This window comes from Streptococcus sp. ST16, assembly GCF_046098135.1.
In the GTDB taxonomy this organism is placed as follows: domain Bacteria; phylum Bacillota; class Bacilli; order Lactobacillales; family Streptococcaceae; genus Streptococcus.
On sequence record NZ_JBJUSE010000001.1, the window covers coordinates 115,344 to 173,014 of the forward strand.

Sequence of the window (57,671 nt, forward strand, 5' to 3'; positions counted from 1 at the left end):
TCAATATCATCTTGATTTGGCTGATGATGAATTGGAACAATGGTACGATGACATCTATACTTCGACTTTATTTGTTATTTTAAGCATGGATGAATCTAGAATTTTGTCGAAATTAAAAACTTTGAGAGAAGGATAGCTAAATCTGTTATAATTGATTAACTAATTTAACTTGAGAAATAGCATGCTGATAGACAGTAATATCAAATAAAGAACAGGTGTTAATATGAGAACTGAACCCGAAATACTTGATTTAATTTTTCAAACCGCAAAAGTGCTCCAAGTCGAGGCTGTCGCCATGTCTGGTTCACGGACAAACCCAAAAGCACCAAAAGATGAGTTTCAGGATTACGACGTGATCTATGTCGTGGACGACTTAGATAATCTGACGAGTGACCTTTCTTGGTTAGACCAGTTTGGCACTCGTATCATTGAGCAGCATAATGTCCTAGGCAACCGTCGACTTTATCTGATGCTATTTGAAGATGGAAATCGGATTGATTTGACCCTCTGTCCTACGGAGTATATTCAAGAGTGGGTGGATAGTGAAGCTGATTATACAGTTTTGCAAGATAAGAAAGGCTTGTTTGTTCCCTATTTCCCAAGTCCTCAACGTTACTGGACAAGTCTAGCTAGTGAGACGGATTTTGAAAAAGCCTGCAATGAATTTTGGTGGGTATCAGCCTACGTGGTCAAAGGGATTTGTCGTAAGCAAGTCATCTATGCCACCGACCATCTCTACGGTATTTGCCAACAAGAACTCCTGAAGATCTTGGCTTGGCAGGTCGCAGCAGATAAGGGGACGATTGATGTAGGCAAGAACTACAAGTATCTTTTCCAGTATTTACCTGCAGAGAAAGAGAAAGAATTCTCAAATCTACTTGATTTCTCAAGTTTAGATAAAATCACCCAGTCTTTGTTTGCTACGATGCAACTTTTCCACCACGAAGCTCAATCCCTTGCTCACAAGATGGGCTTTGACTACAAGAAGGACTTGGCTGAGAAGATGATTGGGTATGCTGAGGAAAGAAGATGCTTAAAGTAGTAGATTAGAATTCCATTGATAAGGATGAAGTCTTTTAGTAACATTTCGGAGGATTGTAATGCTTTTAGATTTAGGAATTACTTCATATTTGTTTGGTAAAATAGCGGATTTTTCTTGGAATCAATTTTATGATTCACTAGGTTTGCAAGAGAAGGCTGATAAAAAGAGTTTAAAAAAATTTATCGAAGATTATCGAGATTATATGATAGACCGTCATAAAGATAATCCGTATTTTGAAGAGGTTTTAAGATTTTGGGAGACAAATCATATTGTTGAAGAAATTTTGATGATTGAATATCACTTGAAAAGCAAGTTTGCGACTTATGATGATTTTAAAAACGCTTTGGAGGATCAGTATCCTCAGACTTTCAATAAAAGTCTTTCAATTAGTTTGATGGATGAGCTAGATAAAAAATTGTTTGATTTAGTTAGAGAAATGTCTCAGTTTTCTCAGTCAGATACCGCTGTTTTTGCAAATATTGTTAACACATCAAATAAAGAGTCGAATTCTGAAATAGAATCATCATTGGAAGAAATCGCAAAATTATTACATGAATTTAGTGCAAAAAATAATGTTATGTCCAACTCTCAGTTAGCATATATTCAAAAGTCAAAAATCGAAAATTTCAAATTCGTTCCTCCAGAGATATCTAAATGGACATTCACTGCAAAAAATGATTATAAATATAATTATTTTTTGTTTCAATCATTTGAATTTGAGGGGGACTTTGGTGATGATCCAACAGTGTTTTTGATTTATTCAGAGGATGATAATAAAATTGAGTTAGACACCGCTATTCATGGTTTGCAACCTGATAATTTACGAGTTCTAAAATTTAAATCAACAGAAATTGACGGTGATAAATATAAATATAATATTTCTGGAGAGTACTATTATTATTCTAATAGAGGGAATGAATATGATATTAGGCCATTCATTGTTGTTGTGTTAGGTGATGATGTCATGGGATTCGCTACTTTAACAGTGATTAATAAATCATTTAAAAAAGGCCAAAGTTTTATTTTGCCGTTTACTGGACAAAAGCAATTCGTTCCAAAAGGAAGAGTTTTAATTTGGCCAAATAAAAAGGATTTATTAAAAAAACTTCATGAACAACAGACTGGTAGAGTTTTCTATTTAGACAATTCTGTTGTAGATGAAGTAATTAAAATTAAAAAGTATTTTTTGGATTCGTTAAAAGAAGAAGTTAAGGATGCATTAAAACAAGAATATGAATAATCTATTTTTTATTATCCAAACACATCTACTTCTGTGAGATCATTCTTTTCAACTTGCATGTAAAAACCGAACACAGACTAAACGGTGTGCAAAAAAGATAAATCGTTTTTTCATTACAACCTAGTCCACTTATATAAAATTTGAAAGGAGTTGAACACGCCCTAAATGCTGTGTGAAAAAGATAAATTCTCTTGCGAGCATCGCTCACTTTAAGAATTTCCTATTTTCACTTTGCATTTTATGGGCTTAGTATCCTATGTCCAACATTCAAAACATGTCCCTTGAGGACATCATGGGAGAGCGCTTTGGTCGCTACTCCAAGTACATCATTCAAGACCGGGCTTTGCCAGATATTCGTGATGGATTGAAGCCGGTTCAGCGTCGTATTCTTTATTCGATGAATAAGGATGGCAATACCTTTGACAAGAGCTACCGTAAATCGGCCAAGTCTGTCGGTAACATCATGGGGAATTTTCACCCACACGGGGATTCTTCTATCTATGATGCTATGGTTCGTATGTCTCAGGACTGGAAAAACCGTGAGATTCTGGTTGAAATGCACGGTAATAACGGTTCTATGGACGGAGATCCACCTGCGGCGATGCGTTATACCGAGGCTCGTTTGTCTGAGATTGCAGGCTACCTTCTTCAGGATATCGAGAAAAAGACAGTTCCCTTTGCTTGGAACTTTGACGATACTGAGAAAGAGCCGACGGTTTTGCCAGCAGCCTTTCCAAACCTCTTGGTCAATGGTTCAACTGGGATTTCGGCTGGATATGCCACAGATATTCCTCCGCATAATTTGGCTGAAGTCATTGATGCGACTGTTTACATGATTGACCACCCAACAGCCAAGGTGGACAAACTCATGGAATTCTTGCCTGGACCAGACTTCCCTACAGGAGCTATCATCCAGGGGCGTGACGAGATCCAAAAGGCTTATGAAACTGGGAAAGGGCGCGTGGTCGTTCGTTCTAAAACTGAGATTGAAAAGCTAAAAGGTGGTAAGGAACAAATCGTTATCACTGAGATTCCTTATGAAATCAATAAGGCCAATCTGGTCAAGAAAATCGATGATGTTCGTGTCAATAACAAGGTGGCAGGTATTGCTGAGATTCGTGATGAGTCTGACCGTGACGGTCTTCGTATCGCTATTGAGCTCAGGAAAGACGCTAATACCGAGCTCGTTCTTAACTATCTCTTCAAATACACTGACCTACAAATCAACTACAACTTCAACATGGTGGCGATTGACAATTTCACGCCTCGTCAGGTCGGAATTGTCCCAATTTTATCTAGCTATATCGCCCACCGTCGTGAAGTGATTTTGGCTCGTTCACGCTTTGATAAGGAAAAGGCTGAGAAACGTCTCCATATCGTTGAAGGCTTGATTCGCGTGATTTCGATTTTGGACGAAGTCATTGCCCTTATCCGGGCTTCTGAGAACAAGGCTGACGCCAAGGAAAACCTTAAGGTCAGCTATGATTTTACAGAAGAGCAAGCCGAAGCTATCGTTACCTTGCAACTTTACCGTTTGACCAATACAGATGTGGTTGTCTTGCAGGAAGAAGAAGCAGAACTTCGTGAAAAAATTGCCATGCTTGCGGCGATCATCGGTGATGAACGAACTATGTACAATCTCATGAAGAAAGAGCTTCGTGAGGTCAAGAAGAAATTTGCGACACCACGTTTGAGTACTTTGGAAGATACAGCAAAAGTAATCGAGATTGATACAGCCAGCCTCATCGCAGAGGAAGATACCTATGTCAGCGTGACCAAGGCAGGTTATATCAAACGCACTAGCCCACGTTCCTTTGCAGCATCCACTCTGGAAGAAATTGGCAAACGTGATGATGATCGTTTAATCTTTGTTCAATCTGCCAAGACAACGCAACACCTCTTGATGTTCACAACTCTTGGAAATGTCATTTATCGACCAATCCATGAGTTAGCAGATATTCGCTGGAAGGACATCGGAGAGCACTTGAGTCAGACCATTACAAACTTTGAAACTAACGAAGAAATCCTTTATGTAGAAGTCGTGGATCAGTTTGATGATGCGACAACCTACTTTGCAGCTACTCGTCTCGGTCAAATCAAGCGTGTGGAACGCAAAGAATTCTCTCCATGGCGGACCTACAAGTCTAAGTCTGTCAAGTATGCTAAGCTCAAAGACGAGACAGACCAGATTATAGCGGTGGCTCCAATTAAACTGGATGATGTACTCTTGATTAGCCAAAACGGTTATGCCCTTCGTTTCAATATCGAAGAGGTTCCTGTTGTCGGTGCCAAGGCTGCGGGTGTCAAGGCTATGAACCTGAAAGCAGATGATTTGCTTCAGGCCGCCTTTATCTGTAACACCTCATCCTTCTACCTCTTGACCCAACGCGGTAGCTTAAAACGTGTTTCCATTGAGGAAATTCCAGCGACCAGCCGTGCCAAACGAGGTCTGCAAGTCTTGCGTGAGTTGAAAAACAAACCGCACCGTGTCTTTTTAGCAGGAGCAGTTGCAGAGCAAGGACTTGTAGGTGATCTCTTTAGTACAGTAGTAGAAGAAAACGACCAAACGTTACTTGTCCAATCTAACAAAGGCACAATCTATGAAAGTCGATTGCAAGATCTCAGCTTGTCAGAACGTACTAGCAATGGAAGCTTTATCTCAGATACCATTTCAGATGAAGAAGTTTTCGATGCTTACCTCAAAGAAGTCTTTAAAGAGGACAAAACAAATTCGTAAAAAGAATCAGTCCAGAGGGCTGATTCTTTTTATGTTGAAAAAATTTTCAGAAAATTACAAATAATACTTGAAATTTTACTAGAAAAGTGTAGAATAGAACACATAGCTTGAATAGTATAAAGGAGAAACACATGACAGTTGCAATTGATTGGGAAAACCTTGGATTTTCTTATATGAAATTACCTTATCGCTATATCGCTCATTACAAGAATGGTCAATGGGATCAAGGAGAATTGACAGAGGATGCAACCTTGCATATTTCAGAGTCTTCTCCAAGTCTCCACTATGGACAGCAAGCATTTGAAGGATTGAAAGCCTATCGTACGAAGGATGGTAGTGTTCAACTGTTCCGTCCTGACGAAAATGCCAAACGTCTGCAACGTACCTGCGATCGTCTCTTGATGCCTCAAGTCCCAACTGAGATGTTTGTGGAAGCCTGTAAAGCAGTTGTGCGTGCAAATGAAGCATACGTACCACCATATGGAACAGGTGGAACCCTTTATCTTCGTCCACTTTTGATTGGTGTTGGGGATGTTATCGGGGTTAAACCAGCAGAAGAGTATATTTTCACCATCTTTGCTATGCCGGTTGGTAACTATTTTAAAGGCGGCTTAGTCCCAACTAACTTCTTGATTCAGGATGAATACGACCGTGCAGCTCCAAATGGTACGGGTGCGGCCAAGGTAGGTGGTAACTATGCTGCTAGTCTCTTGCCAGGAAAAATAGCCAAGTCACGCCAATTTTCAGATGTTATCTACCTAGACCCATCTACACATACAAAGATTGAAGAAGTCGGATCAGCCAACTTCTTTGGAATCACGGCTGACAATGAATTTGTTACACCACTTAGTCCATCAATCTTGCCATCTATTACCAAGTACTCCTTGCTTTACTTGGCTGAACACCGCTTGGGCTTGACACCGATTGAAGGTGATGTCCCAATCGATAATTTGGATCGTTTTGTAGAGGCAGGAGCTTGTGGTACAGCAGCGGTTATTTCACCAATTGGGGGGATCCAACATGGCGATGATTTCCATGTTTTCTATAGTGAAACAGAAGTAGGTCCTGTTACACGTAAACTCTACGATGAATTGACTGGTATCCAATTTGGTGATGTGGAAGCACCAGAGGGATGGATTGTCAAAGTGGACTAAAAGACACGAAGTAAAGAAGAACTCCATAGCAGTTGTAATGGCTGAAATGGAGTTTTTTCTTGCTAGTTTGAGTATTTTCTTGTACAATAGAAAAAGTGAAAAGAGGTACAGTATGAGTAAAAAAGATAAGAAAATTGAAATTCAATTAACAGATGCTAAAGTGACTGTTGGAAAAGACAATTATGAAGGCTACGTTTTGACAATCGGGAAAAAGGTCATTGGCGAAATTGCCGAATTAGATAACCAATTTGCCATCATAAAGAATGGAAATGTCGATAGTTTTTATAAAAAACTTGAAAAAGCTGTGGAAATTTTGATTGAAAACTATAATTTGACAAAATAATACTTGTTTTATTGAAATTTTCATGATATAATAGTTCTCGTTAAACATTGGAGAGATAGCGAAGAGGCTAAACGCGGCGGACTGTAAATCCGCTCCTTCGGGTTCGGGGGTTCGAATCCCTCTCTCTCCATTTATCAATGGGGTATAGCCAAGCGGTAAGGCAAGGGACTTTGACTCCCTCATGCGTTGGTTCGAATCCAGCTACCCCAGTTCTTAGGTAATAAGTTCAAGATAAAAAGAAAAATATCTTAGGGTATTTTATTTTTATAATTGATAGACGTGAACGATATGAACATGTCCTTGCGGGTGCTTAGGAAAAAAATTATAAGTATGTCAAGTTTGGAAAGACTTGATTGTTGGAGGATTTTTTAGATGAACGAATTTGAAGATTTGCTAAATAGCGTTAGCCAAGTTGAGCCTGGTGATGTTGTTAGTGCTGAAGTATTGACAGTTGATGCGACTCAAGCTAACGTTGCAATCTCTGGGACTGGTGTTGAAGGTGTCTTGACTCTTCGCGAATTGACAAACGATCGCGATGCAGATATCAATGACTTTGTGAAAGTAGGAGAAGTATTGGATGTTCTTGTACTTCGTCAAGTAGTTGGTAAAGATACTGATACAGTTACATACCTTGTATCTAAAAAACGTCTTGAAGCTCGCAAAGCATGGGACAAACTTGTAGGACGCGAAGAAGAAGTTGTTACTGTTAAAGGAACTCGTGCCGTTAAAGGTGGACTTTCAGTAGAATTTGAAGGTGTTCGTGGATTTATCCCAGCTTCAATGTTGGATACTCGTTTCGTACGTAATACTGAGCGTTTCGTAGGTCAAGAATTTGATGCTAAAATCAAAGAAGTTGATCCTAAAGAAAACCGCTTCATCCTTTCACGTCGTGAAGTTGTTGAAGCAGCTACTGCAGCAGCTCGTGCTGAAGTATTCAGTAAATTGGCTGTTGGTGATGTCGTAACTGGTAAAGTTGCTCGTATCACTAGCTTCGGTGCTTTCATCGATCTCGGTGGTGTTGACGGATTGGTTCACTTGACTGAATTGTCACACGAACGTAACGTGTCACCTAAATCAGTTGTAACTGTTGGTGAAGAAATCGAAGTTAAAGTCCTTGATCTTAATGAAGAAGAAGGACGCGTATCCCTTTCACTTAAAGCAACAACACCTGGACCATGGGATGGCGTTGAGCAAAAATTGGCTAAAGGTGATGTAGTAGAAGGAACAGTTAAACGTTTGACTGACTTCGGTGCATTTGTTGAAGTATTGCCAGGTATCGATGGACTTGTTCACGTATCACAAATTTCACACAAACGTATCGAAAATCCAAAAGAAGCTCTTACTGTTGGTCAAGAAGTTACTGTTAAAGTCCTTGATGTTAACGCTGACGCAGAACGTGTATCACTTTCTATCAAAGCTCTTGAAGAACGTCCAGCTCAAGAAGAAGGACAAAAAGAAGAAAAACGTGCTGCTCGTCCACGTCGTCCAAAACGTCAAGAAAAACGTGATTTCGAACTTCCAGAAACACAAACAGGATTCTCAATGGCTGACTTGTTCGGTGATATCGAACTTTAATCAAATTGATAATCGCAAAATCCTTTGTTTAAAACAAGGGATTTTTCTTTTGTCTCTTTCCCATTTTTGATATAATAGTTCTATGTTAGATTCAGAAAAACAATCACAATATCAATTGTTAAATGAGGAACTCTCTTATTTACTTGAAGGTGAGAGCAATGTTCTTGCCAATCTTTCGAATGCTAGTGCCCTCCTAAAATCTCGCTTTCCAAATACTGTATTTGCAGGGTTTTATCTGTTTGATGGTAGCGAGTTGGTTTTAGGGCCTTTTCAGGGGGGTGTTTCTTGTATTCGCATTCCGCTTGGAAAAGGCGTATGTGGAGAAGCTGCTGAGTTTCAAGAGACTGTTTTAGTTGGCGATGTGAGCACCTATCCAAACTACATTTCTTGTGATAGTATGGCCAAGAGTGAAATTGTAGTCCCTATGCTCAAGAATGGTCGATTGTTAGGTGTCTTAGACTTGGATTCTTCACTTATTGATGATTACAATGCTATTGATCGTGATTACTTGGAACAATTTGTCGCTATTTTGCTTGAGAAGACAGAATGGGACTTTACAATGTTTGAGGAGAAAGCCTAATGTATCAAGCACTTTATCGAAAATATAGAAGCCAAACTTTTTCACAACTGGTAGGTCAAGGGGTTGTGGCTAAAACCCTAAAACAAGCGGTCGAGCAGGAAAAGATTAGTCATGCCTATCTCTTCTCAGGCCCTCGTGGAACTGGGAAAACTAGCGTAGCCAAGATTTTTGCCAAGGCCATGAACTGCCCAAATCAAGTGGATGGAGAACCATGTAATCACTGCTATATCTGTCAGGCAGTGACAGAAGGTAGCCTAGAAGATGTTATCGAAATGGATGCAGCTTCGAATAACGGAGTCGATGAAATCCGTGAAATTCGTGACAAATCTACCTATGCACCTAGCTTAGCACGTTACAAGGTCTATATTATTGACGAGGTCCATATGCTGTCTACGGGAGCCTTCAATGCGCTTTTGAAGACTCTTGAGGAGCCAACTCAGAATGTTGTCTTTATCTTGGCGACCACTGAATTGCATAAGATTCCTGCAACCATTTTATCGCGTGTTCAACGTTTTGAGTTCAAATCGATTAAAACTCAAGATATCAAGGAGCATATTTATCATATTCTAGAAAAAGAAAATATCAGTTCTGAACCGGAGGCTGTGGAAATCATTGCCAGACGAGCTGAAGGTGGAATGAGGGATGCCTTGTCCATTCTGGATCAAGCTTTGAGTTTAACACAGGGAAACGAGCTCACGACTGCTATCTCTGAGGAGATTACAGGCACCATTAGTTTATCAGCACTAGATGACTATGTAGCTGCCTTGTCTCAGCAGGATGTTCCAAAAGCGCTTGATTCTCTGAATCTTTTATTTGAGAATGGCAAGAGCATGACTCGTTTTGTGACGGATCTCTTGCAGTATTTGCGTGATTTACTGGTCGTCCAGACGGGTGGCGAAAATACTCATCATAGTCCAGTTTTCATGGACAATCTAGCTTTATCTCAGGAAAGCCTCTTTGAAATGATTCAAATAGCGACTGTGAGCTTGGCGGATATGAAAGCTAGCCTGCAACCTAAGATTTATGCTGAGATGATGACCATTCGTTTAGCTGAAATTAAGCCTGAACCAGTGCTTTCAGAAGCTGTCGAAGGTGAAATAGCTGCACTGAGACAGGAAGTCGCTCGTCTCAAACAAGAACTTGCCAATGTTGAAACGGCTCCTAAACAAGTGGTGCCAGTTCCTAGCCGTCCAGCCACTTCCAAGACAGTCTATCGAGTGGATCGCAACAAAGTTCAGACTATCCTGCAAGAAGCTGTCGAAAATCCTGATTTGGCACGGCAAAACTTGATTCGCCTCCAAAATGCATGGGGAGAAGTGATTGAAAGCTTAGCTGGTCCGGATAAGGCTCTGCTCGTTGGTTCTCAACCAGTTGCGGCAAACGAACATCATGCTATTTTAGCCTTTGAGTCTAATTTCAATGCAGGGCAAACCATGAAACGGGACAATCTCAATACCATGTTTGGCAACATCCTCAGTCAGGCAGCAGGTTTTTCACCTGAAATCTTGGCGATTTCCTTAGAGGAATGGAAAGAGGTTCGAGCGGCCTTTTCAGCTAAAGCTAAATCTTCTCAAGTTGAAAAAGAAGCAGAAGAAAGTCTGATTCCAGAAGGATTTGAATTTTTGGCTGATAAAGTGAAGGTAGAGGAAGACTAAAGAAAGATTTCATGATACAATAAGTTTATGAATAGACAACAATTTATTATGATAGCGTTATTTACGGCTGCTGAGACTTATTTTTTCAATGAGGCCTGGATGACTGGTCGCTATATTATGGCAGCCTTTTGGGCCATTCTACTCTTTCGAAATTTTAGGTTAAGTTACGTGATGGGAAAAATTGTAAACACCATTGATCAGCACCTAAACCGCAAGGACTAGCTCCCAGCTTCTAGACAAAATCAAAGCCTTTTAGGCTTTTTTTTGTTATACTAGTAGAGTATATTTATGGACCTTTTCTTGTGTTTTTTAGAGAAATGTAAGTGATTTCTCTAATGATAAAGGAAGTAGGCCAGAAAAAGAAAGGAATTATCATGTCAGTATTAGAGATCAAAGATCTTCACGTTGAGATTGAAGGAAAAGAAATTTTGAAAGGAGTCAATCTGACTCTGAAAACAGGAGAAATCGCAGCTATCATGGGACCAAATGGTACTGGTAAATCGACTCTTTCAGCCGCTATTATGGGAAATCCAAACTATGAAGTTACCAAAGGTGAAGTCTTGTTTGATGGCGTAAATATCCTTGAGTTGGAAGTGGACGAACGCGCGCGTATGGGACTTTTCCTTGCTATGCAATACCCATCTGAAATTCCAGGAATTACCAACGCTGAGTTTCTTCGTGCAGCCATGAATGCTGGTAAAGAAGACGATGAAAAGATTTCAGTTCGTGAGTTCATCACTAAATTAGACGAGAAGATGGAATTGCTCAACATGAAAGAAGAAATGGCAGAGCGTTACCTCAACGAAGGTTTCTCTGGTGGTGAGAAAAAACGTAATGAAATTCTTCAACTCTTGATGTTGGAACCAACTTTTGCCCTTTTGGATGAGATTGATTCAGGTCTTGATATTGACGCCCTTAAAGTTGTATCTAAAGGTGTTAATGCTATGCGTGGTGAAGGCTTTGGTGCCATGATCATCACTCACTACCAACGTCTCTTGAACTACATCACACCTGACGTGGTACATGTGATGATGGAAGGTCGTGTTGTCCTTTCTGGCGGTCCAGAATTGGCTGCCCGTTTGGAACGTGAAGGATACGCTAAACTAGCTGAAGAACTTGGCTATGACTACAAGGAAGAATTGTAATTCCCTCGTATCTTTTAGGAGAAGTAAATGACTAAAGAAACTATTAAACTTTTTTCAGAAATGCACGCTGAACCAAGCTGGTTGTCCGACCTCCGTCAAAAAGCTTTTGATAAGATTGAGAGTTTGGAATTACCAGTTATTGAGCGTGTCAAATTTCACCGTTGGAATCTGGGGGATGGAATCATCATAGAAAGTGAGCCTTCAGCAAATGTTCCAGATTTCACTGCACTAGATAATCACTTGAAATTGGTACAAGTTGGAACGCAAACTGTTTTTGAACAAACACCAGTTGAATTGGCTGAACAGGGTGTTATCTTCACAGACTTCCATTCAGCTTTAGAAGAAATTCCAGAGCTTATTGAGGAATTCTTCATGTCATCTGTTAAGTATGATGACGACAAGTTGGCAGCCTACCATACAGCTTACTTTAACAGTGGTGCTGTTCTCTACATCCCTGATAATGTTGAGATTAAAGAGCCAATCGAAGGGATTTTCTACCAAGATAGCGACAGCGATGTGCCATTTAACAAGCATATCCTTATCATTGCTGGTAAAAACTCTAAAATAAGCTATCTTGAACGTCTAGAGTCACGAGGTGGAGGCAGTGCAAAAGCAACTGCCAATATCACAGTTGAAGTGATTGCTCGTTCTGGTGCGCAAGTGAAATTTGCAGCGATTGACCGTCTAGGTGAAAATGTCACTGCCTACATTAGCCGTCGTGGTAAACTAGGCAACGATTCAAGCATTGACTGGGCAATCGGTGTCATGAACGAAGGAAATGTTGTTGCTGACTTTGATAGCGACTTGATTGGGAATGGTAGCCATGCTGACCTTAAAGCCGTAGCTCTTTCAAGTGGTCGTCAGGTACAAGGGATTGATACGCGAGTGACTAACTACGGATGCAATTCTATCGGAAATATCCTCCAACATGGGGTTATCCTTGAAAAAGCAACCTTGACCTTCAATGGTATCGGTCACATCATCAAGGGCGCTAAGGGAGCGGATGCGCAACAAGAAAGCCGTGTTCTTATGCTTTCAGACCAGGCTCGTTCAGATGCCAATCCAATTCTTTTGATTGATGAAAATGACGTTACTGCTGGACACGCAGCTTCTATCGGTCAGGTAGATCCAGAAGACATGTACTACCTCATGAGCCGTGGCTTGGACAAAGCAACAGCAGAACGCTTGGTTGTTCGAGGTTTCCTTGGATCTGTTATCGTTGAGATTCCAGTCAAGGAAGTTCGTGATGAAATGATTGCAACTATCGAAGAAAAATTGTCAAAACGCTAAGGGGAAGCCTATGTTAGATGTAGAAGCGATTCGCAAGGATTTTCCAATTTTGGACCAGATTGTCAACGATGAACCTCTAGTCTATCTGGACAATGCTGCGACGACACAAAAACCACTAGCAGTTCTTGAAACGATTAACCGCTACTATGAGAAAGACAATGCCAACGTTCACCGTGGTGTTCATACCTTGGCTGAGCGAGCAACAGCTTCTTATGAAGCTGCTCGTGAAACTATTCGTAAGTTTATCAATGCAGGCTCTACAAAGGAAGTTCTCTTTACCAGAGGAACGACAACCAGTCTTAACTGGGTGGCACGCTTTGCTGAGGAAATTTTGACTGAGGGAGAACAGGTCTTAATTTCCGTCATGGAACACCATTCTAATATTATTCCTTGGCAGGAAGCCTGCCGTAAGACTGGGGCAGAGCTTGTCTATGTTTATCTCAAGGACGGAGCTCTGGATATGGATGACTTGCGCGCTAAATTGACGGACAAGGTCAAGTTTGTTTCGCTAGCTCATGCCTCAAATGTTCTTAGTGTGGTCAATCCTATCAAAGAAATCACCCAATTAGCCCACCAAGTTGGAGCTATCATGGTGGTGGATGGTGCTCAATCTACGCCTCATATGAAGATTGATGTCCAGGACTTGGATGTGGACTTCTTTGCCTTTTCAGGGCACAAGATGGCTGGTCCGACTGGTATCGGTGTTCTGTACGGAAAAGAGAAGTATTTAGAACAAATGTCACCCCTTGAATTTGGTGGAGAGATGATTGATTTCGTCTACGAGCAATCTGCTAGTTGGAAGGAATTGCCTTGGAAATTTGAGGCTGGAACTCCTAACATGGCGGGTGCAATCGGACTTGCTGCTGCAGTTGATTATCTAGAAAAGATTGGCATGGATGCCATTGAAGCTCATGAACAGGAATTAATCTCATACGTCTTTCCAAAACTGCAGGCAATTGAGGGATTGACCATTTACGGTTCTCAGGACTTGTCTCAACGTTCAGGTGTTATTGCCTTTAACCTAGGGGATCTTCATCCTCACGACCTTGCGACGGCTCTGGATTATGAAGGAGTGGCTGTTCGTGCAGGTCACCACTGTGCGCAACCCTTGCTTCAGTATTTGGAAGTTCCAGCAACAGCTCGTGCAAGTTTTTATATCTACAACACCAAGGCAGATTGCGATAAGCTAGTCGAAGCCTTACAAAAGACAAAGGAGTTTTTCAATGGCACTTTCTAAACTAGATAGCCTTTATATGGCAGTGGTAGCAGACCATTCGAAAAATCCCCATCACCAAGGGAAGTTGGATGATGCTGAGCAAATCAGTCTCAATAATCCAACCTGTGGGGATGTCATCAACCTCTCTGTCAAGTTTGACGCAGAGGACCGTTTGGAAGATATTGCTTTTCTAAACTCGGGTTGTACTATCTCAACTGCCTCTGCTAGCATGATGACAGATGCAGTTTTAGGGAAGACCAAGCAAGAAATTCTAGACCTTGCAACCATCTTTTCTGAAATGGTTCAAGGTCAAAAGGATGACCGTCAAGACCAACTTGGAGACGCGGCTTTCTTATCAGGTGTTGCCAAATTCCCTCAAAGAATAAAGTGTGCAACCTTAGCTTGGAATGCTCTCAAAAAAACAATTGAAAATCAAGAAGATAAATAAGAAACTTAGAAATATATAATGAAAGAAAGGATATTATGGCTGAAGAAAGAGTAGAACCAAAACCAATTGACCTTGGTGAATATAAATTTGGTTTCCATGATGATGTAGAGCCTGTCCTATCGACAGGAAAAGGACTCAACGAAGGTGTTATTCGTGAATTATCTGCTGCCAAGGGTGAGCCAGAGTGGATGTTGGAATTCCGTTTGAAGTCTTATGAAACCTTCAAGAAAATGCCCATGCAAACTTGGGGAGCGGACTTGTCAGAGATTGACTTTGATGACTTAATCTACTACCAAAAACCATCTGATAAACCTGCCCGTTCTTGGGATGATGTACCTGAAAAGATCAAAGAAACCTTTGAACGTATCGGTATTCCAGAAGCTGAACGTGCCTATCTAGCAGGAGCCTCTGCTCAGTACGAGTCTGAAGTGGTTTACCATAACATGAAAGAAGAATTCGAGAAGTTGGGCATTATCTTTACAGATACAGATTCTGCCCTCAAAGAATACCCAGACTTGTTTAAACAGTACTTTGCGAAGTTGGTTCCGCCGACAGACAACAAGTTGGCAGCCCTCAACTCGGCAGTGTGGTCTGGTGGAACCTTTATCTACGTACCAAAAGGGGTCAAGGTAGATATTCCGCTTCAAACTTACTTCCGTATCAACAACGAAAATACAGGTCAGTTTGAACGTACCTTGATTATCGTTGATGAGGGAGCAAGTGTCCACTACGTAGAAGGATGTACAGCACCAACATATTCAAGTAACAGCTTGCATGCTGCCATTGTAGAAATTTTTGCTTTGGACGGAGCTTATATGCGTTATACAACTATCCAAAACTGGTCTGATAACGTCTATAACTTGGTTACAAAACGTGCCAAAGCTTTGAAAGATGCGACTGTTGAGTGGATCGATGGAAACTTGGGTGCCAAAACAACCATGAAATATCCATCTGTTTACCTAGATGGAGAAGGAGCGCGTGGTACCATGCTTTCGATCGCCTTTGCCAATGCTGGGCAACACCAAGACACAGGGGCTAAGATGATCCACAACGCTCCACACACAAGCTCGTCTATCGTTTCTAAATCCATCGCTAAAGGTGGAGGAAAGGTAGACTACCGTGGACAAGTAACCTTTAACAAGAACTCTAAGAAATCTGTTTCTCACATCGAGTGTGATACCATTATCATGGATGACTTATCAGCGTCAGATACCATTCCATTTAATGAAATCCACAACTCGCAAGTTGCATTGGAACACGAAGCCAAAGTATCTAAGATTTCAGAAGAACAACTCTATTACCTCATGAGCCGTGGTTTGTCAGAATCTGAGGCGACCGAGATGATTGTCATGGGATTTGTAGAGCCCTTCACAAAAGAACTTCCAATGGAATACGCAGTTGAGCTTAACCGCTTGATTAGCTATGAAATGGAAGGTTCAGTCGGATAAGAATATGCAAAATCTGAACAGGAATCCTTTCTGTTCAGAATTTTTTTCAAAAAAGAACCTAATAAATATTCACAAAAATGCTTTTATATGGTAAAATAAAACAATTACATTTAGTGGAGATGGAGTATGAATATTTTTAGAACCAAGGATGTTAGTCTGAGACAGACAGAGATGCGTCGCCATTTGAAATTGTGGGATTTAATTCTATTGGGAATCGGTGCCATGGTAGGGACGGGGATTTTCACCATTACAGGAACAGCAGCGGCTACTCTAGCTGGTCCCTCACTAGTGATTTCCATTGTGATTTCTGCCTTATGTGTTTCTTTATCAGCTCTCTTTTTTGCAGAATTTGCCTCTCGTGTACCCGCAACTGGGGGTGCTTATAGTTATCTCTATGCGATTTTGGGAGAATTGCCAGCCTGGATTGCTGGCTGGTTGACCATCATGGAATTCATGACAGCTGTTTCAGGTGTGGCGTCTGGCTGGGCAGCTTACTTTAAGGGCTTACTCAGTGATTATGGTATCTCCATGCCCCAAGCCCTAAATGGCACCTTCAACCCTGAACAAGGGACCTATATCGACCTTTTACCTATTTTAGTGCTGACCTTGGTAACAGGATTGGTTTTATTAAATTCCAAGGCAGCCTTACGCTTTAATTCGCTTCTAGTAATCTTGAAATTCTCTGCTCTAGCCTTATTTATCCTAGTTGGTATTTGGTACATCAAACCTGAAAATTGGTCGAATTTTGCTCCTTTTGGCTTTGGCCAGATTTATGGAGGAAGCACTGGGATTATGGCAGGTGCATCTTTGATGTTTTTTGGGTTTCTCGGATTTGAGTCTATTTCCATGGCAGTTGATGAAATCCAAAGCCCGCAAAAAAATATTCCTCGTGGAATTGTACTTTCTCTGACAATCGTCACCATTCTCTATGCCTTGGTAACCTTAGTATTGACAGGGATTGTTCACTACAGTAAGCTCAATGTGGACGATGCAGTAGCATTTTCATTACGGAGTATTGGTATCGGTTGGACAGCCAACTATGTTTCGCTTGTAGCCATTCTAACCCTGATAACGGTATGTATTTCCATGACTTATGCTTTGTCTCGAATGATATATAGCTTAGCACGTGATGGACTTTTACCTCAAAGTTTCAAACAACTAAGCAAGATCAGTCGCGTTCCTAAAAATGCGACCCTCTTAACAGGAGTTGTTTCAGCCCTTGCTGCCGGAGTGTTTCCTCTAGCCAGTATTGCAGCCTTCCTAAATATCTGTACGCTAGCTTACCTCATTTTACTAGCCTACGGAATAATAAAACTCAGAAAAGATAAGGGTATGCCCCAAAAAGGAGAGTTTAAAACTCCTTTGGTGCCACTTTTGCCAATCCTTTCCATCCTTATCTGTGTTTCCTTTATGCTTCAATATAGTCTAGATACCTGGATTGCCTTTGGTATTGCTCTTGTAGTTGGTCTAGTCATCTACTTTACTTATGGTTATCATCATTCAACCCTCACAGAAGAAAAATAAAAGCTGGGAATTCCCAGCTTTTTTAATCTTTCACATAAGTAAATCCTTCACCAAGAATTTCATGAGCCTCAGTGATGGTGATAAAGGCTTGAGGGTCGATTTTGTGAATCATATCTTTCATTTTTACGATTTCGTTTCGACCGACGATACAGTAGATAATTTTTAAATCCTTTTTGCTGTAGTATCCTTGACCAGATATAAAGGTAACGCCACGGCCAAGCTCTTCATTAATCTTATCAGCCAGTTGGTCAGGATATTGAGTAATGATGATAAATCCTTTGCCAGCGTAACCCCCTTCGCCAATAAGGTCGATAACACGAGCGATGATAAAGTCAAACAAGAGGGTATAGGTAACTAGACGAAGATCCTGGAAGATAATCAAAATCAACATTAGGATAAAAAAGTCAATCCCAAAGAGCAATTTCCCAATCGAAATATTGGTGTATTTGTTGAGGATACGGGCAACGATATCAGAACCACCAGTGGTCCCACCAGCATTAAAGATAATTCCTAAACCAACCCCCAGTAAGACTCCTGAGACCAAAGCGACAATGATGAGATCCCCTTGCAAGTCGATGTGCAAAGGAATACGCTCAAAAATTGCTAGCCAAACGGAAAGTGAAATAGATCCTAAAAGACTGGAGTAGAGGGTCTTAGGTCCAAATATTTTCCAAGCTAGGATAAATAAAGGGATATTAATCAAGAGATTCATCAATGAGACAGGGATTTTAAAAAGATAGTAGGTAATCAAGGTGATACCTGTCGCCCCTCCCTCAAATAGATGATAAGGAACAACAAAGTAGGTGAGACCAAAGGCATAGATAGCTGCTCCAAATATAATCGTAATAATCGGTTGAACTTTTCGAATCATAGCTGTTCCTCGCTTTTCTATAGATAGATTATACCAAAAATTCAGTTTTTTTAATTGGATTACTTATGATTTTTTATCATTTTTTTGATATAATAAGAGTGAAAAATCCCAATCCTATTGAGAAGAATAGAAAGATTGAACTTATGACACAAGTAAAAATTGTAACGGACTCTTCTGTTACTATCGAACCAGAAGTAGTTAAAGAATTAAATATCACTATTGTCCCCTTATCAGTTATGATTGATGGCGTACTCTACTCAGATGCTGATTTAAAAGAGGGGGAATTCCTTCATCTCATGCAACAAAGCAAGAATCTCCCTAAAACGAGTCAACCTCCAGTAGGAGTGTTTGCTGAAGTCTTTGAAGAGCTTGGAAAAGATGGCAGTCAGGTTGTTGCTATTCATATGTCTCATGCCTTATCTGGAACGGTTGAGGCTGCTCGCCAAGGCGCAAGTCTCTCAAGCTCTGATGTGACTGTTATTGATAGTTCCTTTACAGATCAGGCTATGAAGTTTCAAGTTGTTGAAGCTGCAAAACTTGCTAAAGAGGGTAAAGATTTAGAAACTATTCTGGCACATATAGAAGAGGTGAAGAATCACACAGAGCTTTATATCGGTGTTTCGACTCTAGAAAACCTAGTGAAAGGTGGGCGTATTGGACGTGTGACGGGACTATTAAGCTCACTATTAAATATTCGTGTAGTGATGCAGATGAAAAACCACGAACTCCAACCAATCGTCAAAGGACGTGGTGCGAAAACTTTCAAAAAATGGCTTGAAGAGTTAATGGTGGCCCTTACTCATAAATCTGTTGCAGAAATTGGAATTTCCTATGCTGGAACGAATGAATGGGCAAATGAGATGAAGAGTTTATTGCAAGCCTATGTTGAGAAACCAATCTCTGTACTGGAAACTGGCTCTATTATTCAAACTCATACTGGAGAGAATGCTTGGGCAATTCTAATCCGCTATAATTCCTAAAAAATAGAGAAAAATGTTTGAAATGGCGCTTTTGACTTGACCTATGGGCAATTTTAGGATATGATTATATTTGTTAATCAGAAATTATTTGGAGGATTTGTTAACATGGCAAACAAACAAGATTTGATCGCTAAAGTGGCAGAAGCTACAGACTTGACTAAGAAAGATTCAGCAGCAGCAGTTGACGCTGTATTTGCAGCAGTAACTGAATACCTTGCAGCTGGTGAAAAAGTTCAATTAATTGGTTTTGGTAACTTTGAAGTTCGTGAACGCGCTGCACGTAAAGGTCGCAACCCACAAACTGGTAAAGAAATCGAAATCGCAGCTTCTAAAGTTCCAGCATTCAAAGCTGGTAAAGCTCTTAAAGACGCTGTTAAATAATGAATTTAGAAAAAGCCTATTGTATCAAGCTTTCTAGCTTGTTCAATAGGCTTTTTTTGTTGCTTTGGGGCATTTTGGGGCAAAGACGAATACTTTTTCAAGATATCTACCACTGTTGATTTCATTTCTTTAGTTATATATGTATAAATTTAGGTGTTGTTCAACTGAGTCTTTGATATGATATATAACTTCTGAGATAAGTAGTCTTTTGAAAAATAGGGTCTAAGCCTTTACAGTAAAAGAAAAAAGGTTCCCATGTTTGGGAACCTTCTTTTAATTAGTTTTTAGAAGCTGCTTGGAATTCAGGGTTTTTCCATGCTTCATCAATGATAGCTTGCAATTCTTTAGCAGATGCTTGCATTTTTTGAGTTTCAGCGTCGTTCAATGGGATGTTTACTGGACGAACGATACCGTGTGCACCAACAACAGCTGGTTGACCGATAAAGACGTTTTTAACACCGTATTGACCTTCTTGGAAGACTGAAAGTGGAAGTACTGCATTTTCGTCATCAAGGATTGCTTTTGTGATACGAGCAAGTGCTACTGCGATACCGTAGTAGGTAGCTCCTTTTTTGTTGATGATTGTGTAGGCAGCGTCACGAACACCTTCGAACAATTCAATCAATTCAGCTTCTTGAACGTTTTGAGTATCTTTAAGGAATTCTTCAAGGTTTACACCAGCGATGTTGGCATGTGACCAAACCGCAAATTCAGAATCTCCGTGTTCACCCATGATGTAGGCGTGAACTGAGCGGGCATCTACATCCAATTTTTCAGCAAGTGCTTGACGGAAACGAGCTGAGTCAAGTGAAGTACCTGAACCGATAACACGTTCTTTAGGGAATCCAGAGAATTTCCAAGTTGAGTAAGTCAAAACGTCAACGGGGTTAGCTGCAACAAGGAAGATACCATCAAAACCTGATTCAACAACTTGTGTTACAATTGATTTGTTGATAGCCAAGTTTTTACCTACAAGGTCAAGACGAGTTTCACCTGGTTTTTGAGGAGCACCTGCAGTGATAACAACAAGATCAGCGTCTGCACAGTCAGAGTATTGAGCAGCGTAGATTTTTTTAGGTGAAGTGAAGGCAAGGGCGTGGCTAAGGTCAAGCGCATCACCAACAGCTTTTTCGTGTAATTGTGGAATTTCGATAATTCCAAGCTCTTGTGCAATTCCTTGGTTAACAAGTGCAAAAGCGTAAGATGAACCTACGGCACCGTCACCAACAAGGATCACTTTTTTGTGTTGTTTAGTTGAAGTCATTATCTAAACATCTCCTTCATTTTTTTTTTAGGGGAATCCCCAGACACTTTCATTCTATCACTTTTAAAAAGCTTTGTCACGAATATTCTATTCGGTTATCGATGTAAACGTTTTAGTGGTTTTCAAAGACTGAAATGAAGGACATTTTATGGTATAATATATCTAATTACTAATAGTGAAATGAGGCATTTATTAATGCAGGATAGAAATTTAGTGAATGTCAATCTGACAAAGGAGATGAAGACCAGCTTTATCGATTACGCTATGAGTGTTATCGTTGCGCGGGCTCTTCCTGATGTTCGAGATGGTTTAAAACCTGTTCACCGTCGGATTCTTTACGGAATGAATGAATTGGGGGTCACTCCAGATAAACCCCATAAAAAGTCAGCCCGTATCACAGGGGATGTTATGGGTAAATACCATCCACACGGAGATTCATCTATTTATGAAGCCATGGTTCGTATGGCTCAGTGGTGGAGCTACCGTTATATGCTTGTCGATGGACATGGAAACTTTGGTTCCATGGACGGGGATGGTGCCGCCGCACAGCGTTACACTGAGGCTCGTATGAGCAAGATTGCTCTTGAAATGCTTCGTGATATCAATAAAAACACAGTTGATTTCGTAGATAACTACGATGCCAATGAACGTGAACCCTTGGTCTTGCCAGCTCGTTTTCCCAACCTCTTGGTCAATGGGGCAACTGGAATTGCCGTAGGGATGGCTACCAATATTCCTCCTCACAACCTCGGTGAAACCATTGATGCTGTGAAGCTAGTCATGGACAATCCAGATGTGACGACTAAGGACTTGATGGAAGTCTTACCTGGTCCAGATTTTCCAACTGGTGCCCTTGTCATGGGGAAATCAGGTATCCATAAGGCTTATGAGACTGGTAAAGGTTCCATTGTCCTCCGTTCTCGAACAGAGATTGAGACGACTAAGACAGGGCGTGAGCGCATCGTGGTAACAGAATTTCCTTATATGGTCAATAAAACCAAGGTACATGAGCATATTGTTCGCTTGGTCCAGGAAAAACGAATTGAGGGAATTACAGCTGTACGTGATGAATCCAACCGTGAAGGGGTTCGTTTCATTATCGAAGTGAAGCGTGATGCTTCTGCAAATGTCATCCTCAATAACCTCTTCAAGATGACGCAGATGCAAACTAACTTTGGTTTCAATATGCTTGCTATTCAAAATGGTGTACCAAAGATTTTGTCTCTTCGTCAAATTTTAGATGCTTATATCGAGCACCAAAAAGAAGTAGTTGTTCGTCGTACCCGTTTTGACAAGGAAAAGGCAGAAGCACGTGCGCACATCTTAGAAGGCCTTTTAATCGCGCTAGACCATATCGACGAAGTGATTCGTATCATCCGTGCTAGTGAAACGGATGCGGAAGCGCAAGCTGAGTTGATGAGCAAGTTCAAGCTTTCTGAACGCCAAAGTCAGGCTATCCTTGATATGCGTCTTCGCCGCTTGACAGGATTGGAACGCGATAAGATTCAGTATGAATATGATGAATTGATTGCCTTGATTGCAGACCTAACCGATATTCTTGCTAAACCAGAACGCGTGGCACAAATCATAAAAGATGAATTGGATGAAGTAAAACGTAAATTTGGTGACAAACGTCGTACCGAGTTAATGGTTGGAGAAGTCTTAACTCTTGAAGACGAAGATTTGATTGAGGAGTCGGATGTCTTAATCACTCTTTCTAATAAGGGCTACATCAAACGTTTGGACCAAGGCGAATTCACTGCTCAAAAACGTGGTGGTCGTGGAGTCCAAGGTACGGGAGTTAAGGATGATGACTTTGTGCGTGAGTTAGTTTCAACCAGCACCCATGATCATTTGCTCTTCTTTACCAATAAAGGTCGTGTATACCGACTAAAAGGTTATGAAATTCCTGAATACGGTCGCACAGCCAAGGGATTGCCGGTTGTCAATCTTTTGAAGCTGGATGAAGGGGAGAGCATACAGACCATCATTAATGTTAAATCTGAACGTAGTGATGACGCCTATCTCTTCTTCACAACCCGTCACGGTATCGTGAAACGAACCAGTGTTAAAGAATTTGCTAATATCCGTCAAAATGGACTTAAAGCTTTGAATCTCAAGGATGAAGATGAACTGATTAATGTCTTGCTGACAGAAGAAGATACAGATATCATCATTGGTACTAAGTTTGGTTATGCCGTTCGCTTTAATCAATCAGCCGTTCGTGGTATGAGCCGTATCGCGACAGGTGTCCGAGGTGTTAACCTCCGTGATGGAGACACTGTAGTTGGTGCTAGTGTCATCACTGACCAGGACGAGGTCCTTATTATCACTGAAAAAGGTTATGGTAAACGTACTCTTGCAACTGAATATCCAACAAAAGGTCGTGGTGGTAAAGGGATGAAGACAGCCAATGTTGCTGAGAAGAATGGCCCTCTTGCAGGTCTCCTCACTGTTAAAGGTGATGAAGACCTGATGATTATCACGGATACAGGTGTCATGATTCGAACAAACGTTGCCAATATTTCACAAACGGGACGCTCAACTATGGGAGTTAAGGTGATGCGTCTAGACCAGGATGCCAAGATTGTGACCTTTACAACGGTTGATGCGGTAGAAAAAGAAGAAGTTGGGACTGAAAACGAAACAGAAGGTAAAGCATAATGTCTCATAAAAAAACGAAAAGTAAGAAGAATAAGCGTAGGAATCTATTTCTCAATATTTTAGCGGTTTTCTTAATTCTTTTATCCTTAGCTTTGATTTTTAATTCAAAGATTCGAGATCTCTTTATGGTGTGGAACACCAATAAATACCAAGTCAATCAGGTTACTAAAGAAAATATAGATGAAAATCTCAAAACAGAAGGAAATTTTGATTTTGATTCGGTTAAATCGATTTCATCTGAAGCAGTTCTAGCCGCTCAGTGGGACGCTCAGAAGCTTCCTGTTATTGGAGGAATTGCTATTCCCGAAGTGGAGATTAACTTGCCGATTTTCAAAGGGTTGGATAATGTAAACTTGTTCTACGGAGCAGGAACCATGAAACCAGACCAAAAAATGGGAGAGGGCAACTATTCTCTAGCGAGTCACCATATCTTTACTGCTGAAAATGCCAGTCAAATGCTCTTCTCACCTTTAGTTAACGCTAAAGCGGGTATGAAAATTTACCTGACCGATAAGGATAAGGTTTATACTTATGAGATTACGGAAGTTAAACACGTTACTCCGGATCGAGTAGATGAAATCGAAGATCGTGATGGCGTAAAGGAGATTACTTTGGTTACCTGTGTTGATTATAATGCGACTGAGCGTATAATTGTTAAGGGGATTTTTAAAGAATCAAAGGCTTATTCAGAGACTTCTGAGGATATTTTGAAGGCCTTTAATCAACCGTATAAACAACGTTATTAACCTCAAAAACCAGTGAATTGTATTTTTCACTGGTTTTTGTCAAATAGAACCGTCGGTCAAAGGAGAATAATACATGTTCGAATATTTTTGGATTGGAATGAAAATGATGTGGGAAAGTCCTGTCTTTAGTTTTGCCTTTTACTTATTAACCTCTATTCTTTTACTAATCTTTTGGCGACGTTTTATAATTGTCCGTCGTAGTGGTGGTGATTTTTTTGCCCCGTTTCACATTGCCAATGGGAGACTTTATATTCACAATGCTTTTGTATTTGTGAAGAGAATCATCCCTCTGAATGACATCAAAATGATTGAAGTCAAATATATTCGAAGTGTCAAATTGAATGGGGCAAGGTATCATTTGTGTATCGAAAGAAAAGATGGAAAAGCTGTCAGTTTTTTCTTCGGACAATCAAAACAGAATGATCTCCTTGTGAAGAATCTAAAGAATGAAACTAAAAACTACCATATTAGAATTGTAATAGATGGATAAGTGTTTAGCTTAAGAAAGGAATGATCATGAATAAGCTACAAGAAGTCAGAGAAAATGAACAGTTAAGGACCTTACTGATGACTGAATGTGATATTTATTTTTATGACAAGATAAGTGAAGCCCAGTTTTCAGGGAACAATGAGGAGTACTCTCTTGCCTGTAAGGCATTTGCTCAAGACGGTAGTGGGGGAGAATATGTTTTTCTTGAAGATAACAGCATAGGCTTTATCGGAAGTGAGGGCCAAGTGGGCAGAGTAGCAGAAAGTCTGGATGACTTACTGACATTCCTACTTCACGCAGGTTGTATTTCGGATTTTAGCTGTCGGTATCTTTATCAGAACACAGACTTATTGAAAGCCTTTTGTAGGGGCTATGTGTCTAAAATTCGAGAAAGTTATCAGGTTAAGCAGGAGAATTGGGATCAAGTACGAAGAAATATGGCGCAAAATCTATCACTTGATTTCAATCCTGAAAAACTAGAAGAAGTAGCTATGACATTTTACCGAGCGGCAACAAGGGAGCCTATCTTTTCCTGTAAATATATCAATGGGGAAGAAGAGTATACCTGCGATTCAGTCTTGTCGGACATTGTAGGAATGTGGACGACAGAACTTGTAGGAATGAGTAGAGAAGAAATCGAAAGCTATAAAACTTGATAATGTATGATGCTTGTAAGATGATCATTCAACTTTAATGGTATCTTTTCAATGTGAAAGGAAATTGGTCAGTAGGTTGAAAGATTTATCGTAAGAAACCGAAGAATGCTTGGCATAAGAGAGGATAGATAATGGGTGAGTTAAGAGAAAAGTCTTTAGTTAGGCTCAAAGAAGACATAACAAGTAGTTTTCCATTTGACAAGGATCTTCCTATGATATTCTTGGGAGAAATTGCCAATATGGCTGGACACTGAATCTTCATAGGAAAATCGGGGGAAGTGTTATTTTGGACATCATATTTCACATTTTAGAGAACTAAGTGAAGATGAGATATAGGACTTTCGCAGTAGGAAAAATAGATGAGGAGTTGACAATGAATAATCAGATTGACTTGGTACTTCCAAACCTATATGCAGAATTCTTGAGTAAAATCGACAAAGCAGGAGAGTTGATAATAGAGAATACAGGTATCATCTTATACTCGAAGCTAGATTTGCTAGAAAGAAACTCCACCCACCAAATAGAAGAGTGGGAACCTGATTTTTTCCTGATTGGGCAAGATGGGGATGTCGCTTTTTTATAAAGAAAGATTCTGACGACACGATTTATATGAATGATTTGGGGGCATTAGGTTCACTGGAAATGAAACCCATATCTTTGAATATTTTCGAGTTTGTGAAACAAGCGAGTGAACATTATGATGATATCTTCTAATCATTGCAAGTGTTGTTATTTTATCGTACGCGTGTGTGGAAGACATTTTTATGAAATCATTTGAACATTTTGATTAATGTTAATAAATTTTTAGTAAATGATAATGATTTGGAGAGTGAACAATGAATTTTGATAAGAGTTTACAGCAATACACTTATGAGCATGAGGGAGTGACCTTTGTTTGGGACGAAGAGCCTGATTGTGACTTTATAGATAAAGTTGAACTGTTATCAAAAAATTATCAGGAAAATCTCAATAGAATTATCAACTTCATGCTAGCTGATCTTAAGGAAATGTATGGAGAAGTCAGCGAGGAAGATGTGAAGAACAAGCTGGGGAAACCTATCATTGACTACAATCAAGGAACAGTTAGTTATTGTGAGCAAACCTTCGATGACTGGCACCTATTTGAGTTTGAATTTTTGGATGATCAATTTGAAACATTGAAATGTTTTTCTGTTAATGGGTAAAGGAGAGATTTATGGAATTCCCCAATGCATTGATTTTCTTTGTAGAAAACGTATACAAGAAAGGCTTTTCAAAATGCGAGCTTTATGTTATAATATTCACAAATAAAAGTTTTAGGAGTTTTTTATGGTCTCTTCAGAATTTATCTCAAAGATTGAATTTGCTTGCAAGAAGAAGGAAAGTCTTTATAGTCAAAGTAAATTTAAGTATGCGATTCGTTCTATGTTTGCAGGTGCCTTTCTAACATTTAGTACAGCTGCGGGTGCAGTCGGGGCTGACTTGATTAATAAAATAGCGTCTGGTAGTGGACGTTTCCTATTTCCATTCGTTTTTGCTTGGGGATTGGCCTACATTGTTTTCTTGAATGCTGAGTTGGTAACTTCAAATATGATGTTTTTGACAGCGGGTAGTTTTTTGAAGAAAATTTCTTGGAGAAAAACGGCTGAGATTTTACTTTACTGTACCTTATTCAACCTTATCGGAGCTTTGATAGCAGGTTGGGGCTTTGCCCATTCAGCGGCCTATGCAAATCTGACACATGATAGCTTCATTTCAGGAGTTGTAGAGATGAAGTTAGGTCGTTCCAATGAGTTAGTCTTACTTGAAGGTATTTTAGCCAATATCTTTGTAAACATTGCCATTCTTTCATTTGTTTTGGTGAAAGACGGTGGCGCCAAACTTTGGCTTGTCTTATCAGCAATTTACATGTTTGTATTCTTAACAAACGAACACATTGCTGCGAACTTTGCTTCTTTTGCGATTGTTAAGTTCAGTGTTGCAGCAGATTCAATTGCTAACTTTGACATACCTAATATTCTTCGTCACTGGGGTGTAACCTTTGTCGGAAACTTTATCGGTGGGGGTCTCTTGATGGGCTTACCTTACGCCTTCCTCAATAAAAACGAAGATACCTATGTCGATTAAAGAAATGAGCACGAGTTAATCGTGCTTTTTTGTTTGATGTGTAGGACTAGTCATAGTTGTTCCTTATATCAAAATATAGAAAAACGGTATTGGAAAAGACTAGCTCAAGATGATACAATATCCCTAATGAAGCTATTTGGAGGTCGTCTTATGACTCGTGATTTTAAATTTGAAACCCTACAATTGCATGCTGGGCAAGTAGTTGATCCAGCGACCAAGTCTCGTGCAGTACCGATTTATCAAACAACATCCTTCGTTTTTGATGATACGCAGGAAGGTGCGGATTTGTTTGCCTTGAGAAAACCAGGCAATATCTATACCCGTATCACAAATCCTACAACAGCAGCCTTTGAGGAAAGAATCGCTGCTCTTGAAGGTGGTGTTGGAGCACTAGCGACAGCATCAGGTATGGCTGCTGTAACCTACACTATTTTGGCGCTTGCTCACGCAGGTGACCATGTGGTGGCTGCGTCAACTATTTACGGTGGGACCTTCAACCTCTTGAAGGAAACCCTTCCTCGTTATGGGATCACAACGACCTTTGTGGATGTGGATAATTTGGAAGAAGTGGAAGCAGCTATCGGTGACAATACAAAGCTTGTCTTGATTGAAACCTTGGGGAATCCCTTGATTAACATTCCTGACTTGGAAAAATTGGCTGAGATTGCTCATAAGCACCAAATTCCACTTGTTTCTGACAATACTTTTGCAACACCTTACTTGATCAATGTATTTTCTCACGGTGTTGATATTGCTGTTCACTCAGCGACTAAGTTTATTGGTGGTCATGGTACGACTATTGGTGGTGTTATCGTGGATAGCGGTCGTTTTGACTGGGAAGCTTCAGGAAAATTCCCTCAATTTGTTGAGGAAGATCCTAGCTACCACAACTTGAGCTATACTCGTGATGTTGGGGCGGCAGCTTTTATTATCGCTGCTCGTGTCCAATTGCTTCGTGATACTGGTGCAGCCTTGTCACCATTTAATGCTTTCCTATTACTCCAAGGACTCGAAACGCTTTCGCTTCGTGTAGAACGCCATACTCAAAATACAGAGAAAATCGTTGATTTCCTTGTCAACCATCCTAAGGTTGAGAAAGTAAATTATCCAAAACTAGCTGACAGTCCTTACCATGACTTGGCTGAGAAATATTTGCCAAAAGGTGTGGGTTCAATCTTTACCTTCCATGTCAAAGGTGGCGAGACAGAAGCCCGCAAGGTAATTGATAATCTGGAAATCTTCTCTGACCTAGCAAACGTTGCAGATGCCAAGTCCCTTGTGGTCCATCCAGCGACAACTACTCACGGTCAATTGTCAGAAAAAGATCTAGAAGCAGCAGGTGTCACACCAAACCAAATCCGCCTGTCTATCGGTCTTGAAAATGTAGATGATTTGATTGAAGACTTACGCTTGGCCTTAGAAAAAGTATAAAGTTAGACAGATAAACAGTGGGTTTCGACTCGCTGTTTTTGATTTTCCATTAAGCATGATATAATGGTTACAGAAGTCTAGAAAGAGGAAAGATATGAACGAAATCAAGTGTCCCAACTGTGGGGAAGTCTTTACAGTAAATGAGAGTCAGTATGCTGAACTCTTGTCCCAAGTAAGAACGGCAGAGTTTGATAAGGAACTACACGATCGCATGAAGCAGGAACTAGCCCTAGCTGAGCAAAAGGCTATGAATGAGCAACAGTCTAAACTAGCTCAAAAAGACCAAGAAATTGCGCAATTGCAGAGTCAAATCCAAAACTTTGATACTGAGAAAGAACTGGAAAAGAAAGAGCTTGAACAAACAAATCATCAGGCTTTATTGGCAAAGGACAAGGAAGTACAGGCCTTGGAAAACCAATTGGCTACCTTGCGTTTAGAGCATGAGAACCAGCTACAGAAAACTCTTTCTGACCTAGAAAAAGAACGGGATCAGGTCAAAAATCAGCTTCTTTTGCAAGAAAAGGAAAATGAGTTATCTCTAGCTTCCCTCAAGCAAAATTACGAAGCACAGCTCAAGGCGGCCAGTGAGCAGGTTGAATTTTACAAGAATTTCAAAGCTCAACAATCCACAAAAGCTATCGGTGAAAGTTTGGAACAGTATGCAGAGAGTGAGTTTAACAAGGTCCGCAGTTTTGCCTTTCCAAATGCCTACTTTGAGAAGGATAATAAGGTTTCTGCGCGTGGGTCTAAAGGCGACTTTATCTTCCGTGACTTTGATGAAAATGGGCTAGAATTTATTTCCATCATGTTTGAGATGAAAAATGAAGCCGACGGAACAGAGAAGAAACATAAGAATGCAGATTTTTACAAGGAATTGGACAAGGACCGTCAGGAGAAAAACTGTGAATATGCTGTTTTGGTGACCATGCTTGAGGCCGATAATGACTACTTTAACACGGGTATCGTGGATGTCAGTCACGAGTATGAAAAGATGTATGTCGTTCGACCCCAGTTCTTCATCCAGTTGATTGGTCTCTTACGAAATGCGGCTCTTAATTCTCTAAAATACAAGCAGGAGTTAGCACTTATCCGTGAGCAAAATATCGACATTACCCATTTTGAGGAAGACTTGGATGCCTTTAAACAGGCCTTTGCCAAGAACTACAACTCAGCTTCGACTAACTTTGGTAAAGCCATAGATGAAATCGATAAGGCCATCAAACGGATGGAAGAGGTTAAGAAGTTCCTGACCACATCCGAAAACCAACTCCGCTTAGCTAACAATAAGCTGGAAGATGTTTCCGTTAAAAAATTGACTCGGAAGAATCCAACAATGAAAGCAAAGTTTGAAGCGCTGAAGGGGGAGTGAGGAAGCAACACATGAACGGTATTATCAACTTAAAGAAAGAAGCAGGCATGACTTCGCATGATGCGGTTTTTAAGCTGCGTAAGATTTTGCGAACCAAAAAGATTGGTCATGGTGGGACCTTGGATCCGGATGTGGTGGGTGTTTTGCCGATTGCGGTTGGCAAGGCGACTCGCATGGTCGAATTTATGCAGGATGAGGGCAAGGTCTATGAGGGGGAAATCACCCTAGGCTATTCAACAACGACCGAGGATGCTAGTGGAGAAGTGGTCGCAGAGACACCTGTTTTGTCGCCCTTGGATGAAACCATTGTCGATGAAGCGATTGCCAGTCTGACTGGGCCTATTACTCAGATTCCGCCTATGTACTCGGCTGTCAAGGTCAATGGTCGCAAGCTCTATGAGTATGCGCGTGCAGGTCAGGAAGTGGAGCGTCCAGAACGTCAGGTAACCATTTATCATTTTGAGCGGACCAGTCCCATCTCTTATGAAAACAATCTTGCACGCTTTACTTTTCGTGTAAAATGCAGTAAGGGAACCTATATCCGTACCTTGTCTGTTGACTTGGGAGAGAAGCTTGGTTATGTGGCTCATATTTCGCATCTGACTCGAACCAGTGCTGCAGGTTTACAACTGGAAGATGCTCTTACCTTGGAAGAAATTGCTGAAAAAGTGGAGGCTGGTCAACTGGACTTTCTTCATCCTCTAGAGATTGGAATAGGTGACCTTGCCACAGTTTTCCTAACTCCAGAACAAGCTACAGAAGTGCGCTTTGGTCGTTTTATCGAGCTAGATCAAACAGACCAAGAACTGGCTGCCTTTGAGGGAGATAAATTACTAGCCATTCTAGAAAAACGAGGCAATCTCTATAAGCCAAGGAAGGTTTTTAGCTAGTTTAACTGGGGTGTATGGATTGGAAATGTTTCACCCCATACTATCCAAATCAGACTATAAATTTTGCAAAAAATGTGATAGAATAGACGACGGATAAAAAAACGGAGGATAGCATGCAAAATAGACCAATCATTATCGGAGTGACAGGTGGTTCTGGTGGTGGTAAGACCAGTGTTTCAAGAGCCATTTTATCGCATTTTCCTGATGAAAAGATTTCCATGATTGAGCATGATTCTTACTACAAGGATCAGTCTCACTTGACCTTTGAAGAGCGTGTCAAAACTAACTATGACCATCCTTTTGCCTTTGATACAGATTTGATGATCGAGCAGATTAAAGAATTGTTGGCAGGACGTCCGGTGGACATTCCAACTTATGACTATACAGAGCATACGCGGAGTAGAAAGACCTATCGTCAGGAGCCTCAGGATGTCTTTATCGTTGAGGGGATTCTGGTCTTGGAGGACAAGCGCCTGCGCGATTTGATGGATATCAAGATTTTTGTGGATACAGATGATGATGTGCGTATTATTCGTCGGATCAAGCGTGATATGGAAGAGCGTGGCCGTAGTCTGGATAGCGTGATTGACCAATATCTAGGTGTGGTAAAACCTATGTACCACCAGTTCATTGAGCCGACCAAGCGTTATGCCGATATCGTCATTCCTGAGGGAGTCAGCAATACCGTTGCTATCGACCTTTTGACCACTAAGATTGCAAAGATTTTGGAAGAAGCGCGAAACAGCAAATAATCAGATGAGGAGGCCTAGCCTCCTTTTTCTATTTTTCCTTTAGTTTCAGTAGGAAAAAGGTGATTTTTAAGCATGTTTTTGGTATAATAATACCCATGGAAAAGCAAGAAAATGAATAGTAGGTGGAGATGGAAAAGTATTTATCGGTAACAACTTTGACCAAGTATCTGAAAATGAAATTCGATAAAGACCCATACTTGGAACGGGTCTATTTAACTGGTCAAGTTTCCAACTTTCGTAAACGACCTACTCACCAATATTTCTCCCTAAAGGATGACCATGCAGTTATTCAAGCGACCATCTGGTCAGGGATCTATCAGAAATTAGGTTTCGACTTGGAAGAGGGAATGAAAATCAATGTGATTGGGCGTGTGCAGGTCTATGAACCAAGCGGTAGCTACTCTATCATCATTGAAAAAGCTGAGCCTGATGGGGTTGGGGCGCTTGCGATTCAGTTTGAACAACTCAAGAAGAAACTGACAGAAGAAGGTCTGTTTCAAGAGAGATTCAAGCAACCTCTTCCCCAGTTTGCTAAGCGAATCGGTGTGGTAACCAGTCGCAGTGGAGCTGTTATTCGAGATATCATCACAACTGTCAGCAGGCGCTTTCCAGGTGTTGATATCCTTCTCTATCCGACCAAGGTACAAGGTGATGGAGCTGCGGAGGAAATTGCTCGAAATATTGCTCGTGCCAATCAACGTGAGGACCTAGATGTTCTCATCCTTGGTCGTGGTGGGGGTTCCATCGAGGATCTCTGGGCTTTTAACGAAGAGATCGTGGTACGGGCTATTTTTGAATCCCGTTTGCCAATCATTTCTAGTGTGGGGCATGAGACAGATGTGACCTTGGCGGATTTTGTGGCAGATAGACGGGCTGCAACGCCAACAGCTGCAGCTGAACTGGCAACACCTGTAACCAAGTTGGATCTATTAGCTCATTTTCAAAATCAGGAAAAACGGATGGCAACAGCAGTTCAGAATGTCCTGTCAAGAAAAAAAGAAGCTCTGAAAAAATGCAGTCAGTCAGTCATCTTTAGACAGCCAGAGCGCTTGTACGATGGATATTTGCAACGGTTAGATCAACTACAACTGCGATTAAAACAAAGTTTGCGAACACGGATTTCTGATAATAAACAGCTAGTCCAAGCAAGGACGCATCAACTGGTACAATTATCACCTATTACCAAAATCCAGCGTTATCAAGACCGTCTAGGTCAGTTGGACAAGCTCCTACGTAGCCAAATGGCGCTGGTTTATGATGCCAAGGTTGCTGAGGTGAAGCGACTTTCAGAAGCTCTACTGATGTTGGATACCAGTCGAATCGTGGCGCGTGGCTATGCAATTGTCAAAAAAGAAGAGTCCGTAGTCGATTCTGTTGAGATGTTGAATAAAAAAGACCAAGTGACGCTTTTGATGCGAGATGGTCAAGTAGAATTAGAGGTTAAAGATGTCAAAACAAAAGAAATTTGAGGAAAATCTAGCAGAACTAGAGACCATTGTACAAAGTTTGGAAAATGGTGAAATCGCTCTGGAAGATGCGATTGCTGCCTTTCAAAAGGGCATGGTCTTATCAAAAGAGCTCCAAGCGACGCTGGACAAGGCTGAAAAAACCTTGGTCAAGGTCATGCAAGAAGACGGAACAGAAAGTGATTTTGAATGAAGAAGCAAGAAAAATTAGCTCTTGTTGAATCGGCTTTGGAAGATTTTTATGGAGACCAGCAGTTTGCCTCTAGTTTGCGAGAGTCTGTTCTCTATTCCGTTCATGCTGGTGGCAAGCGTATTCGACCTTTTCTCTTGTTAGAAGTTCTGGAAGCCTTGCAGGTCGCTATTAAACCAGCACACGCTCAAGTGGCCGCTGCCTTGGAAATGATTCATACAGGGAGCTTGATTCACGATGACCTTCCAGCTATGGATGACGACGATTACCGTCGGGGACGTCTAACTAATCATAAGAAATTTGGCGAAGCGATGGCAATATTGGCAGGAGATGCCTTGTTCCTAGATCCCTATGCCTTGATCGCCCAGGCAGATTTGCCAAGTCAGATCAAGGTGGACCTGATTGCCAACTTATCCCTTGCTTCAGGGAGTCTAGGTATGGTGGCAGGGCAAGTTTTGGATATGGAAGGCGAACACCAGCATTTGTCCTTGGAAGAACTCCAGACCATTCATGTCAATAAAACTGGAAAATTACTAGCCTATCCCTTCCAAGCAGCTGCTATCATAGCAGAATTAGCGCCTGAAATCCAAGTAAAATTGAAAACTGTAGGTGAATTGATTGGGCTGGCCTTTCAAGTCAGAGATGATGTGCTGGATGTGACAGCTAGTTTTGAGGAAATCGGCAAAACACCACAAAAGGATTTACAAGCTGAAAAATCAACCTATCCTGCCTTGCTGGGCTTGGAAGAGGCGAATGCCTTTTGTAACCAAACTTTGGATCAAGCCGAGGCTAAATTAGAAGAAATTTCCCAGCAAGTCAGCTTTGAAACAGAATCGATTGTGAAAATAGTAGAAAGTTTGAGAATCAATGGCTAAGGAAAGAGTGGATGTACTAGCTTATAAACAGGGTTTGTTTGAAACGCGTGAACAAGCCAAGCGTGGTGTCATGGCTGGTCTAGTCGTAGCAGTCCTTAATGGAGAACGCTTTGACAAACCAGGAGAGAAAATCCCAGATGACACTGAGCTAAAACTCAAGGGTGAAAAACTCAAGTATGTCAGTCGAGGTGGTCTAAAACTAGAGAAGGCCTTGCAGGTCTTTGATTTGTCAGTGGAGGGAGCAACCACGATTGATATTGGGGCTTCCACTGGAGGATTTACTGATGTCATGTTGCAAAATGGTGCTGAGTTGGTCTTTGCAGTTGATGTTGGTACCAATCAGTTGGCTTGGAAATTGCGTCAAGACCCGCGGGTTGTCAGCATGGAGCAGTTTAATTTTCGTTATGCTGAAAAGACTGATTTTGAGCAGGAACCGAGCTTTGCCAGTATTGATGTGAGTTTCATTTCCCTCAGTCTGATTTTGCCTGCCTTGCACCGTGTCTTGGCAGATCAAGGGCAGGTGGTGGCTCTGGTTAAGCCCCAGTTTGAAGCAGGTCGTGAGCAGCTTGGGAAGAATGGAATCATTCGCGATGCCAAGGTTCATCAAACTGTCCTTGAAGCTGTCACTGCTATGGCAGTTGAACAAGGTTTTTCAGTGCTTAGATTAGACTATTCACCAATCCAAGGTGGGCATGGAAACATCGAATTTTTGGCATATTTGAAAAAGGAAGAGGGAGCAAGTAACCAAGTTGCTCCTGAAATAGAAAAAGTTGTAGAGAGAGCACATAGAGAATTTAAAGATGAATAAAAAAGAGAGACTTGAAAAAATTAGAAGATTTGTTACGGATTATCAGATCGGGACTCAGGAAGAAATTGTTGAGTACTTGAGGGAAGCAGGTATTTCTGCCACTCAAGCCACTGTATCAAGGGACATCAAGGAGCTTGGGATTGTTAAAATTCCTTTGAAGAATAACACCTATATCTATGAGTTGCCAAAATCAATTGTTAAGAGTTTGCAGTTGGCTGAGGACAATATTGTGAGTTCTGAGTTAATGGGAAATATGATCAACCTTTCTGTCATTCCTGGAAATACTATTTTTGTGAAGAGTCAGTTGGTTGAAGCATTCTCTGAACAGATTTTTAGCTGTCTAGCTGATGATGATTCTATCTTAATTGTAGCCAGAACAGCAGAGGCAGCTGAGGAAATCGTTGAACAAGTCAAAAAATGGTAGGTCAGTATGTTACTTGAAATTTCGATAAAAAACTTTGCCATTATTGAGGCGATTTCGCTCAATTTTGAAAAGGGTATGACTGTCCTGACTGGTGAAACGGGTGCAGGGAAGTCGATTATCATTGATGCCATGAATATGATGTTGGGAGCTCGAGCAACGACAGACGTTATTCGTCACGGTGCTCCTAAGGCAGAGATTGAGGGACTTTTTTCGGTTGAAAACAGTCGTGTTTTACAGGAACTTTTTGATGAGCAAGGTTTGGAAATGGGTGATGAAATCATCATTCGCCGTGAGATTCTCCAAAACGGACGTAGTATTAGTCGCGTGAATGGCCAGATGGTTAATCTGTCTGTCTTGCGTTCCATTGGGCAACATCTTGTAGATATCCATGGTCAGCATGACCAAGAGGAGTTAATGCGTCCTCAACTGCACATCCAGATGTTGGATGAGTTTGGTGATGCAGCTTTCTTGGAGCTGAAGGAGACTTATCAGACGAGCTTTGATGCCTATCGTAAAAAGCGTAAGCAGGTTCTAGAAGTCAAGAAAAACCAGCAGGAACATAAGGCTCGTATTGAGATGTTGGAATTTCAAATGGCAGAGATTGATGCAGCAAACTTGCAGGCTAGTGAAGACTTGGCTCTCAACCAAGAACGAGATAAACTCCTCAATCATAAAAATATTGCGGATACGCTAACCAATGCCTATAGCATGTTAGACAATGAGGAATTCTCCAGTCTTGCTAATGTCCGTTCAGCAATGAATGACATGGAAAGTGTCGAAGAGTATGACCCTGAATACCGTGAAATTTCAAGTTCTCTATCAGAAACCTACTATGTTTTAGAAGATGTTAGCAAGCGTTTAGAAGATATTATTGAGGACTTGGATTTTGATGGCAATCGCCTCATGCAGGTTGAAAATCGTTTAGACCTTCTGAATACTATTACCCGCAAGTATGGTGGAACTGTAGACGATGTCTTGCTTTATTTTGCCAAGATTACGGATGAGTACAATCTCTTGACGGGTAATAACCTTTCTTCCGAAGACATGGAAGCAGAGCTCAAAAAATTGGAAGTTAATCTTGTCGATTTGGCAGGTCAGCTTGCATCTGCTCGCCATGACTTGGCCCAGCAGCTTGAAGCGGAGATTAAACAAGAACTGCAAGACCTCTATATGGAGAAGGCTCAATTCCAGGTTCGCTTTAGCAAGGGCAAATTTAGTCGTGAGGGGAATGAAATGGTTGAGTTTTACATTTCAACCAACCCAGGTGAAGACTTTAGACCCTTGGTCAAAGTTGCATCTGGTGGGGAGCTATCTCGCCTCATGCTAGCTATTAAATCCGCCTTTTCTCGTAAAGAAGGCAAGACTAGTATTGTCTTTGATGAGGTGGATACGGGAGTTTCAGGTCGTGTGGCCCAAGCCATTGCTCAGAAGATTCATAAGATTGGCCAACATGGTCAGGTTTTAGCTATTTCTCATCTACCACAAGTGATTGCGATTGCGGATTACCAATTCTTTATTGAAAAGATTAGTGACGAACATTCAACTGTTTCGACAGTTCGTCTCTTGACTTTAGAAGAGCGAGTAGAGGAAGTTGCTAAGATGTTAGCAGGAGAGAATGTAACAGAAGCAGCCCTTAGCCAAGCCAGAGAATTATTGCAAAAGAGGGAGAAATAAATGACAGATTATTATGTAATTGGAGATGTCCATGGAAAAGCAGGTATGTTGGAAGACCTTCTCAAAACATGGGATGGTCACACCCAGTTGCTTTTTCTAGGGGATTTGATTGACCGAGGTGAAGATAGTCGCCGTGTTCTAGAAATGGTCAAAGACTTGGTTGACAATCATGGAGCTATCTGTCTATCAGGAAACCACGAGTATATGTTTTTGACTTGGCTCGATGACCCAGAAGAAAGCTATGACCACTATCGTCGAAATGGTGGCGATACAACTATTAACTCTATTCTAGGTCGTCCCTTAGATGCACCTGTGGATGCAGTTGAAGACGCTAAACGTGTTGCGACTGAAGCGGCGGACTTGGTCGAATTCATTCGTCAAATGCCATTTGTAGTAGAGACAGACAAGTATATCTTTGTTCATGCTGGTATTGATTTGACCTTGGATGATTGGCATGAAACCACAGATTACAAGAAAGTCTGGCTCAGAAAACCATTCCACGAAGCCGAAAATCATACTGGAAAAACCATTGTCTTTGGCCATACACCGGTTTATGGTTTGCTAAAGCAAGACCGAGGTACAGCTGAGCTTTGGATAACAGAAGATGGCAAGATTGGCATGGATGGAGGAGCTGTCTATGGTGGTGTCCTTCATGGAATCGTCTTTACTGACCAAGGAATGACAGAACACCACTTTATTGAAAATGATGGCTTTATTGCCGAAGATTAGTACTCCTAGCAGGGTATGGTCTTGTCAAAATGTTAAAAACAATTTATAATTAATAGATACCCTGAAAGGAAGAGCAGCATGAACTTAGAAGAATTAAAGAAACGACAGGAGAAGATTCGAAACTTCTCTATTATCGCCCATATTGACCACGGGAAGTCAACGCTGGCAGACCGCATTTTGGAAAAGACGGAGACGGTTTCTAGTCGTGAAATGCAAGCCCAACTTCTGGATAGTATGGATCTTGAGCGTGAACGTGGGATTACCATTAAACTCAATGCCATCGAGCTCAATTACACTGCAAAAGATGGCGAGACCTATATTTTCCACTTGATTGATACGCCGGGGCACGTGGATTTTACCTATGAAGTGTCGCGTTCGCTAGCGGCCTGTGAAGGAGCGATTTTGGTGGTTGATGCTGCGCAAGGGATTGAAGCTCAAACTCTTGCTAACGTTTATCTAGCCTTGGACAATGATTTGGAAATTCTGCCAGTCATTAACAAGATTGACCTACCAGCAGCCGATCCAGAACGTGTGCGTACAGAGATTGAGGATGTCATCGGACTAGATGCCAGCGAAGCGGTCTTAGCATCAGCCAAAGCTGGTATTGGTATCGAAGAGATTCTTGAGCAAATTGTTGAAAAAGTACCGGCTCCAACTGGTGATGTTTCAGCTCCATTAAAAGCCTTAATTTTTGACTCAGTTTATGATGCCTATCGTGGGGTTATCCTCCAAGTGCGTGTCATGGATGGAGTTGTCAAACCTGGCGATAAGATTCAGCTCATGAGCAATGGTAAGACCTTTGATGTGACTGAGGTCGGAATTTTTACACCGAAAGCAGTTGGTCGTGATTTCCTCGCGACTGGTGACGTTGGTTATATTGCGGCTTCCATCAAGACGGTTCAAGACACTCGTGTGGGTGATACAGTTACCTTGGCAACCAATCCTGCGGAAGAGCCATTACATGGCTACAAGCAAATGAATCCGATGGTCTTTGCAGGACTTTATCCAATTGAGTCAAACAAGTACAATGACCTTCGCGAAGCACTTGAGAAACTGCAGCTCAACGATGCTAGCTTGCAGTTTGAACCAGAAACATCTCAGGCACTTGGATTTGGTTTCCGTTGTGGATTCCTTGGACTCCTCCATATGGATGTTATCCAAGAGCGTTTAGAGCGTGAGTTCAACATTGACCTCATTATGACAGCTCCTTCTGTTATCTATAAGGTTAACCAAACTGACGGTGAGTCTATGGATGTCTCTAACCCATCAGAGTTTCCAGATCCAACTAAGATTGCGACCATTGAAGAGCCTTATGTTAAGGCGCAAATCATGGTACCACAGGAGTTTGTCGGAGCAGTGATGGAATTGGCTCAGCGCAAGCGTGGGGACTTTGTGACCATGGACTATATTGATGATAACCGTGTCAATGTTATCTATCAAATTCCACTTGCTGAAATCGTCTTTGACTTCTTTGATAAGCTCAAGTCTTCAACACGTGGTTATGCAAGTTTTGACTACGAATTGTCAGAGTACCGCCCATCTAAGCTAGTCAAAATGGATATCCTTCTCAATGGAGACAAGGTGGACGCCCTTAGCTTTATCGTTCACAAGGATTTTGCCTACGAACGTGGAAAACTCATCGTTGATAAGCTCAAGAAAATCATCCCTCGTCAACAATTTGAAGTGCCGATTCAAGCAGCTATTGGACACAAGATCGTAGCTCGTACTGATATCAAGGCCCTTCGTAAGAACGTACTTGCTAAGTGTTATGGTGGTGACGTTTCTCGTAAACGCAAACTCCTTGAAAAACAAAAAGCTGGTAAGAAACGCATGAAAGCCATTGGATCAGTAGAAGTCCCACAAGAAGCCTTCCTTAGCGTCTTGAGTATGGATGAAGAATAGAAACAAAACTCTTGAAGATTCTTCAAGAGTTTTTGATTTAAATGTGAGCAATAAAATCGGAAACTAACAGAATAGATTAGGTCAGAATTTGACAGAAGTTCTTATTTTTCTTATAATGCAGATGGAGAGGTGGTAGGATGAAAAAATTATTGATTTTAGGTACTGTAGTTACTGTTAGTGCTTTTTTAGCTTCATGCTCCAATAAGTCGCAAACAGCAACCGAAGAAAGTTCGACTGCGGTTGTTAGTTCTTCTAGCAGTCAGGAAACAAGTAGCTCTAGTTCTGCTGTTTCTGAAGCGAAAAAGGAAGAGACGCAAATCATCGGATCGAATGAGTATGGCTTTGTCAAGGTACCCAAATCATGGGTTCGATTCCATGAAGTAGAAGGTGGAAATGATATACAGTATTGCGATGGAACAGATATCAACATTGTTACGCTGAATACCTTCAAGGCTGATCAGTTCAATATCAGCGAAGAAGAATATGCTAAACTGGATGTTGTGACTGTCTCATCTAGTATTTTAACTTCTAAAGAACAAAGCCCTGATTTCAGTAAGGTTTGGGGCTCCAAATCGACCATTGGAGGTTATGAAGCCTATGTTGTCAATGCAATTGCTAAGTCAGGGAAATACCTCATTACCTGGGTTTTCCGATCAAATGATGGTAAAATCCGCTATGTTTCACTTGAAGGGGATGGGGAAACTTTAAAAACAATCTTACCGATGATTGAAAGTAGCTGGTCAACTACTAAAGCTGAATAAATGAAAAAAAGAAGATCCTTGGTCTTCTTTTTATTTTTTTACGAATAGATAGATGAGTAGAAAAAGAAATGGAGTTGTATATGAAGATCACAAACTATGAGATTTACAAATTGAGAAAAGCTGGGCTGACCAATCAACAGATTCTAACTGTTCTTGAATATGATGAGACTGTAGATCAGGAGCTCTTGCTGGGTGATATTGCAGAAATTTCAGGTTGTCGTAATCCTGCTGTCTTTATGGAACGCTATTTCCAGATAGATGATGCACAGTTGGAGAAGGAGTTTCAGAAATTTCCCTCCTTTTCTATTCTTGATGACTGTTATCCTTGGGATCTGAGTGAGATTTATGATGCTCCAGTGCTCTTGTTTTATAAAGGAAATCTGGACTTGTTAAAGTTTCCGAAAGTTGCTGTTGTAGGGAGCCGTTCATGTTCTAGTCAGGGAGCAAAGTCGGTTCAGAAAGTCATTCAAGGTTTGGAAAACGAGTTAATTGTTGTCAGTGGTTTAGCCAAAGGGATTGATACCGCTGCCCATATGGCTGCACTCCAGAATGGAGGAAGAACGATTGCAGTGATTGGAACAGGATTGGATGTATTTTATCCCCGAGCCAATAAACGTTTGCAGGAACACATTGGCAATCACCATTTGGTACTTAGCGAGTACGGACCTGGTGAGGAACCCTTGAAATTTCACTTTCCAGCTCGTAATCGAATCATAGCAGGACTGTGCCGTGGCGTTATTGTAGCAGAGGCAAGAATGCGTTCAGGGAGTCTCATCACCTGTGAGCGTGCTATGGAGGAAGGGCGTGATGTCTTTGCCATTCCAGGAAACATTTTAGATGGCCATTCAGATGGCTGTCACCACCTGATCCAAGAGGGAGCAAAACTGATTTCCAGTGGTCAAGATGTGCTGGCTGAGTTTGAATTTTAAGGAGAAATTTGTTCACTAAGATAAACTTTTCTTCTATATATAGGAGCTAAGTCTTGACAGTTATGGCAAAATGGTTTACACTTTATAAAGTTTATTACTTTGAAAAGGTGTGATAGTGTGGCTACGGCAACAAAGAAGAAAAAATCAACAGTTAAAAAAAATCTAGTCATCGTGGAGTCGCCTGCTAAGGCGAAAACGATTGAGAAATATCTAGGCAGAAACTACAAGGTTCTAGCCAGTGTCGGGCATATCCGTGATTTGAAAAAATCCAGTATGTCGGTCGACATTGAAAATAACTATGAACCGCAGTATATCAATATCCGAGGAAAAGGTCCTCTCATCAATGACTTGAAAAAAGAAGCCAAAAAGGCCAATAAAGTCTTTCTGGCGAGTGACCCGGACCGTGAAGGAGAAGCAATTTCCTGGCACTTGGCTCACATTCTCAACTTGGACGAGAATGATGCCAACCGTGTAGTCTTTAATGAAATTACTAAGGACGCTGTAAAAAATGCCTTTAAAGAACCTCGCAAGATTGATATGGACTTGGTCGACGCCCAACAAGCTCGTCGAGTTTTAGACCGCTTGGTAGGGTATTCGATTTCGCCAATTTTGTGGAAAAAGGTCAAGAAGGGCTTATCAGCTGGGCGGGTGCAGTCTGTTGCTCTTAAGCTCATCATTGACCGTGAAAATGAAATCAATGCCTTCCAACCGGAAGAATACTGGACAATTGATGGTGTCTTTAAGAAGGGAACCAAGCAATTTCAGGCTTTATTCTATGGTATGAATGGCAAAAAGATGAAATTGACCACCAATGAAGAAGTCAAGGAAGTCTTGTCCCATCTATCGAGTAAAGATTTTACAGTAGACCAGGTAGACAAGAAAGAACGCAAACGCAATGCGCCCCTACCTTATACGACTTCAACCATGCAGATGGATGCGGCTAACAAAATCAATTTCCGTACTCGAAAGACTATGATGGTAGCCCAGCAGCTTTATGAAGGGATTAATATCGGATCAGGTGTGCAAGGTTTGATCACCTATATGCGTACAGACTCGACTCGTATTAGTCCAGTAGCTCAGAACGAAGCGGCAAGCTACATTAACGACCGTTTTGGTAGCAAGTATTCCAAGCATGGTAGCAGGGTCAAGAATGCCTCAGGTGCTCAAGATGCCCACGAAGCCATTCGTCCATCTAGTGTCTTTAATACACCTGAAAGCATCGCTAAGTACTTGGACAAAGACCAGCTCAAACTTTATACCCTTATCTGGAACCGTTTTGTAGCGAGCCAGATGACGGGGGCTATCTTTGATACCATGGCTGTCAAGCTCTCTCAAAATGGAGTTCAGTTCGCAGCAAATGGTAGCCAAGTTAAGTTTGATGGTTATCTTGCTATCTACAACGACTCTGACAAGAACAAGATGTTGCCAGATATGGCTGTTGGAGATGTGGTCAAGCAGGTCAATAGCAAGCCAGAACAACATTTCACTCAACCACCTGCTCGCTATTCGGAAGCGACTCTTATCAAGACCTTGGAAGAAAATGGAGTTGGACGTCCGTCAACCTACGCTCCGACCATTGAAACCATCCAAAAACGTTACTACGTTCGTCTAGCAGCCAAACGTTTTGAACCAACAGAGTTGGGAGAAATTGTTAACAAACTCATCGTTGAATATTTCCCAGACATCGTAAACGTGACCTTCACAGCTGAGATGGAAGGAAAACTGGATGATGTCGAAGTAGGAAAAGAGCAGTGGCAACGTGTTATTGACGCCTTTTACAAACCATTCTCTAAAGAAGTAGCCAAGGCTGAATCTGAAATGGAAAAAATCCAGATTAAGGATGAACCAGCTGGATTTGACTGTGAAGTTTGTGGCAGTCCGATGGTGATTAAGCTCGGTCGTTTTGGTAAATTCTATGCTTGTAGCAATTTCCCAGACTGCCGTCATACACAAGCGATTGTTAAGGAGATTGGTGTCGAGTGTCCAAGCTGTCATCAAGGACAAATCATCGAACGCAAAACCAAGCGTAATCGTATCTTCTATGGTTGCAATCGTTACCCAGAATGCGAATTTACTTCCTGGGATAAACCAATTGGACGTGATTGTCCAAAATGCGGACACTTCCTTGTGGAGAAAAAGGTCCGTGGTGGTGGTAAGCAGGTTGTATGTAGTAATGGCGACTACGAAGAGGAAAAAATTAAATAGAATGCAGAGTCCTGAAAATGAATTTCAGGCTCTTTTTTTGTTGAGGCTTGACAAATTTCCTCCTTGTATGCGAAACTAGAGGAAGAGTAATTTATCTAGGAGAAATCATGCGTATCATTTACCTCAGTATTGGCTTTATTTCACTGGCTTTAGCTGTTATTGGAGTTGTCCTACCACTTTTGCCAACAACGCCCTTTCTTTTGTTAGCGATCGCTTGCTTTTCAAAATCTTCTAAACGTTTTGAAGACTGGCTTTATCATACAAAGCTTTATCAGACCTATGTAGCTGACTTTCGGGAAACCAAGTCAATCGCGCGTGAACGTAAGAAAACAATCATCGTATCTATCTATATCTTGATGGGAATTTCTATTTATTTTGCCCCTCTTTTACTAGTCAAAATCGGTCTGGGAGTCTTGACTATCTTTATCACCTACTATCTCTTTAAAGTCATTCCTGATAAAGATTAGTTTCTGAAATTTGATATTTTCTTTGAAAAAATTGAAAGCATATTTAAAATAATATGATATAATAAATTTAAAGAAAACATCAAGGAGAATCAAATGATTTACGAATTTTGTGCTGAAAATGTGACCTTGCTTGAAAAAGCGATGCAGGCTGGAGCTCGTCGAATCGAACTTTGTGACAATCTAGCAGTAGGAGGAACAACACCTAGCTATGGAGTGACCAAGGTAGCGGTTGAACTGGCAGCTAACTACGACACCACCATCATGACTATGATTCGTCCCCGTGGTGGCGACTTTGTCTATACTGATCTTGAAATAGCAATCATGCTAGAGGATATTCGTTTGACTGCTCAGGCTGGAAGTCAAGGTGTTGTATTTGGTGCTTTAACTGCTGATAAGAAGGTGGATAAAACTAATCTTGAGAAGCTGATTGCCGCATCTAAAGGAATGGAAATTGTCTTTCACATGGCCTTTGATGAATTGAGTGATGAAGACCAGTTGGAAGCCATTGACTGGCTCAGCCAAGCTGGTGTCACTCGTATCTTAACTCGTGCTGGTGTGTCTGGTGACTCGCTAGAGAAACGTTTTGAACACTATCACAGAATTTTGGAACATGCAAAAGGTAAAATTGAAATTTTACCAGGTGGGGGGATTGACTTGGATAACCGTCAAACCTTTATCGATCAGCTGGGTGTGACACAATTGCATGGAACTAAGGTTGTCTTTTAAAAAATAGAAAGGAACTGCTAGCTTTTGGTAGCAGTTTTCACTTATGTTTGAAATTTTTAAATCCTATCAGTTGAATCAAGAAAAAGCCAGTGCTTACGGTTTTATAGAAAATGAGGGAGTCTGGACCTACAGTTTCCAGATCTTGGATGGCGACTTTGTCATGAATGTGTCCATCACAACGGATAATGTGAGCTTTCAAGTTTTTGATCAGGAGACTGGTGACCTTTATCCTCAAGTCCATATGGAAAGCATGAGGGGAAGTTTTGTTGGAAGTGTCCGTGAGGCTTGTTTGGAGATTCTCTATCAGATTCGGAAGGCTTGTTTTGACGTGCAGGATTTTATCTGCCCTCAGACTAAGCGCATCATGGCTCAAGTTCAAGAAAAGCATGGCAATCAGTTGGAATATCTGTGGGAGAAATCTCCTGATACAGCGGTATTACGTCATGAAGACAGTCAAAAGTGGTATGCTGTTTTAATGAGAATTCCTTGGGATAGGCTAGATAAGGGGAGAGAAGGGCTAGTGGAAGCCGTCAACCTCAAACATGACTGCGTTGCTGACTTACTCTCACAAAAGGGTATTTACCCTGCCTTTCATATGAACAAACGCTACTGGATTAGTCTTGCTCTTGATGATAGTTTATCGGATAACGAAGTTCTAGATTTGCTAGAAATCAGTTGGAATTTGACATTGAAAAAGTAAGGAAATTCCCTTGTGTTTTCAAATACTTTTAATTAGCAAAATATTCTTTACTGAAGAAATTTTCAGAAAATATTGGATTTTTTCTTGACAAGAGTTTTTTCCTATGCTAAAATACTTAACAAGATATCAAACGAAGGAGAAAGTCAAACATGAAAACAGCTAAGTTTAATCAATTTGTTTTGTTGTTGAGGTACTCGGGCTAGTGCAAAAGCATTAGTCCTGTTTGGCTTACCAAGCGGGAGTAAATCAACATCTCGCTTGGGCTTCTAAGCGAGATGTTTTTTTTAACCACATTTGGGAAAGGGGAAATCTTATGCGTAAAGTTGAATTTTTTGATACAAGCCTTCGTGATGGGGAACAAACACCTGGTGTTAACTTCTCAATAAAGGAAAAAGTTTCCATTGCAAGGCAGCTGGAGAAATGGGGAATTTCTGTAATTGAAGCTGGTTTTCCGGCTGCTAGTCCTGATTCATTTATAGCCGTTCAAGAAATTGCTAGAGCCATGAAAAAAACAGCAGTGACAGGATTAGCTCGTTCTGTAAAATCTGATATTGATGCTTGTTATGAGGCTCTTAAGGATGCCAAGTATCCACAGATTCATGTCTTTATCGCTACCAGTCCGATTCACCGCAAGTATAAGCTCAATAAGAGCAAGGAAGAGATTTTAGAAGCTATCAAGGAGCATGTTTCTTATGCACGTTCTAAGTTTGAGGTTGTCGAGTTCTCTCCTGAAGATGCGACTAGGACAGAGTTGGATTTCCTCTTACAAGTCGTTCAAACAGCGGTCGATGCAGGTGCATCTTATATCAATATCCCTGACACAGTTGGCTTTACGACTCCAGAAGAGTTTGCACGCATCTTTGATCACTTGACTGAAAATATTAAATCAGATCATAAAGTTGTCTTTGGTGTCCACTGTCACGATGATCTCGGTATGGCAACTGCAAATACTTTGACAGCAATTAAACACGGTGCTGGACGTGTCCAGGGAACTATTAATGGTATCGGTGAACGCGCAGGTAATGTTGCTCTTGAAGAAGTAGCTGTTGCTTTGAAGATTCGTGAGGATTTCTTCCAAGCAACTAGTGATATTGTTTTGGATGAAACAATGAATACGTCAGAAATGGTTTCTCGCTTCTCAGGTATTCCAGTTCCTAAAAACAAGGCTGTCGTTGGTGGAAATGCCTTCTCTCATGAATCGGGTATTCACCAAGACGGAGTTCTTAAAAATCCTCTTACCTATGAAATCATCACCCCTGAATTGGTTGGTGTTAAGAGTAATAGCCTTCCGCTTGGAAAATTGTCAGGTCGCCATGCTTTTGTTGAGAAACTAAGAGAATTGGCTCTAGACTTTACAGAAGAGGATATCAAACCACTCTTTGCTAAGTTCAAGGCGTTAGCGGACAAGAAACAAGAAATCACAGATGCAGATATTCGAGCTCTGGTAGCTGGAACCATGGTTGAAAATCCAGAAGGCTTCCACTTTGATGATTTACAACTTCAAACTCATGCAGATAATGACATTGAAGCACTTGTTAGCCTAGCCAATATGGATGGTGAAAAAGTCGAATTTAATGCAACAGGGCAAGGTTCCGTTGAAGCAATCTTTAACGCTATCGATAAGTTCTTCAACCAATCTGTCCGCTTGGTGTCCTATACTATTGATGCTGTGACAGACGGGATCGATGCCCAGGCTCGGGTATTGGTGACTGTTGAAAACAGAGATACAGAGACCATCTTTAATGCAGCAGGGATTGATTTCGATGTACTGAAGGCTTCAGCTATTGCCTACATCAATGCCAATACCTTTGTTCAAAAGGAGAATGCTGGTGAGATGGGACGAAGCGTTTCCTATCGCGATCTGCCTAACGTGTAAAGGAGAATGCTATGACAAAGAAAATAGTGGCTCTAGCTGGTGATGGAATCGGTCCAGAAATTATGGAAGCTGGTTTGGAGGTTTTGGAGGCTCTATCTGAAAAAACAGGATTTGTCTATGAAATAGACAGACACCCTTTTGGTGGTGCAGGTATTGATGCTATGGGGTATCCCTTACCTGATGAAACCCTCAAGGCAAGTAGGGAAGCAGATGCAATTCTCCTAGCAGCTATTGGTAGTCCTCAGTATGATGGGGCAGCGGTTCGGCCCGAACAAGGCTTGCTGGCTCTCCGTAAGGAACTCAATCTCTACGCCAATATACGACCGGTCAAGATTTTTGAGAGTCTCAAGCACTTATCACCTCTCAAACCTGAACGAATTGCTGGGGTAGACTTTGTCGTGGTGCGTGAGTTGACAGGTGGTATTTACTTTGGAGATCATATTCTAGAAGAGCGCAAAGCGCGTGATATCAACGACTACAGCTATGAGGAAGTAGAGCGGATTCTTCGTAAGGCCTTTGAAATCGCAAGAAGTCGGAGAAAAATCGTTACTAGCATCGATAAGCAAAATGTTCTAGCGACATCAAAACTCTGGCGGAGAGTAGCTGAGGAGGTTGCGCAGGATTTCCCAGATGTAACCCTGGAACACCAGTTGGTGGACTCAGCTGCCATGCTCATGATTACCAATCCTGCCAAGTTTGATGTCATCGTGACAGAAAATCTTTTCGGAGATATTCTCTCGGATGAATCAAGCGTTCTATCTGGCACACTTGGGGTCATGCCATCAGCCAGTCATTCTGAAAATGGTCCAAGCCTTTATGAGCCCATTCACGGTTCAGCACCTGATATTGCAGGTCAAGGAATTGCTAATCCTATTTCCATGATTTTATCAGTGGCCATGATGTTGAGAGATAGCTTTGGACGTTATGAGGATGCGGAGCGTATCGAACATGCAGTGGAAGCCAGTTTGGCAGCAGGCGTTTTAACAGGAGATATAGGAGGACAGGCTTCAACCAAGGAAATGACAGAAGCCATCATTGAAAGATTATGAAGATAAATGAAGGAATCACGCTTACCCTCTTGATTTGGAATTTGCTGGTTTTCTTGATTTATGGCATTGACAAATCCAAGGCAAGAAGAGGTGCTTGGCGCGTCCCAGAGAAAATCTTACTCATTTTAGCCCTTACTTGTGGTGGTTTTGGTGCCTGGTTGGCAGGAATCGCCTTTCACCACAAGACTAGAAAATGGTACTTTAAAACAGTTTGGTTTCTCGGGATGGTGACCACACTAGTAGCCTTATATTTTATTTGGAGGTAATGGATGGCAGGAAAATCGATTTTTGATAAATTATGGGAACGCCATATCATCACAGGAGAAGAGGGGCAACCCCAACTCATGTATGTAGATCAGCACTATATTCACGAGGTGACCAGTCCTCAGGCTTTTCAAGGATTGCGAGATGCAGGACGCAGATTGAGACGACCAGACTTGACATTTGGAACCTTTGACCACAATGTCCCTACGGTCAATATCTACGATATTCGAGATGTTATTTCTAAGGCTCAAATTGATAAGCTTGCTGAAAATGTTGAGGAGTTTGGGATTGAACATGCAGCCCACGGTTCTGAAAAGCAGGGAATCGTTCACATGGTAGGTCCAGAGACAGGACGGACACAACCAGGAAAATTCATCGTTTGTGGAGACAGTCACACAGCTACTCACGGAGCTTTCGGAGCTATCGCCTTTGGGATTGGGACCAGTGAGGTCGAGCATGTCTTTGCTACCCAGACCCTCTGGCAGGTTAAACCCAAGAAAATGTTGGTAGAATTCACTGGTGTTCCTCAAAAAGGAGTTTATTCTAAGGATTACATTCTCGCCTTAATTGCCAAGTATGGCGTTGCTTGTGGTGTAGGATATGTGGTGGAATATCGTGGGCAAGCGATTGATGCACTGACCATGGAAGAGAGAATGACTATCTGCAATATGTCCATCGAGTTTGGTTCTAAGATGGGAATTATGAATCCAGATCAGACCACCTATGACTATCTCAAGGGACGGGAATGCGTCCCCGAAGCTTTTGAGGAGGCGGTTGCTGACTGGAAGACGCTTGTCAGCGATGATGATGCTGTTTATGATAAGGTTATCCGGATGGATGTCTCAGACTTGGCTCCTATGGTGACCTGGGGAACCAATCCTGCTATGGGCGTCGACTTTGACAGTAGCTTCCCAGAAATTAAGGATATGAATGATGAACGAGCTTATCATTACATGAACTTGGTTCCTGGTCAAAAGCCAGAGGATATTGAACTAGGATATATTTTTATCGGGTCTTGTACCAATGCTCGGCTCAGTGACTTGCAACTGGCTGCGCGATTTGTCAAAGGGAAGAAGATTGCTCCCAATCTAACAGCAATCGTAGTACCAGGTTCTCGTCCTGTCAAACGAGCTGCGGAGAAGTTGGGTTTGGATAAGGTCTTCTTAGATGCTGGCTTTGAATGGAGAGACCCAGGTTGTTCTATGTGCCTAGGGATGAATCCAGATAAGGTACCTGATGGTGTTCACTGTGCCTCAACCAGCAACCGTAACTTTGAAGATAGACAGGGATTTGGTGCTAAAACCCATCTCTGCAGTCCAGCCATGGCAGCTGCGGCAGCTATCGCAGGGCGTTTCGTAGATGTTCGGCAAATGCCAGAGGCCCAGTAAGGAGAGGATATGGAGAAATTTACAGTTTATACGGGAACGACAGTTCCTCTCATGAATGATAACATCGACACCGACCAAATCCTCCCCAAGCAGTTTCTCAAGTTAATTGATAAAAAAGGCTTTGGTAAGTATCTCATGTATGCTTGGCGTTATCTGGACGATAACTACACTGAGGATCCAGACTTTGTCTTTAACCGACCTGAATATCGCAAAGCCAGTATTCTCATTTCAGGGGATAACTTTGGTGCGGGGTCTTCGAGGGAACACGCAGCTTGGGCTCTAGCCGACTATGGTTTTAAGGTCGTGATTGCAGGCTCTTTCGGGGACATTCATTACAATAATGAACTCAATAATGGAATGTTGCCCATTGTTCAGCCTAGAGAGGTTAGAGAGAAACTAGCCCAACTACAACCAAGCGATCAGGTAACTGTGAACTTGGAACAACAAAAAATCATCTCACCAGTTGGAGAATTCTCTTTCGAAATTGATAGCGAATGGAAACATAAGCTTTTAAATGGTTTGGATGATATCGGAATTACTTTGCAGTATGAAGACTTGATTGCTGCCTATGAAAAACAACGACCAGCCTACTGGCAGGATTAGAAAAAATAGAAAAGGAACTATAGAATTATGACAAAACACATTCAATGGAACGGAACACTTTCACAAGAAGGCTATGACATTTTAAAAGGGGAGGGCGGTTGCATCGTTTGCCCTACAAAAGTTGGTTACATCATCATGACTAGCGATAAGGCAGGTCTTGAACGCAAGTTTGAAGCCAAAGAGCGTAACCGTAACAAACCCGGAGTTGTTCTTTGTGGTAGCATGGATGAGCTTCGCGCTTTAGCGCAACTCAATCCAGAAATTGAAGCCTTCTACCAAAAACATTGGGATGAAGATATTCTCCTTGGCTGTATCCTTCCATGGAAACCAGAAGCCTTTGAAAAACTCAAAGCATACGGTGATGGCCGTGAAGAACTTATGACTGACGTTCGTGGAACGAGCTGTTTTGTCATCAAGTTTGGTAAAGCTGGTGAACAGTTGGCTGTTAAACTGTGGGAAGAAGGTAAAATGGTCTATGCCTCATCAGCCAACCCATCTGGTAAAGGAAACCGAGGTAAGGTGGAAGGAATCGGAGAACGTATTGAAGGAGCAGTGGACCTTGTCATCGAAGCAGACGACTATGTGGCATCCATCCAACCTGACAAAACGATTGAAACGCGCTATGAGCAAGGTGTGATGGTCTCTATGGTCGATAAAGACGGAAAACTCATCCCAGAACAAGGAGGAGCCCGCTCAATCTCACCAGCTCCAGTTGTGATCCGTAAAGGGCTTGACATTGATAAAATCATGATGCACTTGTCAGATACCTTTAACTCATGGGACTACCGCCAAGGCGAGTATTATTAAGATTGAAAAGAAGTCTAGTGTTAAGAGAAATTGAAGCTCCTAACGCTGGGCTTTTTGTTTAGAATTTCTTTTCTTTTTTATATAGATATGATATTCTATATGTGAAATAGGGTTTTGAAATATTAAATACTAACTAGCCTATAATATGAAAATGGAGTTACAAAATGGAAGAAAAATTAAATTATTGGATGATAGTTGCAGGAGGAGGTGGAAAAGTTTGGTCCCTATTTAAAGAAGAGAATATAGCTTGTATAGATTTTGATTCTAATTTGTCTAGTATTCTAGATTATAAAAATCCTCAAGAATTGAAACAGGGAAAACAGAGAGATAAATTTATTTGGAAATTTGCTCATGACATAAAAAAAGATGATTACATAATAGCTATCACAGGGTTTAAGGAAATTTTAGGAATTGGTCAATGTGTGAAACCTTATTATTTTGACGAATCTAAAAAAACATTTAAACATTGTATTGGTGTTAAATGGTTGAAAGTAGATGGTGGATGGGAATACCAAGGTAAAAAAGGTACAAGACAAACCATCAACTGGGATAGAAATTCAGAACGTATCAATTTATATAAATCTATTCTAAATGGTACATACAGAAAAAATGTAGAGAAAGTTGTTATGAATAAAAATATTAACGATTATTTAGATATATTAAAAAAATCCAAAAACCTCATACTCCGTGGTGCACCTGGCACAGGAAAAACTTATCTTGCTAAAGAAATTGCTAAAGAATTAACGGATGGCGATGAAGACCAAATCGGCTTTGTACAGTTTCACCCATCTTATGATTATACGGATTTTGTTGAGGGTTTAAGACCGGATTCAAATGAGGATGGCAGTATATTTTTTAAATTAAAAGAAGGTATTTTTAAGAAGTTTTGTCAGAATGCTATAGATGCTCAGAAAACTGGAGGACAAGATAATTTTGATGAAGCTTGGGATCTTTATCTTGAGTATGTTAATAGTAGAGATGAAAAAGAATATTTGACAGAATTTTCCTATCTAACAGTAAATAGTCGAAATAATTTTAATATCAATTATGAAACTAAAGCCAAAGGAACTGTCTTAACAAAATCTTATGTTTATGAACTCTATAAAGACGAAAATTATCTGAAAAAGCCCTTTTATCGTAACCAAGGAAAAAAAGTCCTTGAAACTTTAAAGAAAAGATTTGGTCTGAAAGATTATGTCTCTCCAACAAAGATCAACACAGATAAGAAATTCGTCTTCATCATCGATGAGATTAATCGTGGTGAGATTTCTAAGATTTTTGGTGAACTCTTTTTCTCTATTGACCCTGGATATCGTGGTGAAAAGGGAAGTGTTTCTACCCAATATGCAAATCTACACGAAACTGATGAAAAGTTTTATATCCCCGAAAATGTTTACATCATCGGAACAATGAATGATATTGACCGTTCGGTGGACACCTTTGATTTTGCAATGCGCCGTCGTTTCCGTTTTGTTGAAGTTACTGCTGAAAGCCAACTAGTCATGCTAGATGATGCTCTTGGTGATAAGGCTGAAGAAGCTAAAATTCGTCTTAGAAATTTGAACGCTGCTATCGAAAACGTTCAGGAGCTAAATAGCCATTATCATATCGGACCAAGTTATTTCCTTAAGTTGAAGGATGTAGATTTTGACTATGAATTACTCTGGTCTGATTATATTAAACCCCTCCTAGAAGACTACTTGCGTGGTTCTTATGAAGAGGATGAAACTCTGCAAACATTGAAAAAAGCATTTGATCTGACAAATAAGGAGCAAACAGAACCCCAAGATACTGGTGATAATGATGCGGATAACTGATAATCAGCATAGAATTGCTAAAGAAGACTTTGTCGCTGAATATCCCAAACTAAGTCAAGCTCTTCTTGATAGAACACTGGATAACCTTTCTAGAGAGGACAATATCTTTATTTTCCCAAATGATTTGATGAATTCTCCTGATTTAGAGAAGGACCAAAAGATTTTTGAAACTGTCAATCAGGAAATTAAGACTGGAAATGTGATTGGTTTTCTGGGGTGTGGTCAGGAAAAATTGACGATTTCCTCTCGTTTTTCTGATGAAAGTAACGACCATTTTTTGCATTATCTTTTACAAAAGGTTCTTCATATCAATCTCACTAGTTTGGATGTCGGTCTGTCTCCTGAAGATAAGCTCTATCAACTCTTGATTTACCTCTTTCCCAAATATATGCAAGCTGCTCTCAGAAAAGGTCTTTATAAGGAATACCAGCGATTTTTCCATAACGATAGTCATGTGAAGGGCGTACTAGATGTTGAAAATCATCTGAAAAAAAATCTCCCTTTTATGGGAAATATTGCCTATACAACTAGAGAGTTTACTTATGATAATCCACTCATGCAGTTGATTCGACATACGATTGAGTACATAAAAACTCAAAAAAGTTTTGGAGTTCTGATCGATAGTAATCGTGAAAATATGGCAGAAATCATTCGTGTAACTTCATCTTATAAACTAGCTGATCGTGCTAAGATTATCAGGATGAATAAAATCAAACCCATCCGACACGCCTATTTCAGAGAGTATAGAAAATTACAGGAACTCTGCTTGATGATTCTGAGTAGAGAAAAGCATGGTCTTGGACCTCAAGCCCAAAGGGTACATGGTATTCTTTTTGATATTGCCTGGCTCTGGGAAGAGTATATTTACACCCTGTTGCCAAAAGGTTTTGTACATCCCAGAAATAAGGATAAGACGAATGGAATTTCAGTATTTTCTGTTGGGAAACGAAAAGTATATCCAGATTTTTATGACAGAGAACGAAAGATTGTTCTAGATGCAAAATATAAAAAACTGGAGTTCACTGAAAAAGGAATCAACCGTGAGGACTTGTTCCAGCTGATTTCCTATTCTTATATTTTAAAAGCTGAGAAAGCTGGATTGATTTTTCCTAGTGTAGAGCGATCAGTAAATAGTGAGATAGGAGAAGTAGCGGGGTACGGAGTCTTGCTTAAAAAGTGGTCTATTCGAATCCCTCAGAATGCCTCATCCTATAGTGCATTTTGTAAAATGATGGAAAATTCAGAAGAAAATTTTAAAGCGATTATTGATGAAGAAGTGGGGAGAAAGTAATCTCTTCACTGTTTTGCTATTTATATAAGTAATTTCCGAACGATATAATGTGATTGTTACAAATATTTGACAAAAACTGTACTTTGGTTTATAATAAATTAAGGAAACGTCGGGAAAAGGCGTAGGGATGCGTAAGCATAGGTAGGTCATTATAAAAGAAATGAGACATCGATATGTTAAATGAATTTCCAATTTTTGATTACGAAGATATTCAGTTGATCCCTAATAAATGTGTGATTAAAAGCCGTTCAGAAGCGGATACAAGTATTACGTTTGGAAAACACACTTTTAAACTACCTGTTGTGCCAGCAAATATGCAGACGATTTTGGATGAGAACGTAGCAGAGCAACTTGTTAAAGGCGGTTACTTCTACATTATGCACCGTTTTGATGAAGCGGGACGCATTCCTTTTATCAAACGTATGCACGATCAAGGGCTCATTGCTTCCATTTCTGTTGGTGTCAAGGATTACGAGTATGACTTTGTTAGCCAGCTCAAGGCTGATGCTCCTGAGTATATCACGATTGATATTGCTCATGGACATGCGGATAGCGTGATCTCGATGATTCAGCACATCAAGAAAGAATTACCTGATACTTTTGTAATCGCTGGTAACGTCGGAACTCCAGAAGCTGTGCGTGAATTGGAAAATGCTGGTGCAGATGCTACTAAGGTTGGAATTGGTCCTGGGAAGGTTTGTATTACCAAGGTGAAAACAGGTTTTGGTACAGGTGGTTGGCAGTTGGCTGCCCTACGCTGGTGTGCTAAGGCTGCGCGTAAACCAATCATCGCTGATGGTGGGATTCGTACCCATGGTGACATTGCCAAGTCTATCCGTTTTGGTGCTAGCATGGTCATGATTGGTTCCCTTTTTGCAGGACACATCGAAAGCCCAGGGAAAACGATTGAAGTCGATGGCGAACAGTTCAAAGAATACTATGGTTCAGCTTCACAGTATCAAAAAGGCGCTTATAAAAATGTAGAAGGTAAACGCATCTTACTGCCTGCCAAAGGGCATTTGCAAGACACCCTTACTGAGATGGAGCAGGACTTGCAAAGTGCTATTTCCTACGCAGGTGGACGCAGGCTTGCTGACCTTAAACATGTTGATTATGTTATCGTGAAAAACTCTATCTGGAACGGGGATGCATCCCACTAATGGACGCGTAGTCTACCCATAAAAAAACTTGTTATTAGAGCAAATTTTTGTTATAATAAGACAAGTTTCCACCCTTAGTGTAATGGATATCACGTAAGATTCCGGTTCTTGAGATGGGGGTTCGATTCCCTCAGGGTGGATGTAAACGGTCTAGGAAAGCCTTAAATAAGGCTTTTTCTTTATCTTGACCCAAATTTGCCCCTAAAATTGGAAATTTTATTCTAAAAAATGCTCAAATCCCCTCTAGTCCCGTTTTAAAGTGACTCAGGGGGCTTTTTTTGATATAATAAAAGAGACTGTTATCAGTTAGAAAGAGGTTGGTATGAAAGAATTACAAACTGTACTAAAGAAGCGTTTTGCAATCGAATTTGCAGACAAGAATTTATTGGAAACGGCTTTTACTCATACGAGTTATGCCAATGAGCACCGCCTCTTAAAAATTTCACACAATGAGCGCTTGGAATTTTTAGGAGACGCTGTTCTGCAATTATTGATTTCAGAATATCTGTATAAAAAATATCCTAAGAAACCAGAGGGAGATTTGTCCAAACTCCGTGCTATGATTGTCCGTGAGGAGAGTTTGGCTGGTTTTGCGCGTGATTGCCAGTTTGATCAGTTTATCAAGCTAGGAAAAGGAGAAGAAAAGTCTGGTGGGCGCAATCGTGACACCATTCTTGGAGATGCCTTTGAAGCCTTTTTGGGAGCGTTGCTTTTAGACAAGGATGTTGCTAGGGTAAAAGAGTTCATCTATCAAGTCATGATTCCCAAGGTTGAAGCAGGTGACTTTGAAATGATTAAGGATTACAAGACACATCTGCAAGAGTTGCTCCAAGTCAATGGAGATGTGGATATTCGCTACCAGGTGACATCTGAAACGGGACCTGCCCATGACAAGGTTTTTGATGTAGAAGTTCTAGTTGAGGGCAAGAGTATCGGAAAAGGTCAAGGCCGTTCTAAAAAATTGGCAGAGCAAGAGGCCGCAAAAAATGCCGTTGAGAAAGGGCTGGGTTCATGTATTTAAAGGAGATTGAGATCCAGGGATTCAAGTCTTTTGCTGACAAGACCAAGGTCGTTTTTGATCAAGGTGTGACAGCTGTCGTTGGGCCAAATGGATCTGGAAAGTCAAATATCACAGAAAGTCTGCGATGGGCACTGGGGGAGTCCAGTGTCAAGAGCCTTCGTGGTGGCAAGATGCCTGACGTTATCTTTGCTGGAACAGAAAGTCGCAAACCACTCAATTATGCCTCTGTTATCGTGACCTTGGACAATGAAGATGGCTTTATCAAGGATGCAGGGCAAGTCATTAAGGTAGAACGCCATATCTACCGTAGTGGAGATAGCGAGTATCGAATTGATGGAAAGAAAGTGCGCTTGCGTGATATTCATGACCTCTTCTTGGATACCGGTTTGGGACGGGATTCCTTCTCCATCATCTCTCAAGGGAAGGTAGAGGAGATTTTTAACTCCAAACCCGAAGAACGCCGAGCTATTTTTGAAGAAGCTGCTGGAGTTTTGAAATACAAGACTCGTAGAAAAGAAACAGAGAGCAAACTGCAACAAACT

The 57,671-nt window shown here is 41.0% G+C and carries 55 protein-coding genes, 3 tRNA genes and 1 pseudogene (2 of these 59 cut by a window edge); 57 read left to right on the forward strand and 2 right to left on the reverse strand.

Going from position 1 to position 57,671, the window contains the following annotated elements; genetic code table 11:
* The 18 genes from ACIY14_RS00590 to ACIY14_RS00675 form a co-directional block, all read left to right on the forward strand.
* Positions 1-136, forward strand: partial view of a hypothetical protein gene (locus tag ACIY14_RS00590; protein WP_409001167.1) — the final stretch only. It extends 692 nt beyond the left edge of the window; 136 of the gene's 828 nt are visible here — the last part of the coding sequence; its start codon lies off the left edge, out of view; its stop codon occupies positions 134-136.
* An 87-nt stretch (positions 137-223) separates the two neighbouring features.
* Positions 224-1,042, forward strand: coding sequence for an aminoglycoside 6-adenylyltransferase (locus ACIY14_RS00595; protein ID WP_409001168.1), 819 nt, complete (start codon positions 224-226; stop codon positions 1,040-1,042).
* A 58-nt stretch (positions 1,043-1,100) separates the two neighbouring features.
* Positions 1,101-2,282: a hypothetical protein gene (locus ACIY14_RS00600; RefSeq protein WP_409001169.1), complete on the forward strand. Its 1,182-nt coding sequence runs from the start codon at positions 1,101-1,103 to the stop codon at positions 2,280-2,282.
* A gap of 256 nt (positions 2,283-2,538) precedes the next feature.
* Positions 2,539-5,019 (forward strand): DNA topoisomerase IV subunit A, encoded by a 2,481-nt coding sequence (gene parC / locus ACIY14_RS00605; RefSeq protein WP_409001170.1) that lies wholly within the window; start codon positions 2,539-2,541, stop codon positions 5,017-5,019.
* Positions 5,020-5,135: 116 nt separating this feature from the next.
* Positions 5,136-6,173, forward strand: coding sequence for a branched-chain amino acid aminotransferase (locus tag ACIY14_RS00610; RefSeq protein ID WP_409001283.1), 1,038 nt, complete (start codon positions 5,136-5,138; stop codon positions 6,171-6,173).
* Between the two features lie 112 nt (positions 6,174-6,285).
* Entirely contained in the window at positions 6,286-6,516 is a 231-nt protein-coding gene (locus ACIY14_RS00615) for a DUF2969 domain-containing protein (RefSeq protein ID WP_409001171.1), read from the forward strand.
* Positions 6,517-6,565: 49 nt separating this feature from the next.
* A tRNA-Tyr gene (locus ACIY14_RS00620) sits at positions 6,566-6,646 on the forward strand.
* Between the two features lie 8 nt (positions 6,647-6,654).
* Positions 6,655-6,726 (forward strand) — tRNA-Gln (locus tag ACIY14_RS00625).
* Positions 6,727-6,888: 162 nt separating this feature from the next.
* A complete protein-coding gene (rpsA, locus tag ACIY14_RS00630; RefSeq protein ID WP_001001620.1) occupies positions 6,889-8,091 on the forward strand; it encodes a 30S ribosomal protein S1 in 1,203 nt (400 codons plus the stop codon).
* 82 nt (positions 8,092-8,173) lie between these two features.
* Complete coding sequence (locus tag ACIY14_RS00635; RefSeq protein WP_000887141.1) at positions 8,174-8,671, forward strand: GAF domain-containing protein; 498 nt, start codon at positions 8,174-8,176, stop codon at positions 8,669-8,671.
* Entirely contained in the window at positions 8,671-10,326 is a 1,656-nt protein-coding gene (dnaX, locus tag ACIY14_RS00640) for a DNA polymerase III subunit gamma/tau (protein WP_409001172.1), read from the forward strand. Before ACIY14_RS00635 ends, dnaX begins: the two co-directional genes overlap by 1 nt.
* A gap of 27 nt (positions 10,327-10,353) precedes the next feature.
* On the forward strand, positions 10,354-10,548 hold the full coding sequence (locus tag ACIY14_RS00645) for a DUF3272 family protein (RefSeq protein ID WP_001081612.1): 195 nt from the start codon (positions 10,354-10,356) through the stop codon (positions 10,546-10,548).
* 152 nt (positions 10,549-10,700) lie between these two features.
* The gene (gene sufC, locus ACIY14_RS00650) at positions 10,701-11,471 is read left to right on the forward strand and encodes a Fe-S cluster assembly ATPase SufC (protein ID WP_000114489.1); all 771 of its coding nucleotides are present in this window, start codon (positions 10,701-10,703) and stop codon (positions 11,469-11,471) included.
* Positions 11,472-11,498: 27 nt separating this feature from the next.
* A complete protein-coding gene (gene sufD / locus ACIY14_RS00655; RefSeq protein ID WP_409001173.1) occupies positions 11,499-12,761 on the forward strand; it encodes a Fe-S cluster assembly protein SufD in 1,263 nt (420 codons plus the stop codon).
* A gap of 10 nt (positions 12,762-12,771) precedes the next feature.
* Positions 12,772-13,998, forward strand: coding sequence for a cysteine desulfurase (locus tag ACIY14_RS00660; protein ID WP_409001174.1), 1,227 nt, complete (start codon positions 12,772-12,774; stop codon positions 13,996-13,998).
* Complete coding sequence (gene sufU, locus ACIY14_RS00665) at positions 13,985-14,425, forward strand: Fe-S cluster assembly sulfur transfer protein SufU (protein ID WP_409001175.1); 441 nt, start codon at positions 13,985-13,987, stop codon at positions 14,423-14,425. The genes ACIY14_RS00660 and sufU overlap by 14 nt, the downstream gene beginning before the upstream one ends.
* A 35-nt stretch (positions 14,426-14,460) precedes the next feature.
* The gene (gene sufB, locus ACIY14_RS00670) at positions 14,461-15,873 is read left to right on the forward strand and encodes a Fe-S cluster assembly protein SufB (RefSeq protein WP_000797062.1); all 1,413 of its coding nucleotides are present in this window, start codon (positions 14,461-14,463) and stop codon (positions 15,871-15,873) included.
* Positions 15,874-15,999: 126 nt separating this feature from the next.
* A complete protein-coding gene (locus ACIY14_RS00675; RefSeq protein WP_409001176.1) occupies positions 16,000-17,397 on the forward strand; it encodes an APC family permease in 1,398 nt (465 codons plus the stop codon).
* A gap of 22 nt (positions 17,398-17,419) precedes the next feature.
* On the opposite strand, the gene ACIY14_RS00680 is transcribed toward ACIY14_RS00675, so the two are convergent.
* Positions 17,420-18,268, reverse strand: coding sequence for a YitT family protein (locus ACIY14_RS00680; RefSeq protein WP_000619961.1), 849 nt, complete (start codon positions 18,266-18,268; stop codon positions 17,420-17,422).
* 143 nt (positions 18,269-18,411) lie between these two features.
* Here ACIY14_RS00680 and ACIY14_RS00685 point away from each other — a divergent pair, with 143 nt between their 5' ends.
* Both ACIY14_RS00685 and ACIY14_RS00690 read left to right on the forward strand, forming a co-directional pair.
* Positions 18,412-19,248 (forward strand): DegV family protein, encoded by an 837-nt coding sequence (locus ACIY14_RS00685; protein WP_409001177.1) that lies wholly within the window; start codon positions 18,412-18,414, stop codon positions 19,246-19,248.
* A 105-nt stretch (positions 19,249-19,353) separates the two neighbouring features.
* Positions 19,354-19,629, forward strand: a complete 276-nt coding sequence (locus tag ACIY14_RS00690; RefSeq protein ID WP_001284630.1) for an HU family DNA-binding protein — start codon at positions 19,354-19,356, stop codon at positions 19,627-19,629.
* Between the two features lie 277 nt (positions 19,630-19,906).
* On the opposite strand, the gene ACIY14_RS00695 is transcribed toward ACIY14_RS00690, so the two are convergent.
* Positions 19,907-20,893: an L-lactate dehydrogenase gene (locus tag ACIY14_RS00695; protein WP_000204722.1), complete on the reverse strand. Its 987-nt coding sequence runs from the start codon at positions 20,891-20,893 to the stop codon at positions 19,907-19,909.
* Positions 20,894-21,088: 195 nt separating this feature from the next.
* Here ACIY14_RS00695 and gyrA point away from each other — a divergent pair, with 195 nt between their 5' ends.
* The 37 genes and pseudogenes from gyrA to smc form a co-directional block, all read left to right on the forward strand.
* Positions 21,089-23,557, forward strand: a complete 2,469-nt coding sequence (gene gyrA / locus ACIY14_RS00700) for a DNA gyrase subunit A (protein ID WP_409001178.1) — start codon at positions 21,089-21,091, stop codon at positions 23,555-23,557.
* Positions 23,557-24,303 carry a class A sortase gene (locus tag ACIY14_RS00705; protein WP_061598288.1) on the forward strand — a complete coding sequence of 249 codons (747 nt, stop codon included), beginning with the start codon at positions 23,557-23,559 and terminating at the stop codon, positions 24,301-24,303. The genes gyrA and ACIY14_RS00705 overlap by 1 nt, the downstream gene beginning before the upstream one ends.
* A 73-nt stretch (positions 24,304-24,376) precedes the next feature.
* A complete protein-coding gene (locus ACIY14_RS00710; RefSeq protein WP_409001179.1) occupies positions 24,377-24,793 on the forward strand; it encodes a hypothetical protein in 417 nt (138 codons plus the stop codon).
* A gap of 26 nt (positions 24,794-24,819) precedes the next feature.
* Positions 24,820-25,449 (forward strand): hypothetical protein, encoded by a 630-nt coding sequence (locus ACIY14_RS00715; protein ID WP_409001180.1) that lies wholly within the window; start codon positions 24,820-24,822, stop codon positions 25,447-25,449.
* Between the two features lie 373 nt (positions 25,450-25,822).
* Positions 25,823-26,163, forward strand: a pseudogene (locus ACIY14_RS00720) (hypothetical protein).
* Between the two features lie 122 nt (positions 26,164-26,285).
* Positions 26,286-26,633, forward strand: a complete 348-nt coding sequence (locus tag ACIY14_RS00725; RefSeq protein ID WP_409001181.1) for a hypothetical protein — start codon at positions 26,286-26,288, stop codon at positions 26,631-26,633.
* A gap of 124 nt (positions 26,634-26,757) precedes the next feature.
* Entirely contained in the window at positions 26,758-27,555 is a 798-nt protein-coding gene (locus ACIY14_RS00730) for a formate/nitrite transporter family protein (protein WP_409001182.1), read from the forward strand.
* Between the two features lie 150 nt (positions 27,556-27,705).
* Positions 27,706-28,986, forward strand: coding sequence for an O-acetylhomoserine aminocarboxypropyltransferase/cysteine synthase family protein (locus ACIY14_RS00735; RefSeq protein ID WP_409001284.1), 1,281 nt, complete (start codon positions 27,706-27,708; stop codon positions 28,984-28,986).
* A 94-nt stretch (positions 28,987-29,080) separates the two neighbouring features.
* Positions 29,081-30,355, forward strand: coding sequence for a DUF2130 domain-containing protein (locus tag ACIY14_RS00740; RefSeq protein ID WP_409001183.1), 1,275 nt, complete (start codon positions 29,081-29,083; stop codon positions 30,353-30,355).
* A gap of 11 nt (positions 30,356-30,366) precedes the next feature.
* Positions 30,367-31,245 carry a tRNA pseudouridine(55) synthase TruB gene (gene truB / locus ACIY14_RS00745; RefSeq protein WP_409001184.1) on the forward strand — a complete coding sequence of 293 codons (879 nt, stop codon included), beginning with the start codon at positions 30,367-30,369 and terminating at the stop codon, positions 31,243-31,245.
* A 113-nt stretch (positions 31,246-31,358) separates the two neighbouring features.
* Positions 31,359-31,997 carry a uridine kinase gene (udk, locus tag ACIY14_RS00750; RefSeq protein WP_084857591.1) on the forward strand — a complete coding sequence of 213 codons (639 nt, stop codon included), beginning with the start codon at positions 31,359-31,361 and terminating at the stop codon, positions 31,995-31,997.
* A gap of 128 nt (positions 31,998-32,125) precedes the next feature.
* Positions 32,126-33,466, forward strand: a complete 1,341-nt coding sequence (gene xseA / locus ACIY14_RS00755; protein ID WP_409001185.1) for an exodeoxyribonuclease VII large subunit — start codon at positions 32,126-32,128, stop codon at positions 33,464-33,466.
* Positions 33,444-33,656: an exodeoxyribonuclease VII small subunit gene (locus ACIY14_RS00760; protein ID WP_000043226.1), complete on the forward strand. Its 213-nt coding sequence runs from the start codon at positions 33,444-33,446 to the stop codon at positions 33,654-33,656. Before xseA ends, ACIY14_RS00760 begins: the two co-directional genes overlap by 23 nt.
* Positions 33,653-34,528 carry a polyprenyl synthetase family protein gene (locus ACIY14_RS00765; protein ID WP_409001186.1) on the forward strand — a complete coding sequence of 292 codons (876 nt, stop codon included), beginning with the start codon at positions 33,653-33,655 and terminating at the stop codon, positions 34,526-34,528. Before ACIY14_RS00760 ends, ACIY14_RS00765 begins: the two co-directional genes overlap by 4 nt.
* Complete coding sequence (locus tag ACIY14_RS00770; protein WP_409001187.1) at positions 34,521-35,336, forward strand: TlyA family RNA methyltransferase; 816 nt, start codon at positions 34,521-34,523, stop codon at positions 35,334-35,336. Before ACIY14_RS00765 ends, ACIY14_RS00770 begins: the two co-directional genes overlap by 8 nt.
* On the forward strand, positions 35,329-35,760 hold the full coding sequence (locus tag ACIY14_RS00775) for an arginine repressor (RefSeq protein ID WP_001034409.1): 432 nt from the start codon (positions 35,329-35,331) through the stop codon (positions 35,758-35,760). The genes ACIY14_RS00770 and ACIY14_RS00775 overlap by 8 nt, the downstream gene beginning before the upstream one ends.
* Before the next feature lie 6 nt (positions 35,761-35,766).
* Positions 35,767-37,434, forward strand: a complete 1,668-nt coding sequence (gene recN, locus ACIY14_RS00780) for a DNA repair protein RecN (RefSeq protein ID WP_409001188.1) — start codon at positions 35,767-35,769, stop codon at positions 37,432-37,434.
* A complete protein-coding gene (locus ACIY14_RS00785) occupies positions 37,435-38,163 on the forward strand; it encodes a metallophosphoesterase family protein (protein ID WP_409001189.1) in 729 nt (242 codons plus the stop codon).
* A 78-nt stretch (positions 38,164-38,241) separates the two neighbouring features.
* A complete protein-coding gene (lepA, locus tag ACIY14_RS00790) occupies positions 38,242-40,065 on the forward strand; it encodes a translation elongation factor 4 (RefSeq protein ID WP_001047196.1) in 1,824 nt (607 codons plus the stop codon).
* A 137-nt stretch (positions 40,066-40,202) separates the two neighbouring features.
* The gene (locus ACIY14_RS00795; RefSeq protein ID WP_409001190.1) at positions 40,203-40,826 is read left to right on the forward strand and encodes a hypothetical protein; all 624 of its coding nucleotides are present in this window, start codon (positions 40,203-40,205) and stop codon (positions 40,824-40,826) included.
* A gap of 80 nt (positions 40,827-40,906) precedes the next feature.
* On the forward strand, positions 40,907-41,755 hold the full coding sequence (gene dprA, locus ACIY14_RS00800; RefSeq protein WP_084921812.1) for a DNA-processing protein DprA: 849 nt from the start codon (positions 40,907-40,909) through the stop codon (positions 41,753-41,755).
* 117 nt (positions 41,756-41,872) lie between these two features.
* Complete coding sequence (gene topA, locus ACIY14_RS00805) at positions 41,873-43,960, forward strand: type I DNA topoisomerase (protein WP_409001191.1); 2,088 nt, start codon at positions 41,873-41,875, stop codon at positions 43,958-43,960.
* Positions 43,961-44,067: 107 nt separating this feature from the next.
* Positions 44,068-44,427, forward strand: coding sequence for a YbaN family protein (locus ACIY14_RS00810; RefSeq protein ID WP_409001192.1), 360 nt, complete (start codon positions 44,068-44,070; stop codon positions 44,425-44,427).
* Between the two features lie 93 nt (positions 44,428-44,520).
* On the forward strand, positions 44,521-45,153 hold the full coding sequence (locus ACIY14_RS00815) for a copper homeostasis protein CutC (RefSeq protein ID WP_409001193.1): 633 nt from the start codon (positions 44,521-44,523) through the stop codon (positions 45,151-45,153).
* A 43-nt stretch (positions 45,154-45,196) separates the two neighbouring features.
* A complete protein-coding gene (locus ACIY14_RS00820; protein WP_409001194.1) occupies positions 45,197-45,853 on the forward strand; it encodes an MmcQ/YjbR family DNA-binding protein in 657 nt (218 codons plus the stop codon).
* 313 nt (positions 45,854-46,166) lie between these two features.
* Positions 46,167-47,729: a 2-isopropylmalate synthase gene (locus tag ACIY14_RS00825; RefSeq protein ID WP_409001195.1), complete on the forward strand. Its 1,563-nt coding sequence runs from the start codon at positions 46,167-46,169 to the stop codon at positions 47,727-47,729.
* Between the two features lie 11 nt (positions 47,730-47,740).
* Positions 47,741-48,778 carry a 3-isopropylmalate dehydrogenase gene (gene leuB / locus ACIY14_RS00830; RefSeq protein WP_409001196.1) on the forward strand — a complete coding sequence of 346 codons (1,038 nt, stop codon included), beginning with the start codon at positions 47,741-47,743 and terminating at the stop codon, positions 48,776-48,778.
* Positions 48,775-49,044 carry a DUF1294 domain-containing protein gene (locus tag ACIY14_RS00835; protein WP_409001197.1) on the forward strand — a complete coding sequence of 90 codons (270 nt, stop codon included), beginning with the start codon at positions 48,775-48,777 and terminating at the stop codon, positions 49,042-49,044. Before leuB ends, ACIY14_RS00835 begins: the two co-directional genes overlap by 4 nt.
* Positions 49,045-49,047: 3 nt before the next feature.
* Positions 49,048-50,430 carry a 3-isopropylmalate dehydratase large subunit gene (gene leuC, locus ACIY14_RS00840; RefSeq protein WP_409001198.1) on the forward strand — a complete coding sequence of 461 codons (1,383 nt, stop codon included), beginning with the start codon at positions 49,048-49,050 and terminating at the stop codon, positions 50,428-50,430.
* A 9-nt stretch (positions 50,431-50,439) separates the two neighbouring features.
* A complete protein-coding gene (gene leuD / locus ACIY14_RS00845) occupies positions 50,440-51,033 on the forward strand; it encodes a 3-isopropylmalate dehydratase small subunit (protein WP_409001199.1) in 594 nt (197 codons plus the stop codon).
* Between the two features lie 27 nt (positions 51,034-51,060).
* The gene (locus tag ACIY14_RS00850; RefSeq protein ID WP_409001200.1) at positions 51,061-51,840 is read left to right on the forward strand and encodes an L-threonylcarbamoyladenylate synthase; all 780 of its coding nucleotides are present in this window, start codon (positions 51,061-51,063) and stop codon (positions 51,838-51,840) included.
* Positions 51,841-52,004: 164 nt separating this feature from the next.
* A complete protein-coding gene (locus ACIY14_RS00855) occupies positions 52,005-53,657 on the forward strand; it encodes an AAA family ATPase (RefSeq protein ID WP_409001201.1) in 1,653 nt (550 codons plus the stop codon).
* Positions 53,644-54,948, forward strand: coding sequence for an McrC family protein (locus tag ACIY14_RS00860; protein WP_409001285.1), 1,305 nt, complete (start codon positions 53,644-53,646; stop codon positions 54,946-54,948). The genes ACIY14_RS00855 and ACIY14_RS00860 overlap by 14 nt, the downstream gene beginning before the upstream one ends.
* Positions 54,949-55,121: 173 nt before the next feature.
* Positions 55,122-56,108 (forward strand): GMP reductase, encoded by a 987-nt coding sequence (gene guaC / locus ACIY14_RS00865; RefSeq protein ID WP_409001202.1) that lies wholly within the window; start codon positions 55,122-55,124, stop codon positions 56,106-56,108.
* A 68-nt stretch (positions 56,109-56,176) separates the two neighbouring features.
* Positions 56,177-56,248: transfer RNA gene (locus ACIY14_RS00870), tRNA-Arg, on the forward strand.
* 182 nt (positions 56,249-56,430) lie between these two features.
* Positions 56,431-57,129: a ribonuclease III gene (gene rnc / locus ACIY14_RS00875; RefSeq protein ID WP_000661473.1), complete on the forward strand. Its 699-nt coding sequence runs from the start codon at positions 56,431-56,433 to the stop codon at positions 57,127-57,129.
* Positions 57,120-57,671, forward strand: the start of a protein-coding gene (smc, locus tag ACIY14_RS00880) for a chromosome segregation protein SMC (protein ID WP_409001203.1). It continues 2,988 nt past the right edge of the window; the window shows 552 of its 3,540 coding nt (coding positions 1-552); it begins with the start codon at positions 57,120-57,122; its stop codon lies beyond the right edge, outside the window. The genes rnc and smc overlap by 10 nt, the downstream gene beginning before the upstream one ends.

Bases quoted from the DNA above. Each gene is read 5' to 3' on its own strand.
- ACIY14_RS00595 (WP_409001168.1), top strand. From the start codon at position 224: ATGAGAACTGAACCCGAAATACTTGATTTAATTTTTCAAACCGCAAAA.
- ACIY14_RS00600 (WP_409001169.1), top strand. From the start codon at position 1,101: ATGCTTTTAGATTTAGGAATTACTTCATATTTGTTTGGTAAAATAGCG.
- parC (WP_409001170.1), top strand. From the start codon at position 2,539: ATGTCCAACATTCAAAACATGTCCCTTGAGGACATCATGGGAGAGCGC.
- ACIY14_RS00615 (WP_409001171.1), top strand. From the start codon at position 6,286: ATGAGTAAAAAAGATAAGAAAATTGAAATTCAATTAACAGATGCTAAA.
- rpsA (WP_001001620.1), top strand. From the start codon at position 6,889: ATGAACGAATTTGAAGATTTGCTAAATAGCGTTAGCCAAGTTGAGCCT.
- ACIY14_RS00635 (WP_000887141.1), top strand. From the start codon at position 8,174: ATGTTAGATTCAGAAAAACAATCACAATATCAATTGTTAAATGAGGAA.
- dnaX (WP_409001172.1), top strand. From the start codon at position 8,671: ATGTATCAAGCACTTTATCGAAAATATAGAAGCCAAACTTTTTCACAA.
- ACIY14_RS00645 (WP_001081612.1), top strand. From the start codon at position 10,354: ATGAATAGACAACAATTTATTATGATAGCGTTATTTACGGCTGCTGAG.
- sufC (WP_000114489.1), top strand. From the start codon at position 10,701: ATGTCAGTATTAGAGATCAAAGATCTTCACGTTGAGATTGAAGGAAAA.
- sufD (WP_409001173.1), top strand. From the start codon at position 11,499: ATGACTAAAGAAACTATTAAACTTTTTTCAGAAATGCACGCTGAACCA.
- ACIY14_RS00660 (WP_409001174.1), top strand. From the start codon at position 12,772: ATGTTAGATGTAGAAGCGATTCGCAAGGATTTTCCAATTTTGGACCAG.
- sufU (WP_409001175.1), top strand. From the start codon at position 13,985: ATGGCACTTTCTAAACTAGATAGCCTTTATATGGCAGTGGTAGCAGAC.
- sufB (WP_000797062.1), top strand. From the start codon at position 14,461: ATGGCTGAAGAAAGAGTAGAACCAAAACCAATTGACCTTGGTGAATAT.
- ACIY14_RS00675 (WP_409001176.1), top strand. From the start codon at position 16,000: ATGAATATTTTTAGAACCAAGGATGTTAGTCTGAGACAGACAGAGATG.
- ACIY14_RS00680 (WP_000619961.1), bottom strand. From the start codon at position 18,268: ATGATTCGAAAAGTTCAACCGATTATTACGATTATATTTGGAGCAGCT.
- ACIY14_RS00685 (WP_409001177.1), top strand. From the start codon at position 18,412: ATGACACAAGTAAAAATTGTAACGGACTCTTCTGTTACTATCGAACCA.
- ACIY14_RS00690 (WP_001284630.1), top strand. From the start codon at position 19,354: ATGGCAAACAAACAAGATTTGATCGCTAAAGTGGCAGAAGCTACAGAC.
- ACIY14_RS00695 (WP_000204722.1), bottom strand. From the start codon at position 20,893: ATGACTTCAACTAAACAACACAAAAAAGTGATCCTTGTTGGTGACGGT.
- gyrA (WP_409001178.1), top strand. From the start codon at position 21,089: ATGCAGGATAGAAATTTAGTGAATGTCAATCTGACAAAGGAGATGAAG.
- ACIY14_RS00705 (WP_061598288.1), top strand. From the start codon at position 23,557: ATGTCTCATAAAAAAACGAAAAGTAAGAAGAATAAGCGTAGGAATCTA.
- ACIY14_RS00710 (WP_409001179.1), top strand. From the start codon at position 24,377: ATGTTCGAATATTTTTGGATTGGAATGAAAATGATGTGGGAAAGTCCT.
- ACIY14_RS00715 (WP_409001180.1), top strand. From the start codon at position 24,820: ATGAATAAGCTACAAGAAGTCAGAGAAAATGAACAGTTAAGGACCTTA.
- ACIY14_RS00725 (WP_409001181.1), top strand. From the start codon at position 26,286: ATGAATTTTGATAAGAGTTTACAGCAATACACTTATGAGCATGAGGGA.
- ACIY14_RS00730 (WP_409001182.1), top strand. From the start codon at position 26,758: ATGGTCTCTTCAGAATTTATCTCAAAGATTGAATTTGCTTGCAAGAAG.
- ACIY14_RS00735 (WP_409001284.1), top strand. From the start codon at position 27,706: ATGACTCGTGATTTTAAATTTGAAACCCTACAATTGCATGCTGGGCAA.
- ACIY14_RS00740 (WP_409001183.1), top strand. From the start codon at position 29,081: ATGAACGAAATCAAGTGTCCCAACTGTGGGGAAGTCTTTACAGTAAAT.
- truB (WP_409001184.1), top strand. From the start codon at position 30,367: ATGAACGGTATTATCAACTTAAAGAAAGAAGCAGGCATGACTTCGCAT.
- udk (WP_084857591.1), top strand. From the start codon at position 31,359: ATGCAAAATAGACCAATCATTATCGGAGTGACAGGTGGTTCTGGTGGT.
- xseA (WP_409001185.1), top strand. From the start codon at position 32,126: ATGGAAAAGTATTTATCGGTAACAACTTTGACCAAGTATCTGAAAATG.
- ACIY14_RS00760 (WP_000043226.1), top strand. From the start codon at position 33,444: ATGTCAAAACAAAAGAAATTTGAGGAAAATCTAGCAGAACTAGAGACC.
- ACIY14_RS00765 (WP_409001186.1), top strand. From the start codon at position 33,653: ATGAAGAAGCAAGAAAAATTAGCTCTTGTTGAATCGGCTTTGGAAGAT.
- ACIY14_RS00770 (WP_409001187.1), top strand. From the start codon at position 34,521: ATGGCTAAGGAAAGAGTGGATGTACTAGCTTATAAACAGGGTTTGTTT.
- ACIY14_RS00775 (WP_001034409.1), top strand. From the start codon at position 35,329: ATGAATAAAAAAGAGAGACTTGAAAAAATTAGAAGATTTGTTACGGAT.
- recN (WP_409001188.1), top strand. From the start codon at position 35,767: ATGTTACTTGAAATTTCGATAAAAAACTTTGCCATTATTGAGGCGATT.
- ACIY14_RS00785 (WP_409001189.1), top strand. From the start codon at position 37,435: ATGACAGATTATTATGTAATTGGAGATGTCCATGGAAAAGCAGGTATG.
- lepA (WP_001047196.1), top strand. From the start codon at position 38,242: ATGAACTTAGAAGAATTAAAGAAACGACAGGAGAAGATTCGAAACTTC.
- ACIY14_RS00795 (WP_409001190.1), top strand. From the start codon at position 40,203: ATGAAAAAATTATTGATTTTAGGTACTGTAGTTACTGTTAGTGCTTTT.
- dprA (WP_084921812.1), top strand. From the start codon at position 40,907: ATGAAGATCACAAACTATGAGATTTACAAATTGAGAAAAGCTGGGCTG.
- ACIY14_RS00810 (WP_409001192.1), top strand. From the start codon at position 44,068: ATGCGTATCATTTACCTCAGTATTGGCTTTATTTCACTGGCTTTAGCT.
- ACIY14_RS00815 (WP_409001193.1), top strand. From the start codon at position 44,521: ATGATTTACGAATTTTGTGCTGAAAATGTGACCTTGCTTGAAAAAGCG.
- ACIY14_RS00820 (WP_409001194.1), top strand. From the start codon at position 45,197: ATGTTTGAAATTTTTAAATCCTATCAGTTGAATCAAGAAAAAGCCAGT.
- ACIY14_RS00825 (WP_409001195.1), top strand. From the start codon at position 46,167: ATGCGTAAAGTTGAATTTTTTGATACAAGCCTTCGTGATGGGGAACAA.
- leuB (WP_409001196.1), top strand. From the start codon at position 47,741: ATGACAAAGAAAATAGTGGCTCTAGCTGGTGATGGAATCGGTCCAGAA.
- ACIY14_RS00835 (WP_409001197.1), top strand. From the start codon at position 48,775: ATGAAGATAAATGAAGGAATCACGCTTACCCTCTTGATTTGGAATTTG.
- leuC (WP_409001198.1), top strand. From the start codon at position 49,048: ATGGCAGGAAAATCGATTTTTGATAAATTATGGGAACGCCATATCATC.
- leuD (WP_409001199.1), top strand. From the start codon at position 50,440: ATGGAGAAATTTACAGTTTATACGGGAACGACAGTTCCTCTCATGAAT.
- ACIY14_RS00850 (WP_409001200.1), top strand. From the start codon at position 51,061: ATGACAAAACACATTCAATGGAACGGAACACTTTCACAAGAAGGCTAT.
- ACIY14_RS00855 (WP_409001201.1), top strand. From the start codon at position 52,005: ATGGAAGAAAAATTAAATTATTGGATGATAGTTGCAGGAGGAGGTGGA.
- ACIY14_RS00860 (WP_409001285.1), top strand. From the start codon at position 53,644: ATGCGGATAACTGATAATCAGCATAGAATTGCTAAAGAAGACTTTGTC.
- guaC (WP_409001202.1), top strand. From the start codon at position 55,122: ATGTTAAATGAATTTCCAATTTTTGATTACGAAGATATTCAGTTGATC.
- rnc (WP_000661473.1), top strand. From the start codon at position 56,431: ATGAAAGAATTACAAACTGTACTAAAGAAGCGTTTTGCAATCGAATTT.